Here is a 55772-nt window from a genome sequence, read left to right as displayed (position 1 = left end):
ATATACCCGATTGTTTGGCGAGCCGCCTGGCCGGGATAGCCGCAAAAGCGTACGGCGCGGTTAAGAATGATAAAAAAAGGGCCGACGTCAGACGTCAGCCCTGATACACCCTCAGGCATATTACTGGCCCAGCAGTTCGCGGCGCACGATATCAGCACCGGCGCTCAGCGCATCCAGCTTGCCGCGAGCAACCTGACGCGACAGCGGCGTCATACCGCAGTTGGTGCAGGGATAGAGCTTATCCGCATCGACAAACTGCAGCGCTTTACGCAGCGTTTCCGCTACCTGCTCCGGCGTTTCGACAGTATTGGTTGCCACATCGATGGCACCGACCATCACTTTTTTCCCGCGGATCAGTTCAATCAGCTCCATCGGCACGCGGGAGTTCTGGCACTCCAGTGAGACGATATCGATATTTGAGCGCTGCAGGCGCGGGAAAATTTCTTCATACTGGCGCCACTCAGAACCCAGCGTTTTCTTCCAGTCAGTATTGGCTTTAATGCCGTAGCCATAGCAGATATGTACAGCGGTTTCGCACTGTAATCCCTCAATGGCACGCTCCAGCGCCGCAATACCCCAGTCATTAACCTCATCAAAGAAGACGTTGAAGGCAGGCTCATCAAACTGGATGATATCCACGCCTGCGGCTTCCAGCTCTTTGGCTTCCTGATTGAGGATTTTGGCAAACTCCCAGGCGAGTTTTTCGCGACTTTTATAGTGACCGTCATACAGCGTGTCGATCATGGTCATCGGGCCAGGCAGCGCCCATTTGATCGGCTGAGTGGTCAGCTGACGCAGGAATTTTGCATCATCAACAAATACAGGTTTAGTGCGTGAAACTTCACCTACCACCGACGGTACGCTCGCATCGTAGCGGTTGCGGATCCGCACCGTTTCGCGCTTTTCAAAATCCACGCCGTTGAGATGCTCAATAAACGTCGTCACAAAATGCTGACGCGTCTGCTCACCATCGCTGACGATATCAATACCGGCCCGCAGCTGGTCGTCGAGGCAGAGACGTAGCGCATCGCGCTTGGCATCTGCCAGATCGTCACCCGCCGGTTTCCACGGGGACCATAATGTTTCCGGCTGCGCCAGCCATGAAGGTTTCGGTAAACTGCCAGACGTCGATGTCGGTAATAACTTTTTCACTATAGATAACCTTTTTTCCATTAATCAGTGCGCAAACTCAGCAGACCATTGCTCCAGACGAGTCTGGTAAGGTTTGATAAAATGCTGTTCGGTGAATTTACCCTGCTCAACCGCCAGATGCGTACGCTCTTCACGGTCATAAACGATGCGTGTCAGTGAATAATCCTTGTGTGACAGGCTCGGCTGATACTCCTGTCCGGCCGCTGAGTTCGCGTTGTAGATCTCCGGACGATAGATTTTCTGAAACGTCTCCATCGTGCTGATGGTGCTGATAAGCTCCAGATCGCTGTAATCACGCAGCAGATCGCCGGCAAAATAGAAAGCCAGCGGCGCAACGCTGCCCTGCGGCATGAAATAGCGCGCCTGCAGGCCCATTTTGGCAAAGTAGTGATCGGTCAGCGAATCCGCGTCCTGCCGATATTCAATCCCCAGAACCGGATGATGATTACCAGTACGGTAATAGGTATTTTTACTGGAGACGCTCAGGCAGATAATCGGACGCTTGCTGAAGCTGGCTTTATAGATATCTGAGCTGACGAAGCCTTTGAAGATATTGCCGTGCAGATCACCGAAGTTTTTTGGCGTACTGAAACCGGCCTGGTTTTTGTTGTGCTCAGATAACACAACGCTGAAATCGTAATCGCGCACCCAGGAAGAGAAATTGTTCCCGACGACGCCTTCAAAGCGCTGCCCGCTTGTTTTATCAACTACGGTTGTCTTCAGGACTTCGATGACCGGAAACGGCTTTTCATTTCCCGCCGGATCGATATTCAGCTCAACAGAGATGATATCCAGCTCAACGGCATAGCGGTCAGCTTTCGGGTTGTCCCAGTGCGCCAGCGAGTTAAAGCGGTTATCAATCATCTTCAGTGCGTTGCGCAGGTTTTCCTCACGCATTTCACCCCTTGCCAGATTAGCGAAGTTAGTCGTGATACGCGTGTTTGCAGAAGGATTATAGTTTTCGTCAAAACGAAGGCTTTTAATTGAAAAGGTAAATTCTTTGTTCATCGTAATTTCTCACCTCAATTTCTGATGTAAACCTGCTTCTCTGTCTGCCTGTACAACCGACGCTGAATGCTGATTTGATATAACCATTTCCTCAATGGGCTGACTCTTTTATGCCTTACTCCCCTGCTGAAAAAAAGTGATTAAATTTCACCGAACCTGAAGCTTTTTCATGTTCAGATGGGCAGCGACTTCATTAAGCCCATAACTAAATTGAAATGAAGGCAGGCGTGAACCGAAAGGCGCATAACCTTATGTTTTTTAAGGCGTGATTAATCTGCACCCCGTTTAATCAGGATGAATAAATCTCAACATCCACATTTTCACTTAGCTGAAAATATTTGAGTCAGGCGAGCTAAGGCACCAGCCACCGTCCTGTCCATCCGTTCGCCCGCAGTAAGAACTCACGGCGCTGATGAGGTTCGCTACTAACATCAAGCGACTCAACACGCTCTATCATGATGCGTATCAGCGCAAAATTTTCCGGGGGGTCAGCTAACGAAGCGGAGGCGTGTCCGCTACGCAGCGCATCCGGATCATCAAGGATCTCACCGGGTGAATCAGGCGAGTAAAATAACTGCTGCGCAGCGGGCCGCAGCTTCTGCCAGACGGTACGGCGCAGTTCGCCTTCATCCACGCAGCCTGCCTTACCCTCAAGACGCAGCTGAAAGCTGTTCTCCACATCCCAGCCCAGCAGCGAAACTTGCGGATTATCTCTCATCTCCTGCACTTTGGCGCTGCGCACGTCAGTGGTAAACAGTAAGGAAGCTGGCGCGAGGCTGAAATCGCGCAGCACTATGGTTCTGATCTTAGGCTGCGCATTCTCTGCCACGCTGGCCAGCTGCATCAGGGTAAAGGGTGAGCGCGCGCTGACCGCATGAGTCAGCTTTTGCCAGATTGCCTGCAGATGCGCATCCGGTAAATGTGCCATAACGTCTCCTCGCGGCTGAACCGGTTAGCGTGAAACCAGCGCGTCTATCGCCTCTGCAACGGGTGTCTCTCCCGCCGTCAGCTCAATAATGACGCGGGATACGGCAGGCTGATGGACCAGCGCTGCCAGGGTGGCTGCAACATCGGCACGGGCAATCGTGCCATAGGCAATTGCCGGTCCGGCGCTGATTTTGCCGGTTGCCGGCTCATCTGTTAACGTGCCGGGACGCAGAATAACCCATTCAAGCGCGCTGGCGGCGAGAACCACGTCGGCCTGTTTTTTTACGCGCATATAGTTTTCAAAAGTGTCAGAAAGCTGCCTGCCACGCCCCGCTTCCGGAAAGGCGGAGACCAGAATAAAGCGTTTAATACCGGCCCGCTGTGCGGCTGCAACTGACTTAGCCAGCCCGTCGCCATCAACGGCATTTGTCATCGCCTCTCCGCCTTTTCCGCCGGCACCAGCGGTGAAGACCACGACTCCACATCCCTGCATCAGTTCGGTGAGTTGCTGTTCATCGAGGGCAACCAGGTCGCCTCTGACAGCCTGGATACCCTGCTGCTGCAGGCTGGCTTCCTGCCCAGCGGTACGACACAACGCCCGTGCCGTCACGCCGGCACGGGTCAGCTGCTGACCCAGCTCACGACCAATCTTTCCTGCACCACCCACAATAAAGACATCTTTCATGCTGATCCCCCTGTCACAAAGGCTGAAATATTTATCGCAATACGATGTAATTTAACCACTTAACTCTAGCGCAAATCTCCGGCGTTGACCGGCCCGGACGCAACCGGGATAATTTGGAAATAATCGCTTTATAAGGGCTGAAAATGCCACCAGTAAAATCCTCTGCCACAGCTCCCCGCGAACGCGGCAGGCCGCGCAATTTTGATATTGATGTTGCGCTTGATAATGCGATGATCATTTTCCGCCAGAAAGGGTTTCACGCTGCCTCTATTGCCGATCTTGGTGATGCTATGCAGCTTACTGCGGGGAGTATCTACAAAGCTTTTCAGGACAAGCGCTCGCTTTTTCTGCGCGTGTTCGAGCGCTACATTGCCATTCGCAATACCGATCTGCGCGAACGTCTGAACGCATTCTCTACGGGTCGTGAACGCGTCGCTGAGCTACTCCAGTTCTATCTCGATTCCGCCAGCGAGATAGAGGGACGGCGCGGCTGTCTGGTGGTGGGCAGCACCGTGGAGCTGCAGACGCTTGATGAAGAGTTATCTCATCTGGTACGCCAGGCAGTGCTGCGCAACCGCGCTTTCCTGATGTCGCTGATTCAGCAGGGCCAGGCTGATGGTTCTATAGCAAGTCATCTGGATGCCGATACGACTGCCGGTTTACTGCTCTGTATTGCGTTTGGTATGCGCGTAGTGGGCAAAATTCAGGATGTGACTAATGGCGAAGAAACTATTAAGATGACGCTGCGCCTGCTGGATTAACGCTGCTGCGCTATTAGGAAATACGCATTTCCTAATTAAGCTACTGTGCTGTCGTCGCGATTTTCAGTAACAGGCGTCCCTGACATATTACAAACATTAAGCAATTTTAAAAATGGACGGGGGTTATGTGCAGCAAGACGATTCAGAAGATGCGGAAGCGATGTACGCTTTACTGGGTGACGTAATTACACAGATTTTAAAACCGGGTGAAACGCTTTCTTTGCAGGAGATCATCGGCGCGTTATACCGAACAGGCTTACGAGCGGACAGCCCTGAAATGCAGCAGGCGTGCGAAAAAGTTATTCGGTTGCTGGCCAGGAAAATGAATTAATAGTGCTTCAGTGCCGATCCATCCGCCGGTTAAATTAATAAGAGAGAACTATGTGCCAGAATCATTATCTTCCCGTAATGGATAAAGTCAGCGCTGAAGAGCAGACCAGAATACGTCAGTCCACAGAATTTCAATTGCTGGGTGAAATGGTTAAAGATATTTTATTTTCTGATAAAATTCTTAATCGCAAAGCGCTCTGTATCGCTTTACTTTCCCGGCTGGATAAATGTACAGATGCCAGTGAGAAGATGCATTATGAGAATCTTTTCAATCTGCTTTTAGGGCGTGCAGAAGCGGCCTGATAATATTTATTTACTTTATCTGCGTCAGCTCGCTGCATACTCGTTTTCCTGCGGGCTATAAAGTGCGCCTCCGTGGCGTGCCCTCTCTTTAGCCAAAATTTTCTTAACAAGACTGTCTCTTTTCTGATGGTTCGCCTGCCTTTATCTGTTTCTCAGGCATCACCGGAAGGATAGCAAAATATATGCTCCGCTACGGCCGTACTCCCCTGCTGTTCACCGCATCAATTGCACAAAAAAATCATCAAGGTCAGACCACCCCCGGAAATTATGGACTATGCTCCTCTTATAACGTGTCCAGAAAATAGGGAAATATGATGAAAAAAATGGTTGTTGCTGCCTCAGTCCTGACATCTCTTTTAGCCGTAACCGGCTGCTCGTCTAACCAGGCGATTAAAACGACTGATGGCCGCACCATTATTACCAGTGGTAAACCACAGGTAGATAGCGATACCGGGCTGGTATCGTATGAAAACGCGCAAACCGGCAAAACTGAGCAGATCAATCGTGATCAAATCACGAACATGAGTGAACTGAATAACTGATCCATCTATCAAGGAGAGTACAATGAAGAAAGTTATTTTACTTCCAGTAGCAGCGATTATTGCCCTGTCCGCCCTTACCGGCTGCACCCGCACCACCTATGCGATTCATACTAATGATGGTCGTACTATTGTCAGCGATGGTAAGCCAAAAGAAGCGGAATCAGGACTGCTGGGTTATGTTGATGCCAACGGCGTTAAACAGCAGATTAATAAAGCTGATGTCAAAGAAGTGTCTGAGATCCCACGCTCATAGTTTGTGTGACGTCAAAGATAAGCCCGCGCAGTTGCGCGGGCTTTTTTGCTGCTATCAGGCCTGTTTTGGCTGACCGTTCGATGCCGTTAAACCGCCATCAACCGGCAGGTTAGCGCCCGTGATATAGCGCGCATCATCGCTGGCAATAAAGACAATTGCGCCCGCAATGTCATCAGCCTCTCCCGCACGGCGTAGCGGAATGCGGTCGTAAAAGCGTGCCAGCAGCTCCTCATCCTGTTTTGCGTTTTCCGTTAAATCAGTAAACGTAAATCCCGGACAGATAGCATTGACTCTGACGCCGTCTGAGCCATAGTCCATCGCCAGTGCGCGCGTGAAGTTGGTCACAGCGCCTTTGGCCGCGTTATATACGCTCATTCCCCAGTCGCCACCAAGTCCGGATACGGAAGAGATGTTGACAACGTTACCTTTGGTTTTCAGCAGGGCTGGCATAAAGTAGTGCGTGCAGTAATAGACGCCATCCAGATCGGTGCCCATCAGCTTTTTCCAGTCATCAGGAGAGACTTCATGGATCTTGCCCTGAACGATACTGCCCGCATTGTTGACCAGTACATCCGCGCGCCCGTAATGCTGGTTCACCTTTTCACTAAGCTGCCTGACCTGCCCGGCATCTGAAACATCACAGGGAACAACAAGATGTTTTCCGGCAGGTAAAGCCTCTTTGACTTTCTGCAGCTTCTCTTCAGTTCTTCCCACCAGTACTACTGATGCCCCTTCAGCAGCAAAACGTTGTGCTGACGCAGCGCCAATACCTGAGCCTGCACCAGTAATAACGACAACTTTATCTGCAAACCGTGACATGATTTCTCCTTATCTGATGGAAATGACACTCCTAAGCCTGGCAAGCTCTCGCCAGTCATCAAGCGAAACGTAAGTTTTAGGATGACTCTCAATGGAGCACGCGTCACCCTGTGCTTTTTGTCAAAAGTGACAATCACGCCTCTTTTAAGGCGCATATTTATATTGGTTTGCAGTCGGTGGCGCACTTCAGATATGAAAGCAAAAGGTGTGCGGTACTGAGTCTGGTTAAAAATCCATCCACAGAAAAGTCGCTACCTGAAGAATAAGATTAGAAAGGGTGATATGAGCAGGTTAATGAAAATATAAGTAAATTCTTAGAAAACGATTTCATCACAAACTAAAGCCATATTATTCATATAGTTAATCAGTAATCATGCTAACTATAAGTTTTGTATGTATAATTTTTTACTAAGCGAGTCGGAAAAACTGACAAATTTCTCTATTCTTAGTGTGTTCAGTGAGAAATCCAACTAAGCACTGAGCTGAGTAACTCCTACCTTGCCTCCTCGCGGAGGCATTTTTTTGTCAATTTCACGGGTTGTTGTTATCTACTTACCTCTGGCCCGGTTATCCATTTCTGTAAACTGCTTATAGCCTGCCTGATTAGCTTATTGCCCTATTTTATGCTGGTCCGATGAGCAACGCAGATTTTCGTCGGTTTACAGCTAAAACCCAATTTAAAATGGTTTGTCATCTATAGTGTATGAGCCAGCCTATTCTGGCAAACAACACACAGGATGCGTTTTCAGCGAGAGAAATCCTCTTCAACATTTTGTTAGCCCGCCCTGCGCGGGCTTTTTTTTTGCAGAATTTCAGAACGATCGCTGGCGAAAGCCCGCAGAATTTTCATTGGCTAAAAAGCGTTCGATCAAAAAATTCTGCTAGCTGATTTGGGAAATTTCAAAATATATCCGGCAAATTCTGCCGTTACGCCTACAGTAAGTGGTGAGGTTATCATGCAATCGTAAAGGAGGTTTGTTTGTCTATTCAACACGACGAGATAGGTCATGTCATTATCGGCGAAGCGGCACTCAGCCTTGCACTGAGCGAAAAAAAGATCAGCGTTCGTTCACTGATTAATGAGCTCGAATCAATGGCAAATGCGGGTGGCAGCGATGCCCGTCTTATTGAGATCTCAGAGGCCAGAAGCTGGCTGAAAAGTTTCGATAAACCCGAGCACGTTGTTCCGCACGTGCCCTATTTGCAGACACTGACAAGCCTGAACGACGAAAAGAACTGACGCCTATGGACGTAATCCGGCTCCGGCTGGAAGACGACGATAAAGATAACCTTATCGGTTACGCGCAAGCGTTCACCGGCCGGAGAAACTGTCATGGACGACACCTCCGCCCTGCTACAGCGTATCTGAACAGACGCTTATAACCTTATCTCCGGCTACACTTTTTCCTGCTGTACCAGCTTATTACTCATTAAAACTGATGATCAAATCCACTCCGGTTTTCAGGGAGGTCTTTTGGAACGTACGACAGCGGATAACCACATGCCCATCACCTTACCTGATACGCACTTTAATCAGATTCTGAGCCGTGAAGTGCCAAACCGGGACGATACCTGTGCTTTTCTTACAGGTAAGACGCGCGTATTCACGCTGCCAGGCTTTATTATTCCCTTTGGCTATGCGCTCTATGTCTGTCCGGAGGATAAACAATACCGGCTGGTTACCCAGGAACCGAAACCTGAAACGGTCTATGCAGTAAGGCTGGAAGAAACAGAGGATTTTACCTCGCCGTTACGCGCCTGCATTCAGATTATGGTCTGGCGCACGCGTCAGCCGCAGCATGAACAGGCGGTGCATGGCCTGGCACGTCGCTTTTTTTGTTATTTCCTGCATACGCGTTCAATTATTGTTACCGATAGCGCTCAGACCAATGCGGCAAAGGTGATGTGGGAGAGTATGATTGCCTGGGCACTGCGCGATTGCGATCACTATGTCTATGTGTGGGACGGGACACGTCGCGACAAACCGCTGGTGCCGGTTTCTGACTGGCACGCATTTTGTGAACATTGGATCACCTTTTGCTGGGGCAGCCAGCCTGACAGCCATCTGCTGCGCAGAGTGATCATCAGTACCCTTCCCCTCACTCCTGATAATCCGGAGCATTAACCTCTCACCCTCCTGCATGCGCAAAATTTACTCTGCTGATATAAAGCTAATAAGGTAAGCGCGTGCCATGCTTAACACACGTATAGAGTAAAAGCAGAGCACGCCAGCCAGGGTTGCAGTTATCAGAATAAATGCAGACCCAGGCCTGAGTATAGAGCGGGCAATTGTCCTAAAGCGTGGCTTTTGTTAACCGGGTTCAGGTTTGTCCCCCATGACCAGGCTGTAATCATCAGCAATCAGCGGGCTATAAAAAGTGGCATGCAACGTCTGAAAAAGCGCCAGAGCTGAAACAGACAGCAATGAATAACGTTCAAATTTTTTAAGATTATTCTGCCTTTAGCCGGTTTACACTGCATGAATAGATGATGCTGCACGCTATCAGTACGTTACAAACCTGTATCTCAGAATCATCAAATACTTTTTGCATCGGGACTCAGCTGATCGTTTACAGCGTATTGTAGAAGTATTGCTGCTCATTACACTTTAAAATCATTACAAAACTATGATGAGGAGAGCGGAAGTGTTATTTCATGAAAAGGTAGTAGGTCACGTCATTATTGGCGAAGCGACACTCAATCTGGCACTGGGCGATCGGGATATCAGCGTTCAGGCCCTGATCGCAGAGCTGGGTCGCATGGCAGAGAGAGAAGAGAACGATGAGCGTCTGGCACAAATTGCCGATGCCAGAAGCTGGCTGAAAAATTTTGTACAGCCTGAGCGAATTCACCAAACTCAGACAGAGTGGCAGGCCCAGGCACTACGTCATGAACAGGCAGCGTTATCGGCTAAACCGATACGTTTTACCTCAGGTGACGATGAAGAGAGTTAGCAGAATATCAGCGCAACCACGTTGTACACGTCTCAATGCAGAAGCTGTACAAAGAAGAAGTAAAATTTTCACTCAAAAAAAATTTCATTTAACTATTTGATATAAAAGAAAAATAAGAATGAAAAGATCGCAGGCGATAAATTAGTGGCAGAAAAAGCTGTACAAGTAAAAGTTAGTTGTATAACTTTACCTCTGTCAGTACAACTTACTTATTACAACGAGGCTAACTATGCGTCAGAATATGGTACAGCATCCATCATCCGCTAGTGACATCGCTAATTATTTCAACAAAGCTTCCACTCTGAGCCAGCAGGAAACGCTGGGACAGTTGGTAGTTGAAATTCTGACCTCAGGCAAAAACCTTAACCGTAAGGCGTTATGCACAAAACTGCTTGGTCGTCTTGAAGCAGCAACCAGCGCCGAAGAAGAGCAGCATTATCAGGCACTGATTGGACTGTTGTTTGATCGCTAATATTGCGTGAGCTTTAGTTAGTGCATCTGACGAGCAAGCAAAATGACAGCTTTACGGCAGGCCTCACGAACATCCTGCCCTGTCGCTGTCTCACCCATGTGATGCAGTGCAGTAGTAATCTCATGCAGAGTCAGATGCTGGTCCGGCTTAAGAAGGCGCGCCACAACCGTTCCAATAACGGCGTAGATATCTTCGGCGGCTGCGTCATTTTTCACATGACCTCCGTCCGTAGGTGGATAAGCATACAGTATAACAGAAATTGTTCCCGGGAAACAATTTAGCGTCAGACCTTAGAGAGTCTTTGATTTAAATCAATTTTAATGCATTTTTCCGCGTGCAGGCCGTATATCAGATTCAGTCCCGATCGCTTTTTCAGACGCCCTAACCTGCATTTCACGTCTGACTTCGTCGATAGCACGCAATCCGGCACGGATGCGATGCTCATCGGTCTCTTTATCAAGACCAGCGCGCAGACGATCAAGTAAAGCGGTCCATGAAATGGCTGCATTAGCATCAAGTAAGTCAGTAACCGCCTCACCGATCAAAATTTCCGTCATCTTTTCTTCAAATTCTTTTTTCATGATGTGTCCGCCTGCAGGTTCGGGGGCGCAAAGTTTACCACAGAATTTTAGTGTGTAACCCTGAACCGCAGCGAGCCTGAGCGTTTCTTATAAATTTCACATATTTATCGCAGCAGTGCTGTCAGAAAAGATCTTTTCTGGTTGAAAAAAGAGCAGAGCCGGAAAGGGTATGACAAAAAACAACCGACCGGCTTGTGATGTGCCGGTCGGTCAGACTGATACTGATAGTGAAAGAGTAAGCGTTACATCGCCGCGCGATATTCCGGCCATGACACGGATGTGCCCTGCGGGGTAAAGAGCGAGCCCTGGAAGTCGATAACACCTGCAGCCTCAAGCCACATCCACTCTTCCGGCTGTTCAATACCAGAAGCGATGACGTTGATTTCGAGCGCTGAACAGCATTTGATAATAGCCTGAACGACAGCCTGCTTTGGACCACTGCGATGAACATCGCGAATAATTCCGGAAGCAATACGCACGCGATCGGGCTGCACATGAGTCAGCAGTGAAAGCCCGGCAGAGCCGTCACCAAAGTTATCAATCGACAGGCTGATGCCTGCCTGTTTTAGCTGCTTAACCGCTTCGGTAAAATCATTCAGGCCCGGGATAACTTCCGTTTCACTGACGCCCAGAATAATCTGTTCCGGCACCAGTCCGGCGTTTTTAATGGCGTCCGTGATAGTGTCAACCGCGTTAGGCACCGCAACCAGCGTCATAGGCAGAATAGTCAGATAGAGCGTCATGCCATCCGGACAGGCTTTGCCCGCCTTCATCAGCGCCATGCGTACGGCGTTCAGATTATCAATATACTTATCTTCATCTTCACCTGCGCTCTCCGGACTATCAGAAATAGCCTCCAGTGCGGTGATCTCGCGGCCAAGTGGATCCACAACCGGGCGGAAATGAATGCCGTGCTCTTCCTGAAGCGACCCCGTCATGTCGGGAATAAAATCCCACAGATCGGCAGGCAGCACTTCGAAATAGTTTTCTTTTTCCCGCGATTCAACAAACGTGCGCAGGAACTGCAGGCCCCGATCGTCATAGGTCAGCCGGAAGCGTGAAGTACCGCGATCCAGTACCGCCTGAAGTACGGTTGACTGGTCATGTTCGCGCAGGTCAAACAGCTCCATCCCGGAATTACCGAAACGGCGATAAGGGGAGTAGTCACGCATAAGTTCAACCACATTGTGATGACGACGGTCAGCACAGATGCGATTGTAGATCGTCATAACACCCTCTTCAGGTCCCTCAAGGATCTGAAAGAAATGTGTACCGTTAAAGAGCAGAATACCGGTAACCTGGTGTGACTCATTCAGGAGACTCGCCTTCTCAACCATACCCGGCAAAATTTTCACAGGCACATCCGCGGAGATGTGGCTACGGTAAATGATTGTGGTTAGCATTAAATACTCCAGTTTACGTGAGTGTACCTGTCTACTTTATCAGCCGGCGGCAGCTACGTATAATCCTGTCTGAAATAATCTGGCTGAATTACTGTCAATATTAAAGCTACGTTTCCAGTAAAAACCAGCAAAAGTGCACAAAATCGCCTTTTTTCAGAATCATACAGAAGCGCAGTAAATAAGCGAAACGGGGTGGGATTGTAATCCGCTGCAGACAAGTTTTTTGACAAATCGTGTTGGTTCGCAACGATTCTCTGCTTTTTTACTGCGCGAGCAGATGCGGGACGCGCCCGCATCGTCGCAAAGATTACGCCGTGTGGAAAACAGCCACCAGCTGACGCAGACGCGAGGCGCGTTCTGCGAGATCGCCTGCTGAAGAGGCAGACTCTTCTACCAGCGCTGCGTTTTGCTGTGTCACCTGATCCATCTGGTTTACTGCGATATTAATTTGCGAAATCCCGCTGCTCTGCTCCTGAGAGGAGGCAGATATATCGCGGATAAGCTGCGCCGTCTGTCCAATAGCATCTACGCTCTGTTTCACTTTGTCACCGGCATTTCTGGCCATCACCATTCCCTCTTCGGCGTGGCTGACCGAGTGCGCAATCAGCTCTTTAATCTCTTTGGCAGCAGAAGCGGAACGCTGCGCCAGCGAGCGCACTTCTGCTGCGACGACGGCAAAGCCTTTACCCGATTCCCCTGCTCTGGCTGCCTCTACTGCCGCATTGAGGGCCAGAATGTTTGTCTGGAAAGCGATACTGTCGATAACGCTGGTGATCTCTTCAATTTTGGCCGAGCTGCCCCGGATACGCCCCATGGTGTCCATCACTGACGACATTGCCTCTCCGCTGAGCGATGAAGCCTGCGTTGCCGCTTCTGCCATGGTCGTGGCGTGATGGGTATTTTCAGCATTCTGACTGATAATGGATGCCATCTGCTCCATGCTGGCGGCGGTCTCTGCCAGCGATGCGGCCTGCTCTTCAGTCCGGGCTGAGAGATTTCCATTGCCGTTTGCGATCTCTTCAGAGGATGAAGCGATCGTCAGCGCGCTCTCCTTGATATCTGAGACCAGCCCGGCAAGATGCTGCTGCATATACTGCAATGATTGCAGCAGCTGCCCCATCTCATTGCTGCCGGTAATGTTAACCGGACACGTCAGGTCGCCCTCTGCCACGCGACGGGCAGCATTAACGGCTTCTTCCACCGGGCGCGTAATCGAGCGGGATATCATAACGGCAACCCAGACAGCCAGTAACGCCACCGCGAACAGTACGCCCAGCAGGCTATATTGCGCATGACGGCGCGCATCAATCTGCTGGCTAAGCATAACCGAAAGCCGATCGGCGCTCTGTGTTCCCAGTGTGGCAAATTGATTGATCGCCTCAGTGAATACCCGAACATATTCTGCCGGCGTGACGGTTTTGGTTTTGGATACAAAAACAGTATTGGCCAGCGCCAGTGCATCCTGCGCCTGCTGCACGGCGGTGGTCTCTCCGCTGGCAAACAGCGCTTTTAGCGCCGGTTCAATAGTAAAAACTTTATCCATATTGTTGCTGAACTGCTCCAGCGCTACGTTGCCGTTTTGCAGCCGGAAGTCCATCTGGCTGAGCGTTGCCTCTGATGCGCCCATGCCAGACGCAATCAGCGATGTGCCGCTTGCTCTGATCTGCCCGAGGGTTTCTGTTAATAGCGGCAACCGGTTGAAAATGCTGACAATAAGCTGATAAGTATTTAAGTCGCTGTCCAGTGACAAGCCGTAAAAATCCAGGATGTCCTGATTGGCTATTAACAATGTCTGAATCAGACTGGCGTGCTGGCTGAGGCTCGCTTCCAGCGAAAGCTGCTTATTGCCCAACTCTGCCTGCAGTTTTTTCCACTCGCCGTCAGCTTTATTCAAACGCGCCAGCGGTTGCGCAGCCTCCGCGTTATCGCCCAGTACAGTCACTACACCGCTGTAGAGCGCATCGGCCTCCTCTGCCAGCGCCACGCGTGACGCTCGGGCTGGATCGTCACTCGCAATAGCAATAGCGCTTTCTGCCCGATGGCGCTGGACCAGGTTAATCAGTGACAGCATCTTCTTTTCAACCGGTATGCCGGTAAGCTCAAGCTTTTTTGCATCAATGGCCTGGTTCCCGCTTTGAATAAACAAACAGGTTGGAAATATAAACAGCCCGAGAGCAAACAGTCCCAGCAAAATAAACTTCGCTGGCAAATTAATCGTGTTAAGTATCTTTTTCATGCAATATTCCTGGGTGAGCCTTAAGTGAGCAATTCTGAATAAAAATTATTGTTATTAAACGGTGCAATCTGCTCATCCATGAGATAGCCACTCTGCATCCGGGCCTGCCGGTTATTGCAGGCGCTGATGAAGTGAAAAATTATAGATTGCTCAGGGTTATTTTACAGGAAGTGTATTGACGATATATTCTTGCGTAACTGCCAAAGCCAAATAAACATAAATCATTTAATAACAACAAGATAAAAATTAAATCAGGTATATCAAAAACACTCTGGCTCGTTATATATCGGAAAATCTTATATTATAATAAAGTGCTAAAGTTTTAGCTAACCTCGCCGATAAACAGCTTATTTTTTATAAGAAATAAAACAGAGAAATACGTTTACGATTTAAATTTTAATCAGGAAGAAATATCAGCCCTGACAAAGATGCCTGTCAGGGCCTGGGAAATCAGACGCCTTAACCGTAAGCTTTCAGCAACGTTTCTGCAGCAAGTTTGCCTAACGCATTTGCAGCATAAGGCTGTCGCCCGTTATAACATTGCGATCGCGATGTACCGTACCTTTGATATCTTCATTGATAATATGAAGACCCATTGCGCGCAGCTTCTCACCGAAGTACCAGGTAAGATGGCCTGGCATATAGCCTATGTCCGGCGTCTGCTTATCAATGGCATCAGGGAAAGCACAGATTTCATAGCCAGCCAGCGGATTGTCGGACCCGGCGAGTGAAAGAAACGCCGCCGGGCCGTGACAGAGTGAGATCAGATAGCGGTCGTTTTCCAGCGTCCAGCGAAGCAATGTCGCCACCTCTTTACTCTCCGGTAAGCCGATCAGCGCGCCATGCCCGCCCGGGATAAACACTGCCGCGTAGTCGCTATGAGGAGAGAGGGACGCTAACACATCTGCCAGCCTGAGCGGAGAGCGGAAGGCTGACTGGTAGCGCTGATAGAACTGTAATACCGCTTCATCCTGTCCGGGCATGGCCCAGTGTTCAAACTTTGCCATCTGACCAGAGAGCGTTGCAATATCGATACCGAAGCCCGCCTGATGCAGGTGATACATCGGCAGCAGCGTTTCCACCGGATGATTGCCGGTTGAAAACAGCGTATCGTTCTCCAGCGGCAGATAGCGTTCATCAGCACACAGGACCAGAATTTTTTTGCTTCCGTCGCCGGGCGCCGGATAGTCTGCGCCCTCCAGATCGGATAGAGGAGAGGTAAACCGATCGCGCGAGTAGTCGGAGGGGAAAAATGCGTCTGCCTCGGCACGATCGGCAACGGGGTTCCTGCTGAGTTCGTTCGTCATTTATGCTTCCTCTGTGAATAAATACAGAAAGAAGCGTAGGTGAAAAAACGGCCTGGCTCACTGAGCCAATTCTGAATGCCGCTGCGCCTGTTGCGCCGCAGAGAACATCGGTACGCACAACTTATTGCGTCACAGCGGCAGACACTTCCTCAACTAATACCAGCGGACACCGCCGCACGCGGCAGGCCTGAGAGTAAGCCAGCGCGCAGACTGCGCACAGGTCACGTACGTCAGATTCATACTCATACTCCATATAGTACCGGAAGCGACTGGTGTGAGTAGCAGTACGCCAGAAACGCTGCGGCTCCAGCAGTTCATCAAGTTGCCTGAAAGTCAGGGCTGACGGGTTATGATACCCGACTCTAACGCGATAAGTTGTCATGCTTCGATTATTGAATGGCATACCGCTGGCTGCAACCGGACACCGGTTTTCATTTCAATAGATAAAATGTATCAGCCACTACTTTTCCGGCACGATCTCTTCAATCAGCTCAGCATCCTGCTGACGTACGCTGCCTACCCGCGTGGTCACCGCATGCCAGCAGAATGCCTCTTCCGGCTCAGCAGCTTCATGAGCAATCTCCTGCGCGCGACGCGCAGAGGTGCTGCTGCTCAGCCATTCATGAACGCCTTCTGTGGTCAGAACCAGCGGGCGGCGATCGTGGATATCGACCATGCCTTTATTGCTGGCGGCGGTCACGATGACAAAGCCTTCATGCCCCTGAACGTGATTAAACGGCGCCTTACCGATGGCAGCAAAAAACAGCGGCGTTTTACGCTGGTGATAAATAAAGAACGGCTGTTTTCTCCCCTTCTCTTTTTTCCACTCAAACCAGCCATCAGCCGGCACTATCGCCCGGCCCTGTTCCCAGAGAGACTTAAACATCCGGCCGCTGGCCGCGGTTTCGCTGCGGGCATTAATCAAAGGCTGCTTATGCCACCACTCTGGTCCATATCCCCAGTAGACCGGATCCAGCTGCAGCGCCTCTTCGCGTTCGCTGAGCAGTAATACCCGGGTACCAGGCGCAACGTTGTAGCGCCCGATGGGCAACGGATCGTACTGGATTTCGTCCGGCGCAATACCCAGCGCCATAAAATAGTCATCTCTGCTGCTGTACTGCGCGAATCGTCCACACATATCGGCCTCCGGCTGTAAGCATAGGCCAGTTTGCCAGACCCGCGACGGCGACAGCGTTTGTGTCAGGTTACATTGACATCAATTTAATTTGATTCAATACTTGTGGCTGCCCGGACGCAGCGTGCGTTTTCCCTGCCGGCCAGCTCACTAAAATGGATTGTGAATGTGTACTGATATAAATGATCAAAGCGGTGAGCATGATGGTGCGCTTTCTGATGCACCGGTCACCGTCGACCAGTTTCTCTGTTTTGCGCTCTACTCTGCATCGCTGGCGATGACCAAGCTTTATCAGTCCAGACTAAAACCGCTTGGGCTAACCTATCCCCAGTATCTGGTTTTACTGGCGCTGTGGGAAAAAGATGAGGTGACAGTATCGGAGGTTGGCGCACGTGTGCGGCTGGACTCCGGCACGCTCAGCCAGCTACTGAAGAGACTTGAAGCGGCCGGTTTTATTTTGCGCAAACGTGATGCGGGAGGAGACGAACGCCGGGTACGCATTTTTCTGACGCATGAAGGGCTGCAGCTTAAAAGCAAAGCCGCCGGCGTGCCCGCCGATATGATATCGGTAATGGATACCCCCTATGAAGAGTTGCACGATCTTACCGTAAGAGTGGCAGCCCTGCGGGAGAAGCTGCATCGGGCACTGCCCTGAGCGCAAATAAGAAGCACTCTGCTCAGGAATTGATCTGTGCAGGGTATGTAGTGGCAGCCATGAATATCAGAAATCAGGCAGAGGGATAAAGCGTGAAACTCAGCGTTTTGGATAACAACAGTGCTATTCATGCCGTCATCGGGCGCGCCGTTTCGTTTTTACGTAAATCAGGGCAGCCTTTGAGTACGGATAACATTCTGACGCGTCTGCGCCAGCAGGAAAAAGAGGCGCTGGATGGGATGAAAGAGATCTACGCGAGCGCGGCGCGCGCCCTGACAGCCAGAAAGCAATAAGTCATGACGGAGCGGTACGCCTCAACGTTTAGTGCAAAGTCTGTTCATTTGATGCCACGTTGATCGCCGGGTGCTCTGCTCCCTGAATTTCCCGGATGGCCAAAAACAGTGAACGGGTTTTTGCGGCGCTCTTCTCTGCTGCCAGCATCTCCTGCAATTTGCTGAGCAAAGCATCATAAGAGACGGGTAACTCCTCATTGAACAGAGCCATTACCGCCTCGCCTATTACTATGTCTACCCATTCACTATCATCTGCTTTGTTCATATTTGCGGTCGCCGGGTCAGTTTACATCTGGAGAAAGGGCTTTTCATACCGCTAAAAAGATACTACAAAATTTATGTCCATTCAGAAACAATCCGTCACTAACATCGGATCAGAGCCTTCCCTTCTCTCTAACCACATGAATAATAAAACGTTAAACCGATACTTGAAATTTTTTACTGCATGTCTGGGAGGCTCGCTTCAGGATAAAGAGTAAACAATTAACAGGCCTGATGTGCGTTTTACCACTGCCTTAACGGCTGCGGCTTTGTTGTATTCGCTGCAGGCACCTTGTTTCTTTCTTTATTGCGGGTAGTATATGCTTCATATATAAAACATATAAGGCACAGCGATGGGCATTGTGAAAATTTCCGATCTGATGCACGAAAATCTGCGTATCGCCAGCGGCGCATTGAGCCGTTCAGTCAACGCACAGGCGGAACACTGGATGAAAATGGGCATGCTGGCGGAACTCTATCCTGACAAAGATCATCAGGCGCTGGTCCGGCTGCTCATGCGCATAGAGCGCGACGGGGGCAGCGACCTGGCCGCACTCTTAAACCATCCTCTCTTTCTGACTCAGGAGAAAGCATCGTGAATATTACGCTCCATAATGCCGCTGAAATTGAACAGGCGCGCGCCGCGGGCCAGGCCGCTGCTGCCGTACTGGCGATGATTGGTCCTCATGTGAAGCCGGGTATCAGCACCGACGAACTGGATCGTCTCTGTCACGATTATATCGTTGATGTTTTAAACATCACGCCGGCAAATATCGGCTATCACGGCTATACCCGCACGGTCTGCACGTCAGTTAATCATGTAGTCTGCCACGGTATCCCCGGCCCGAAACGACTGAAAGAGGGCGATATCATTAATATTGATGTCGCGGTCATCAAAGAGGGCTGGTATGGCGATACCAGTCGTATGTACTTTGTGGGCCAGCCTTCAGTTCGTGCCAGACGACTGGTGGATATCACATACGATGCCATGGTAGCGGGTATCCACGTGGTTAAACCCGGCGCCACGCTGGGCGATATCGGTGCAGCCATCCAGCGGGTAGCTGAAGGCGCAGGGTTCTCGGTTGTGCGCGAGTATTGCGGTCATGGCACCGGACGGATCTATCATGATGAACCACAGGTGCTTCATTATGGTACGGCCGGTAAAGGCCTTGTGCTGGAACCCGGCATGATCTTTACTATTGAGCCCATGATCAACGCCGGGAAAGCGGCAACCAGCGTATTAAGTGATGGCTGGACGGTAGTGACCAAAGATCGTTCCCTCTCCGCGCAGTGGGAGCATACCGTTGCGGTTACGGATAACGGCTTTGATCTTCTCACACCCTGGCCGGATGGCACCGGCGACTACTCTCCGGTTTAGCGCTGAGTGACACTCATCGCGTCGATCACCTCTGTCATCTGCTGAATCAGCATCTGCGCCGCGCGCGAAAGCTGTCGCGACGGTGCGGTGCATAAGGCCAGCGTCAGGGGGCGCATAACGCTGTGCCGGAGCGGTACGAAGCTTAACTCACCCTGTTCAACCTCAGTCATGACATCCAGCAGGCTCAGCACACAGATACCGCTGTTCTGCGCCACCAGCGTATGGATAAGCCGTATATCATTACAGCCGATTACATTTTCAGGCTGGAATCCCTGCCGGTGATAGAGCGCAGCGACACGCTCATGAACAACCAGTGAGTCGCCCGGCAGAATATGCCGCTCGTGACTCAGTTCACTGAGCGAGACAGCGTCACGGGTGCTGAGCGGATGCCGGTTGTTCATCACCACGCCCATTTCCAGTTCGGCAAAAGCCAGTACATTAAGGCCGCTCTGCCCATCCGGGTCGAGGATCAGACCAAAATCGATTTCAGATTGCCGGATAAGCTGGCTGATGCGCTGGCTGTTATCAACGGTAAGCGTCAGATTCAGCCAGAGGTGTGTCTGCGCCATTGCCGCTATCCGTTCAGCTATCCGGCCCCGGGTCAGAGACTGCACCATTCCCAGAGTGACATTGCCGCGTTTTAGCCCCTGTATCTCATCAAACCGCTGACGCGTAACGCGAAATTCGCGCTGCCAGCGCGTGAGATCGCTGTAGAGCAACTCTCCGGCAGTGGTCATACGCAGACCCTCAGGCAGACGCTCAAACAGCGGCGTGTTAAAGGCGGCCTCTGCCTGCAAAATTTGCCGGTTGATCGCAGAGGCCGACACGTGCAGCTTTTCTGCCGCTTTGCGCAGGCTGCCGCTGCGGGCGACTTCGGTAAAATAGAGAGCGAAGCGGGAGAATGGGCTCATCGTGCACCTGTACACTTTTTTGCAACAGCAGGCTGTAATCTTAGCGATGGATCGTAACACAGAAGCGTAATAACAATGTCCTGACAAACATTATGTTTATCACGCTGTGTGAACTGATTATCAGGAGATAACTATGTCCGGTCCGACACCGCCCGCCCACTGCACTTTTGATCCCGAAGACTGGCTGCGCCTTGCGCGCCACTGGCATCCTGTTGCGCGCAGCGGCGATATCAGCAGCGCGCCGGTGAAGGCGACTCTGCTGGATGAACAGCTGGTGCTGTATCGGATTAAGGGGGACGTTGTGGCCGCACGTGATATCTGTCCACATCGTGGCGTACCGCTGACGCTGGGTTTCCATGATGATGAGGGCATTATCTGTCCCTATCACGGCCTGCGTTTTGGGGAAAATGGCCGGTGTAACCGTATTCCATCGAGTCCGGACCAGCCGGTGCCTGCCAAACTGCATCTTACCTCTTATGCCGTGACGGAACGTTTTGGACTGATCTGGGTTTGTCTGGCGCCCGACAGTGAACAGCCGGCAAAACTGCCGACGATGCCGCACTGGGATGACAGCGGGTTTCAGCAAATCAACTGCCCTGGGTTTGATGTCGCAGGCTTTGCCGGCCGCCAGGTAGAGGGCTTTCTGGACGTCGCGCATTTTGCCTGGGTGCATACGGACACCTTTGCCGATGCGGCTAACCAGCTGGTGCCGGCATATAACCCGGTTGAAACCGACTACGGCTTTAGCGTGGACTACTGGAGTACCGTCAGTAATTTTGCTGCCGGCAGCCCGCAGCAGGCGCCCGACGGCTTTGAGTGGCTGCGACGTTTTGAGATGCATCTGCCCTTTACAGCCACGCTGACCATTTTCTTCCCTGGCGACGCCGCCTGACAATCATGAATGCGGCCTCTCCGGTTTCAGCCCGCCAGACGCGCATGTTTGCGCCTATCGCACGCAACTTTGATCTGCACATTCCTCCGGAAGAGGTGCACGCCTTTAACCTGCGCGTTTTTGAGGAGGATCGGCTGATGGTGGAGACCCAGCGCCCTGAACGTCTGCCGCTGGATCTTACGCTGGAGGCGCATATTCCGGCCGATCGCAGTTCAGTGGCCTACCGGCGCGGGCTAAAACGTATGGGATTTGGTGAATTTTTTCTGGTGTGAGGGGCGGCAATGAACGAACTGATTAATGTGGTGACAGACGGCATCTGGCGTCAGGGCCGCCGTAACCTGAGCGTCAGGCTGATGACGACAGACGGGCAATTGCTGCCCGCATGGCAGGCAGGTGCGCACATTGATGTGCATCTGCAGCCGGGAATGATCCGGCAATATTCACTGACCGGAGCGGAAAACAGACGTGACTGCTATGAAATTTGCGTGGCGCTTGAGGCTGAGTCGCGCGGTGGGTCGCGCTACATACATGAAACGCTGCGCCCGGGCATGCAGCTTGCTATTTCTCCGCCACGTAATCTTTTTCCGCTGGTCGCTGCCAGGAAGGTTATCCTGCTGGCCGCAGGCATCGGCATTACTCCGCTTTCTGTGATGGCACAGGCGCTGGAGGCAGCAGGCCAGGCGTTTGAACTGCACTATTATCTCAGAGAGCGGGGCGATGAGGCGTTTGCAGCACTCCTGAACCAGAATTTTGCGCACGGCGTTTGTCACATCTGGTACAGCAGTGAGGGTGTCAGCGCCCGCACTCATCAGCCTGAGAGTATCGCTCGCTATCAGCCCGGCGCACATATCTATCTCTGTGGTCCGCTGCCTTTTATGTCCCATCTGCAGCTTCAGGCTGAAACCTGCGGCTGGCCTCCTGAGGTGATTCATACAGAGGCATTTAAAGCGGCTGCACCGCAGCAGGTAACTGAGCAAGGCGCAGCGTTCACTATAACCCTGGCGCGATCGGGCAGAAGCTGGCTGGTTCCGCCGGACCGTTCCATTGCAGCAGTGCTGACTGAACAGGGTGTGGAGGTTGCGCTGTCATGTGAAATGGGTATGTGCGGGGCCTGTCTGACACCTGTTACTGAAGGCCAGCCGGACCATCGCGATACGGTTCAGTCTGACAAAGAAAAAGCGGCGCCCTCCCAGTGTATTGCACTCTGCTGCTCCCGCAGCCATACCGTCAGCCTGACAATCGATCTCTGAACAGCAGGCTGCTGACCCGGCCAGCAGCCTGGCCTCCCCTGCCCCGATAAACACGCCTGTTATCATCTATCATTTTCTGTCTATTTTTAGTCCCGGCTTATGTTCCGATCCTCAATACTCTGTCACGAAAAAAATAAACGAAGCGCAAATGAATACCTGCACCCTTTTATTGCATGACGTAATGCTGTGCCCGGCTAATTGTCACAACTTTTCATTAAACCTTTTCAGGACGCAAAGAACGCTTTCCTTTATCAAAGTAAAATGCTAACTATTCACCTGCGTAAGATTAAGATAACAGAATCGCTTAAGATCGATTCTTACTTAAACAAACGACCCGTCGTAAATTAAAAAGTCAGGATAAATTCTGTCTTGAACATGGTAAAAACAGCGCTACATTTATTTTTGCCACAAGTCAGCATGAACAGAGAGGAAAAAATGCAGGATTCCAGCAATAACCCGGAAGAAGCTGAAAAAACCAAACCACGCCGCGGTGGTGCAGGTAACTTTGCTGCTAACAAAGAACGTGCTGCCGAGGCAGGCCGCAAGGGCGGCCAGGTCAGCGGTGGCAACTTCAGAAACGATCCTGAACGGGCTATTGAAGCGGGCAGAAAAGGAGGGAAGATCAGCCGTCGTAAGTAAACTTATACAGAGCCCGATATCTCTGCACTTCATTTAATTCTGAAAATGACACTCTCCTGACATCGTTTACGCTTCGCTTACGCGAAAGAATTGACCTGTCAGGAGAGTTATTTTTTCATTCGGAGAAGAATTTTCGATTAAAACTTGATCGATAACCTTTTTTACCGCTTCGCTTTATTAACAAAAAAACGTTCTATATTTTCTGACTGACTTACAAATGGCATTTTTATTAACCAGCAACATGAATGGATATATTTGTACAACGCACAACCCTTTGTACACTTTTATTAAAAATATAAACCCATACTACAACGCATTTTAAATAACAAACAACCTAACTCTATATTTAATAAAGAAAAATTGCATTAATGATGCATCTTATCGTTGCCTGCGCAAATGCCGGGTATTTCGTTTGAGGAGGCAGCAATGAGGGATGACTGCAACCGCACGCAAAGTGCGACGCGTGCATCACCGCTGACTATAGTTAATATTCAGCAACGATAAGGGGGCTTTATGGCAGGTGGCTGGTCGGAAGATGGCGCAGTCCAGAAACAGATTGATGCGACGGTTGATGATGCTATCGCCCGGGCGCGAAGTCATCTTAAGCAGGGTGACAGTGCACGCTTCTGTGATGAGTGTGGAGAACCGATACCCGAAGCACGTCGCGCGGCACTGCCCGGCGTACGCTACTGTATCCAGTGTCAGTCTGAACTGGATAAGAAAGAAGCCAGCAGTAGCGGTTATAATCGCCGGGGCAGTAAAGACAGCCAGCTGCGTTAGCCTGGCGCAGACTTGTGTTACTCAGCTCCAGAGCAGAACGTCGTTACGCCCTGCCCGCTTTACCTGATAGAGGGCCTCATCCGCATGGCGCAGCCAGTCGCGCAGAGAATCAGCGCTGCTTGCAGGAGCGATACCGATGCTAACCGTGCAGTGAAAATCAGGAGCGGCAGGCAAAGCAACCTGCGCTATTTTTTCACGCAGTCGCCTAGCGAGAGCAACCACGGTTTCATCACTGGCATGGTGAACAATAACGCTTAGCTCATCACCTCCCAGACGCGCGGGTATATCCTGAATACCGACATAGTTGCGCAGCAGAGCGGAAATTTCTGCCAGCAGAAAGTCTCCGGCTTCATGCCCCCAGGTGTCATTGACGGCCTTGAAATGGTCCAGATCCAGCAGCAGCAGATAGCCGTTACTGTCGCCACGCCGCGTACTTAAAAACTCACTCTCCAGCCGTCGTTCAAATAGCCGTCGGTTAGGGATCTGCAGGCCCGGATCCATCAGAGCTACGCGCTCCAGTTCGCGATTACGCTTGCGCAGCTGCCAGGTCAGATTATAAGAAGCGATACTCAGCGCCAGCATGTAACAGCTGGCGAGCGGCAGCGTCAGCCACACCGTCTGCGTCGTGAAGGCACTCTCTATCCGTGCACCATCGAGTATCCACACCGACAGGAAAGCCACTATAAACGCTTTAATAGCGGAGATGAGAAGCGTACTGCCTCCCGCCGCATAGCGATCTGAGGCCAGTACGGCCATGATAATCACCGAGGGCACCGGAGTGAGCGACATCAGCGCCACCCATATCCCGCCAAAAGCGGCATCGAGCGTAAGGTTGTTACGTTCAGCGCTGGTCGGATCTTCAGCGCGCAGTGCACGCTGGCAGGCAAGCCACGGCCAGGCAAAGGCATTAATGAACAGTAAAGCGCTGTAGAACAGCTCGCGCTGCGTATCGAGCAGCACAGAAAGAATAGGAAAGAAACAGAGTACAGTACCGAGCTGACGCATAAAAAACATGCGCCGGACGAAACGTCTCGATCGTTTTTTCAGATGATCATCATCAGGGGTGTAATAGTTCATTCTAAGATAAATCTGATCAACAGGAACCGCAGTTTATCGGGAAAAAGGCGCAGACAGCGAATTATTTTGACGCTTCCCCCTTATCGATTGAAGTTACCGTGCTTATGTAATTACGCTGGCGCACAACGGCTGTTTTTACCATCATCCTTTCATTAATAAAATAATTATACTTATCAAACAGATAAGCTGGATAAATCTGACAGCCTGAAATAAATGCTGCACTATTCAGACTGCCAGTAAAGCCCGGCTTAAGAGATTATTTTTTCAGATTACATCGTTTAACATGTCACCTGAAGAGCCTCTGTTGGCGATTTCAGGCTGAAATCGCTGTTAATCATAGACTTACCATTGAGTCGCTTGCATATCGATGACAAAGCGATAGTGCACATCGCCGCGTAGCATACGCTCAAATGCCTGTTCTATCTCATCCCCGGTAATAGTCTCGATATCCGCCACAATATTATGCTGGCCGCAGAAATCGAGCATCTCCTGCGTTTCCTGTACGCTACCGATTGAAGAGCCAGTGATGCTCAGCCTGCGGAAAACCATTGGGGTGATATCCGGCGAAATATGTGGCCGATCCGGAATACCTACCAGCACCATACGTCCATTGGTTTTCAGCGTGGCAAGATAGGGATTAAGGTCGTGCGGAGCTGCCACGCAATTGATGATGATATCCAGCGAAGTCTGGCAGGCTGCCATCTCCTCCTCATTGCGAGATACCACTACCCGACTGGCCCCCAGGCGCAGTGCATCGTCGCGCTTGGCGGCAGAAGTGGTAAACAGAGTGACGTCTGCCCCCATTGCGCTGGCCAGCTTAACCGCCATGTGTCCAAGTCCGCCCAGTCCAACCACGCCCACACGGTCGCCTGCTTTAACATTGAAATGGCGTAATGGCGACCAGACCGTAACCCCGGCGCAGAGAAGCGGTGCTACCCCGGCTGGTGGCAGATTTTGCGGAACGGCGACCACGAAGTGCTCATCGACAATTACGCTCTCAGCGTATCCTCCCCAGGTGGTGCCGCCGGTGTACTTGTCGGTCCCGTTATAGGTCGCGGTAAAACCCGCTTCACAATATTGCTCTTCATGCTGCTGACAGAAATGGCAGGTCCGGCAGGAATCCACCATTACGCCAACGCCAACCAGATCGCCTGGCCTGAATTTGCTGACTTCACTGCCCGCCTCCGTTACCCGGCCAACAATCTCATGTCCCGGTACCAGCGGATAGCGGCTGACGCCCCATTCATTACGCGCCATGTGCAGATCAGAATGGCAGACGCCGCAATAGAGGATCTCAATTTTGACATCCTGTTTTTGCAGCGGGCGCAGAGCGACGCTATCGGACGTCAGGGGTGCGGTTGCATTATGTGCAACCAGTGCATTGATTTTCATTGTGCCTCCGGCAAAGATGGCTTAATAAGCTGAGAGGCGGCAGACTATAGTGAATGCGAAAAAGAATTAACAGTAGGCACCAAACGGTGACCTTATAAGGAGTCAGGCATGCCAGCCTGGGAAGAGGGTAAACTGGTCTTTTACGCGGATTCACCTCCGCGCAGACTGCTGGAGCTGTTCTCTGTCAAATGGAGCACGATGGTGCTGCATGCGCTTTATCACTGGCCAGATCACTGTGCCAGAACCGGCGAGCTGCAGCGCAGCCTGCAGGGCATATCAAAAAAATGCTGTTTCAGACGCTAAAAGCGCTGGAACAGCGCGGCCTGGTTGAACGGCGGGAATATGACGTTACGCCCGCTAAAGTCGACTACCGGCTCACCCCGCTGGGAATGACATTTGCCCGACCGGTGGAGGAGATGTATACGTGGGGGCTTAAGAACCAGGCCGCGCTGGATAGTATGGAGGCTAATCTGCACGCTGCCCGGCTTAAAGCTGAGTCAGAGGAGTAACAGAGCCGCCGCGGGCGGCTCTGTCAGGTCAGACTTAGTTAAACGGCGTTTCCCGGGCCAGCAGGCGCGCAATGACGTTGAGTGCGCCCTCTTCGTTATTATTCTGCGTACGATAGCGGGCGACTGCCGCAACCGACGGGGCAGCGTTATCCATGGCAAAGCTGTAGCAAGCCTGTCGCAACATCTCGATATCATTTGCGCTGTCGCCAATCGCCAGCACCTCACAATCATCAATGCCCCATTTTTGCTGCAGCATGGCAATGCCGTGCGCTTTATGACAGCCAGGAATAATCAGGTCAATAAAGCCGAATCCGCTGGAGACCGGATGCATGATGTTCTCAATTGCGCTCAGCTCATGATGCAACCGCGACATCAGCGCCTCAACGCCTTCGTGCTCCAGATTTAATGAGAATTTAAAAATGGTGTCGTCAATGCTGCTCAAATCGTCGCGCTTTTCCAGCCGGCGATAGTGATTGCTGAGTTTATTCACTACATGTTCAGGCATAGAGGTGTGCACATAGGCGCTGTTACGACCGCAGACTACGACGCTGATATCAGGCTCTTTCGCCAGGATAGTCAGGATCTGCTCTACCCGCTCAGGCGCCAGCTCTCCGCAAAACAGTTCCTCATTGCAGTCTGAGACCCAGGCGCCGTTTTCAGCAACAAACGCGATCTCATCCTTGATATCAGGAAAATAGTGTTGCAGCTGATAATACTGATTGCCGCTGGCAACAACAAAGCGGATCCCTTTCTCTTTGAGCAGTGCGTACTGGCGGGCAAAACGCTGCTGATTATAGTGCTTGTTATCATCAAGGAAGGTGCCATCCATATCTACTGCAATCATCTTAACTGCCATTACTCTCTCCCATATAGAATCTGCCGTCAGCCCGTCCGGCCTGTTATAGAGTATAAGCTTACTCGCGACGTGGATTAATGAGAATGTTAATAGTGACGATGTTCACTGCTTTCAGAGATTTCTCGCTGGCAGACGCGGAGCATCTGTATGGTTTACTGATTACAGTGAATAAGATGAGTTGCACAGCGGAAGATGCCAGGCAAAGAAGGCTGCCGGCGGCGCATTAAGGCCGCCCGGCTCAATCAGTTATTGTCAGGATAGCTCAGGGTAATAGCGTCATCTGGCAGATGCGTGAAGGTTTTAACCAGCTGGTGATAATCGGCAACCGGATTCAGCGCGGCAAACTGCTGCGGATAGAGATCTTTCGCCAGGATCTCCATGCCGATGATATTCCACGGATGGTTGTAGAAATGGTGATAGATACCATAGGCCCGGTTCTGCTTCACCGGCTCAATCTGTGCCACGCCGGTACGGCGCGTCAGGGTCTGGAAGGTTGCAGTGACCTCCTGAGGCTTAACCCCATAGCCAAACGGTAACACGTTGCTGTTAGGCCGTTTAGAACCGGTCATGATATAGACATCAGGCTTCATCGCGATGATTTTTTCCAGCGAAACAAAACCTGAGTTGCCCGGTAAAAGTGCAGAACCGATATTTTTGCCTCCTACCGCTTCGACCAGTCCGCCCCAGCCGTTATGACTGTGCGTAAAACAGCAGTTATCGCTGTTGCCGGCAATAGGCTCGATAAACACCGTGGGTTTCTTTTCAATGCCGCTGACTTTATTCGTAATAGCGGACATTTTTTGCTGATAGAAAGTTGTATAGTCCCGGGCCTGCTCTTCGCGGTTAAGGATCTGCCCAAGCAGAGAAACACTTTTAGCTGTGTTCTGCGCCGGGTGCAGTTCATAGTCTACAAACACAACCGGGATGTGCAGATTTTCAAGCGTCCTGACCACACCAGACTGGATCAACGCCGGTTTTGCACGTAACTGTGCAATCATCACATCCGGCTGCTGCGCCAGCACGCTTTCAAGGTTGACCTGACCCTGATCGTTGAATCCCATATCAACAATTTTTTCCGCCTGCGGCCAGCGTGCTTTCAGCATTTCCCAGGTTTGCGTATCCTGTTTTTTAGGCAGATTATTCCAGGCTACAACGCGTTCAAAAGGATTATCACGATCGAGCAGAGCCAGCGTCAGTACATCACGCCCATCCTGTAAAATAATATGGCGAGGCTCTTTAGAAAACGTATGTTGCTGTCCATCCAGATCGGTGATGGTCAGTGGATAGGTGGTGGCTGACGCTGATAAAGCCACACCCAGGCTCAGCGCCACGCCGCAAATAACTTTCATTTGAACTCCGTTCGTTACTGAATAGTAATTATTATCATCTAATTTATCATAACTGGTAAAGCCGGAGCAGGGTCCGTGCGGGTGCGGTTGTAACGGAATGCGTCATCCTGCCGGATAAAGGCTCTCTTTTGTTACGTAAAACAGCCTGAAACAGTGGCGATTTCAGGCTGAAATTTTTAGCTCAAATCTATAACTGACAATCACTTAGGCGTGAAAAAGGGGTGGCGAAAGCAAATAAACCGCCCGCAGGCGGTATGGTTACTGCTCCAGATATTTAGCAAGCGTGCTGCTGATGACCTTATCCAGCTCATCCTGTAGCTCTTTAGGCTGGCGATTAAATTCATAACTGAAGGTGCGCCCTTTGGATTTTTTCCGGGCAAAGCGATCTTTGTCAGCAAAGTCCCAGAGCGACGTCGTCACGACTTTCTCTTTTCCCGGAGCCTCAAGCAGTGCGTTACTGCCATTGCGCACCAGACGCAAAATGGCATTCTTCACTTCATCTTCAGCCAGGCCATCTTCAGAGGCAATCTCATCAATATCCGCGCTGATAGTCTCTACCAGCGTGGTTATGCTCTGTTGCTTCTCCTGAAGCCTTTCACATGCCTGCAGCAGCAGCTTATAGTCCGGATAGGCGAGTTCAGCATGGTTAGGAAACAGCATGATCAGTTCAGCCGGCACACTCGCGGCCTGTAAGGCGCGTGTCACTTTCGCCTGTGACAGTCCCTGTTGCTCAGCAATCTCTTTTTGCGACAGGCCACTCTGCTTTAGAGCCAGCAGGCGCAGACCTACTTCACGCAAATTATGCTCACGCGCAGTCTGAATATCCTGAGCCAGGCGACGTGCCTCTTCGGCAGAGATATCCTCATCAGTCACCAGTATGCTCAGACCCGTTTTGCAGAGCAGCGCGGCAGCGCGACGGCGGGAGCCATCAAGTACTTCGATGCGCTCACCGCGCTTTACCCCGATGGCGGGAAAAAACTGCTGCAGTTTAATCGTACGAATGATGTCACGCAGCGATTCTGGCGTCAGGCCAGACTGGTCGCGACCGTTGGTCTCCTGCACGACAAAAGTCTTTGCTTCCACATCGCGGGCAGAGACGAGCTGAAGTGAGAACAGCGCGCGTTTGCCGGTATTCAGCACAAACGTTTGCGTATGTTCTGCAGCAGTGTGTTCATTTTGCAGAGGTGACTGGCTGAAAGTACGGCCAATAGTAATGCGTTTTGCGCTCATCTTAACCTCAGTTCAAGCGAATAAATTCAATACGGTCAAATACGGCTTTGGCAAAATCCTCTGCAGCCGATCGCGCGTTTTTCAGTGCCTCACTGCTGCCCACATAGGTAGAAGGGTTAGCTGAAATCACCGTATCAAACGACTCACCGCAGCGCTCAAATCCGTCAAGCCGCGGCAGCGCCGCGTCCAGCATATCGCCACCGAAAATCTCTTTAGCCAGGCTGTGGCACATCTTATGATCGGCTTTGTTGGAGAGTTTCGACATAAAGCCGATATTGCCCTGCAGCCGGCATTCAGCCCCTGAGGCTTCAATAATCTCTACCAGCTCAGGCAGTCGGGTAAGGTATTTGAGCGTTGAATGAAAATCGACCTGCGCAGGCGGAACGGGCGTCATCAGCAAATCAGAAGCAGCAATCGCATTTTTGAGAAACGCATCCAGATGCGGGCCGCTATCAATAAAAATGAAGTCGTAATCTTTTTTGAGCTTTGCCACAACGTTTTCATACAGCACAGCGTGCACGTTCTGCCCTGGCAGGTGTTCATGACAAAGCTCCTCCCAGCGTGAAGCGATAAACGCATCATCAATTGAAGCGGGCAGTACATCCACGCCCGGGATGATTGAGGGCACAATAAAGTCGCTTTTCAGCTCTTCGCCGCTGACATTCTGCAGCATCGCCTGGGCGGCAGTGGCTTCTACCAGACCCACTGAACGTTCATGATTCAGAAACATGGTGGCCGAAGATTGCGGATCCAGATCGATGACCAGAATACGTAAATCTTCAAACAGCAGATGCGGATGCGCCCGCAGCGCATGTGCCAGCGAGACGGTTGAGACCGTTTTGGAGACGCCACCTTTCAGATTGCCAACGAAGAGGGTATAGGCTTCCGCGTGCGATCGCGATATTTAGGTACGCCCCGGTGATGGTAGATATCGACAATGTTTTCAATCGACATCGCATATTTGGTGGAGCTGCCGGCAGCGCGTTTATCAAACACGTAGCCATTTTCTTCCATCTCATTGACCGCATAATCAACGCTGGCGCGCGTCAGTTTTGGCAGTTTAGCCAGCGCGGCTTTCGCATAGACCTGATAAAACGTATTTTCTTTGAGTTCTTCTTTTTGCGCCTGAATCTGCTCGGTGAGACTCATCAGCATTCTTTCTGAACGTTGAGCAACCTTCAGAATCTGCTTCTCATCATTAGCCATACCTGCTCCACACATGTAGGATTTATGACTTTATACTTAAATCCTGCACATAAGGCAATTACTTATCCTGTAAACCGGAATGCTTAATTATGCCTGCAGAATGTATTGCCCGCAGCATTCACTGTAATCAGTAGCCGCCAAACGTTCACTGTAATCAGCAAACGTAAAGTTGCAGGCGTTCAGATATAAGTCGGAAGTCCAAAGATTCACTGTAATCAGTAAATGAGGGCGCAGCGTTCACTGTAATCAGTAAAAGATTCACTGCAGGCTGCTGCAAACACGCTGTGTGAAGCAGGCTCTGGCCGGTATCTCTCTGCACGTTCACTGTAGTCAGTAGTCAGCTGTTAAAAACAGAGGAGACCCTCTTCGGCAGCATTCACTGTAGTCAGCATTCTCCGGCAAATTAGCCTCTCTCTGGCTGTAACGTTCACTGTAATCAGGAGAGCCACAGGGCGCGGTCATTTAGTATCACCGGCGCCTGGATCGTCTATACGCAGCACGTTCACTGTAATCAGTAGCGGATGCCCTCTCTCACTGCAGTAAAGCCTGGCCACATTCACTGTAGTCAGTAACGGCCCGTCTTATCGCTGGCAGCGTTCACTATAATCAGCAGACAGGTCCGCAGGTGGCCTGGGCAATAGAGCGGGCCGTAAAAGGTATTGCTTTCAGCTGTCGTAACGCTATCTGGCCCTCTGCTGATTACAGTGAACAGCAGCTGTGTACTCTATACAGTGGTCACAGCAGGGCAGGGCAGAGGGTTAGCAGGCGTTCACTGTAATCAGTAAAAAGAGCGGAATTAAGCTATCTGAAAAGGTATGTTAGTGCTTACTATCAATTTATGCCACGTCTGTTGCAAACCGTGCCTGATTGTTCCCAGCCTGGCTAAAGAAGCCTGCTGTTTACAGTGAACGTTACTGATTACAGTGAACAGCCAGCCTGCATGGGGAACATTAAGGAGCAGAGTAGCGCTGCACGGCTGATACAGCACAGCGGCGGGAAAAGATGTTTTGCTGATTACAGTGAACATCACGACTCGTCGTCAAACTCGATCTCATCCAGCACGTCGATGCTCTCCAGATTTCCGATACCATCCAGCTTGGGCGTCCTGCTATGGATGATGAAAAACACGGAACGTCCACGCTTAATCTCGGAATAGTCGAGATAGCCTATCTCTTTCAGCTGCTCCATAGCACGCCGCACCACATGGTTCTGCGTGGTGGTTTTCGATCCCAGGTTAAGACGCATACGCAGTCGCGCCAGCGAGATAGGGGCCGGATTAACAGGAAGGCTTTCCAGATAGGTATAGAGCGCCTGAGCAGACTCTTTACGTTTCAGGCGCGAAATGGCCCGCAACTGAAGCAGAACCTTGTGATCAAAGTTATATAACTCAAACAGCTTCGGATCGGCCTGAATGCGAACCAGATCTTTTTCCCGATCGTAATAGGCAGATTGTACAAGGTGAGTATGATAAGCCTTGCCGTTACCTTCAAAAGAGAGCGTATTGGTTGCAATGCGCCGTAATGAGGCATCCAGGCGCCTGCGCAGGGCTGCAGAGGAGTTCGCTGACGGAATACCACACATCTTAACGAAATCGATAAAAGGTAGCGTGACCGTGTCGCCTTTGGTCGGATAACGGGAGAAAGATTGAATAATCCCTGCCCAGGTTTTGAAATCGTTATCCATATCCAGTCTGGCACCGGTTATGGTGATCTTCTCATACCCTTCCGCTTTTACCAGCGAGAGGTTTTTCAGCTCTTTGGTCGCATCAGTGGAGGCCATAGCCCCGGATTTGCCGCGAGCAGTGGATTTAAGGGTGGGCACAAACAATCCCAGACGCATCAGTGCCACAGGCTGGACAGTATTATTCTTGTTAGGATGGAGCTGGATAACTTCGCCACTGTTTTTTGTCACCGACAGAAAAGGTTCCAGTAACGCCTTGTTTTTACTCTCTTTGTCTGCCATGGCATGAGATCTTCATTTTGTGGATGAAAGGGATCGTTTTCTGATTACAGTGAACATTAGCACTGATTATAGTGAACATTCCACAGAGTATAGTGAATATAGCACTGATTACAGTGAATGCTTTGCTGATTATAGTGAACACGATCACCCTTTGAGGCCTTGTGTGGTGCGGCCTGCGACGATCGGGGATCTCTTAGGATCTATCTTTGATCTCTTTATGATCTCTTATTAGGATCTGGTTTATGTATAAGTGGATAACTCAGGATCCCACGGCAGACACTCTCTCTTAATTGCTTTCAATAAGAGAACAAGTTGCTCAATATTATTCATTTTATATCAATAGTAATCAGGCGTATCGTAACAGGCACGATCAACAGCCATGTACTGAGGAATTCTGATGACTGACCATGTAATTTCACGTAATCCTGCAACGGGTGCCATTCTCGCAACGTATCCACTCCAGACCGCTGAGGAACTTGATCGCTCCCTTGCACAGAGCGCTGAAGCCGCTGAGCTGTGGCGTAATACAACGATTGAACAGCGTGTGAAGGTACTGTGTCAGCTGGGTGAACAGCTGCGTCAGCGTCAGGATGAACTGGCCACTATGGCAACACGGGAAATGGGTAAACCTGTTGCCCAGGCACGTGCAGAAGTCCTGAAATGTGCCAGCTTATGTGACTGGTATGCCGAACATGGCCCGGCCATGATTGCTGATAAACCAGCTCCGGTAGAAGGTCAGCAGGCGTGGCAGTCATTCAGACCACTGGGCGTCATACTGGCTGTGATGCCGTGGAATTTTCCTTACTGGCAGGTGCTGCGTGGCGCTGTCAGCATGCTGCTTGCCGGCAATACCTATCTGTTAAAACATGCACCCAGCGTAATGGGATCGGCTTATCTGATGGCTGAACTGTTTGAGGCAACAGAACTGCCGCACGGTGCTTTTACCGTTATCAATACGGACAACGACGGCGTTTCAGCAGCAATCAGCGATTCACGCGTTGCAGCCGTTGCAGTCACCGGGAGCGTACGCGCAGGCGCCGCTATCGCAGCACAGGCCGGTGCGGTACTGAAGAAAACAGTACTGGAGCTGGGCGGTGCCGATCCTTTCATCGTACTGGCCGACGCAGATCTTGACGCTGCTGTCGCTTCAGCCGTGGTGGGCCGCTATCAGAATACCGGACAGGTTTGCATGGCAGCGAAGCGCTTTATCATCGAAGAGAGTATCGCCGCCGAGTTTGAAGCGCGTTTCAGCCAGGCCGTAGCCGCACTAAAAATTGGCGATCCGCTTGATGAGCAGACCTTTATCGGTCCGATGGCACGCTACGATCTGCGTGATGAACTGGATGGGCAGGTGCAGCAAACGCTCAAAGAGGGCGCACGTCTGGTGCTGGGCGGTCATAAAATTGAGGGGGAAGGAAATTACTATACCCCTACCATTCTGGCTGATGTGACGCCGGAGATGACAGCATTTCAGCAGGAAATATTTGGCCCGGTCGCGGCAATCACTACGGCGCGTAATGCAGAACACGCCCTTGCGCTGGCTAACAACAGCGATTTCGGTCTGAGTGCCACCGTCTGGAGCCGCGATGAGTCGGTGACCAGCTGGCTGGCAGAGCGGCTGGAAACAGGAGCGGTATTTATCAACGGCAACGGCGCATCCGATCCGCGCGTCGCGATTGGCGGCGTTAAAAAGAGCGGCTATGGCCGTGAGCTCTCCAGTTTTGGCGTACACGAGTTCTGCAATATCCAGACAGTATGGAAAAACCGTCGCTAACTGTCCTGAGGCGCGCAATACTGTGCGCCTCACGATTTTCAGGTAGCCAGCAACATGAAAAGTCCGGGCATTATCATCCTTGCAGCAGGGCAGGGAACACGTTTTCAGCAGGCGGGCGGAAAAGGCAATAAGCTGCTTGCCCTCTTGCCTGACAGCACCGGAACACCCCATCCTGTGCTCGGTATGACGCTGCATGCAGCACAACGCAGCGGCCTGCCGCTTCTGCTGGTAACGCGACCTGAATATACCGCAATACGGGCGCTGGCTGCCGCGCAGGCGATACCGGTGCTGTGTGTCAGCAGTGCAGGCAGCGGCGAGACGATTGCCGCTGCCGTTCGCGCTGCGCCGCACTGGTCTGGCTGGCTGGTTCAGCCTGGCGATATGGCATGGGTTACGGCAGAAGATCATCAGCGTATCGCTGGCGCACTCTCCGAAGGGGCCACCCAGGCCCGTTTTTGCTGGCAGGACAAACCCGGCCACCCGGTAGGCTTTGCGACAGAATATGGCCCGGCGCTTCGTCAGTTAAAAGGGGACAGCGGCGCCCGCTCGCTGCTTGATCCCGCGCGCCTGCTGCGTTTGCAGGGACACGCTGGTGTGATCCGCGACGCCGATCTCCCCGTTACCGCCACGCCGCTCGCCCGCCGCAGGAAGTAGTGGCGCAGGGTGATAATTACCGCTACTCTCGCGCGGTCATATTTATGCGAACGGGTGACACACTACCCGGTTGATCGTCCCTGTTCAGAGTCATGGTACGCGGAGAGAGTGATGAGCACAGTAGCCGATCCTTCGGTAATCCAGTCGCGGCGGGAAAGTGCCGCCATCTATCGAAAAATAACGTTAAAACTGATCCCGTTTCTCTGCCTGTGTTATCTGGCAGCCTACCTGGATCGCATTAATATTGGTTTTGCCAAGCTGCAGATGGCAAGCGACTTAGCGCTAAGCGAAACGGCGTTTGGTCTGGGTGCGGGTCTGTTTTTTGTGGGTTACATTCTGTTTGAAGTGCCAAGCAACCTGTTTCTGCAACGCACCGGCGCACGGATCTGGATCGCGCGGATCATGATCAGCTGGGGAGTGCTCTCTGCGTTAACCCTGCTGGTCAAAACCCCCGGTCAGTTCTACACGATCCGCTTTTTACTGGGCGTGGCAGAGGCAGGGTTTCTGCCGGGCGTGCTGTTTTATCTGACCCGCTGGTTTCCCTCATGGCGACGCGGCCGCATTATTGCGCTGTTTATGCTGGGTCTGCCACTTTCCAGCATCATCGGCGGCCCTCTCTCTGGCTGGATCATGACGCACTTTGACAAACTGCACGGGCTGCATGGCTGGCAGTGGCTGTTTCTGCTGGAGGGCCTGCCGAGTATTCTGCTGGGGCTGATGACGCTGCGAATGCTGCCGGATGGCCCTGCGGAGGCATCCTGGCTGAGCGTTCAGGAAAAACAGGTCATTGCTGATGAACTCCGCAGCGATGCAGGTGAAGCTGCTGAGGCGAAACACCGGCTGCGGGATGGTCTGCTTAATCTGCGGGTGGTGATGCTGGGCGGGATCGATTTCTCCATACTGCTCAGCGCTTACGCAATGGGCTTCTGGTTACCGACGCTGCTGAAAAAAGCAGGCTCCACCGATCTCACCACGATTGGTTATCTTACGGCGATACCGAGTCTGGCCGCGCTGGCTGGCATGCTGCTGATTGGCGCCAGCTCAGACAGGCTGCGCGAACGCCGCTGGCATATCATTGTCCCTTTTATCATCGGTGCAGCCGCAATGGCCTGCGCGCCCTTCTGGAGCAGTAATGTGGCTGTAACCGTGCTGCTGTTTTCCATTGCGCAGGCGATGATTATTGGTGCCGTGCCGGTTTTCTTCAGCCTGCCCGCAACCTTCCTGACCGGTACTGCCGCCGCCGCAGGTTTTGCGCTCGCCTGCTCTATTGCCAATATTGCAGGCCTGGTCAGTAATTCTGTTATGGGAATCGCACTGGATATGACCGGCAGCAGCGACGGGGCGCTGTGGCTGTTTGCTGCCTGTTTATTGCTCAGCTGCCTGCTGGTGCTGGCTCTGCCGGCAAAACTGGTCAATCGCTGATCGCCTTAAAGCGCGCCTGTTGCAGGCGCGCTTTACTGATTACAGTGAACGTTGCGTACACGTCAGGCAGGACGCGTTTATTCAGGCTCAGGCGATATCAGTTCTGTTCAGAGAGTTGCACCGCCATGGTATCGGCTTCCAGTGCTTCAAACACGTGGGGTTCATCAGCGGGATAGCAGATGTAATCGCCAGGATTCAGCTCCACCGGCGCATCGCTGGGTCCTACCCTGGCCCGCCCGCGGGCAATGATAACGTGCTCAACCGAACCGGGCGGATGCGGCTTTGAAGCGCGCGGCGCGCCTGGCTGACTGGTCACCAGATAGAGATCGCGTCGCCCGCCTGGCGGGCAGCTGGCGAGCAGAGCCGCCTGATAATCAGCCAGTTCAGCCGACACAATCATCCCTTCACCTTTGCGAATAACCTGCAGACGTTTTACCTCTGGTTCCAGCAGGCGGGCGAAAGGAATATTTAACGCGACACAGAGCGCCCAGAGGGTTTCGATACTGGGATTGCCGTTGCCCGCTTCCAGTTGTGAGAGCGTTGATTTTGCCACACCCGCACGGCGAGCCACTTCAGTCAGTGAAAGTCCGGCACGCTGCCGCTCGCGGATCAGCCCGGCGGCAATAGTATCAATCGGTGGTGTCACAGCAGCTCCTGTTCGTTTTATCGAACGTTTGTTCATCTTGTAAAACAATTTCTGAACGTTCATTATACTGTCTTTACTGTTCGGTATGAGATCAATATGTGATGCGTGCGGGGATTAACGTGCTTGATCGCGGCGTGATAAAAGCGATTGTTCTGGTTTGTCTGGCAGACGGTATTGTGGGCCTCTCCTATGGCTCGCTGGCCGCTGCACAGGGTTTTCCGCTCTGGGTGCCGATAGCGCTCTCTACGCTGGTGCTGGCAGGCGCTTCGGAATTTCTGTTTATCGGCATTGTTGCTGGTGGCGGAAGCCCGCTCACTGCCGCCGCCGCCGGGTTGCTGGTCAATGCGCGCCATCTGCCGTTTGGCATTGCGGTAAAAGATCTGGTGGGGCAGGGAGGCCGCAGCCTCCTTGGCTGCCATATCATGAACGATGAGAGCGTGGTATTTGGTATCTCGCAACCGGGGCTGCAGCAGCGCCGGGTTGCCTACTGGCTGTGCGGACTCGGTATTTTTGCGGTCTGGCCACTCACCGTTATCGGCGGCGCCATGATTGGCCGCTTTATTCCTGACGTTTCCGCCATCGGGCTGGATGCGGTTTTCCCGGCGATCCTGATTGCGCTGATTTTTCCGGCGCTGCGCAAACGGCGGACACGCATTCCGGCGCTGGCCGGGACCGCACTCTCTGTCGCGGTCACGCCTTTTGTACCGGCAGGAATGCCGGTGCTCTTTTCCCTGCTGGGGTTGCTGAGCTGGCGGGAGCGTAAAGATGGACAATAGTCTGGTCATTGCCGGTATCGCGCTGCTGGCCGTCGGAACGTACGCTATCCGTTTTGCCGGATACCGTCTCGGCAGCCGGCTGCCGATGTCAGAAAAAACGCGCAATATGCTGTCAGATGCTGCCACGGTCCTGTTGCTGGCGGTGGCGGTCACAACCGCACTGTTTGAAGGAACGCACTTTGCCGGCATCGCACGGGTAGCAGGCGTTCTGTTTGCTGTTTTTCTGGCATGGCGACGGACGCCGTTGATTCTGGTTATCGCAGGAGCCGCAGCGATGACGGGATTACTGCGTTATCTGGGCGTGCCGTAACGACTTTTCAGGCTGGCAATATCCGCCTGCCACGGCTTTTGCTACCCTAACAGTATAAAGCGTCGCTTCCGGATCCCTTCAGAAAGCGACAGAGTAAGCCAGAGCAGGATTGAGGCAAAAATGGAAAAGCAGGAACGAACCGACAATCATGCAGATGAGATCGTCAACTGCGTGGTCTATCGTCATGGCGAGCGGCAAGAGCATGTCGATGTTGCAGAGATCAGCGATATCCTGAAAGAAGATAAATCGTTCGTCTGGCTTGGGTTATACCAGCCCGAACCCGCTTTTATGCAAAAGCTGCAGGAGGAATTCGGGCTGCACGAGCTGGCGATCGAAGATGCTCTGCTGGCGCATCAGCGTCCTAAGATTGAACAGTATGGCGAATCGGTATTTATCGTGGTCAAAACGGCGTATATGCAGGCGCAGCAGCACATCACGTTTGGTGAAACGCACTTCTTTCTGGGCAAAAATTTCCTGATTACGGTACGCCATGGATCGCGGGAAGGCTATGCCGCAATCCGGGAAAAAGCGGAAAAGAATCACGCCATGCTGTGCCAGGGGCCAGGCTATGCACTCTACTGTATCCTCGATTTTATCGTAGACAACTACAGTAAAATCACACAAACGCTCAGCGAGCGTATCGGTAATCTCGAAGATGGGATGTTTTCCACGCGCTTTGATAACCACGCGCTGGAGCAGGTCTACCATCTGCGACGCCAGCTGCTGGCGCTGCGCAACGCCGCGATGCCGGTCACTGAAATCTGTCCGCAGCTGGTTCGTTTCCATGAAGATATTATCCCCAAAAATCTGCGCGCCTATCTGCGCGATGTGCAGGATCACGCGCATCACGTCATGATCGATGCAGAGGATATGCGTGAAACGCTGGCCAGTGCTATGCAGGTCAACCTCGCGCTGGTCTCTGTACAGCAAAGTGAAGTGAATAAGAAGCTGGCGGGCTGGGGCGCCATTTTGATTGTGCCAACAATTGTATTCAGTATGTATGGCATGAACTTTTCCGACATGCCGGAGCTGCACAGCCATTTTGGTTATCCGGTGGCGCTGGGATCAACGCTGCTTATCTGCTGCATTATGTGGTGGCGGCTGAAGCGCGCGGGCTGGTTATAACGACGCCCGCGCGTCGATGCCTGAAATTTCAGCCTGAAATCGCCAGAATTTTTATGGCTTAAAACGGGCTGGCAGTAGGGCGCAGCGTGATTTCACTGACGTCAACCTCGCCAGGCTGATCGATAGCCCAGCTGACCGCCTGCGCTATCGATTCCGGTTTAAGGGCGATAGCCCGAAAGCTGCGCATCGCCTCCTGGGCCACATCGTCAGTGATGCTGTCAGCCAGCTCAGAATCCACTACGCCTGGATTGATAACGGTAACGCGCAGAGCGGACGACTCCTGCCGTAATCCCTCAGAAATAGCGCGGACGGCAAATTTAGTGGCGCAGTAAACCGCCGCGGTGGGTGAGACCGTAAGCGCCCCGATTGACGCGATATTGATAATGTGCCCCGCCTGCTGCTGCTGCATTGCGGGCAGTACTGCAGCGATGCCGTAAAGCACGCCGCGCACATTAACATCCAGCATCTGGTCCCACTCTTCAACTTTCAGTGAAGCCATCGGAGAGAGCGGCATCACGCCCGCATTGTTAATCATCACATCAATCCGCCCATATTTTTCAATGGCCAGACGGGCTAATGCCTGTGTATCAGCGCGCTGCGTCACATCTGTCGTCAGATAATCTATCCGGGCACCCTGCTGCTGCAGCTCATCACACAACGATGCCAGACGTGTGGCCCGGCGTGCACCAAGGATCAGCCTGTGACCCTGCCTGGCCAGATAGCGGGCGATGGCTTCACCGATACCGCTGCTGGCGCCGGTCAGAATAATTACTTTCGCTTTTGCATCAGTCATCTTTTTTTCCTCGTGTGAAGTACCCTGCTATTGTTGAAAAATGCCGCAATCGTCAACAGACCTATTCACTGCGCATTTTTGCCTGATCCTCTCGCAGAGCGAGCCGCGCGCTGCGCCTTGTGACTAAGCAGGAATTCAACTATCCGGGAGAACGTGTGATGAATGACGTGCAACAGCAGATTTGCACTTTGCTTAACCAGCTGGCACCGCAGGAGGGATATACAAAATCCCTGCTGGATAGCGTGTTATTTATGCGGGCTAATCAGCAGTGGGCGTGCACGCCGGTACTTTATGAGCCGGGCATCATCATTATCTGCCAGGGCGCTAAGCGTGCCTTTCTGGCGGATAATGTCTACCGCTATGACGCGCAACACTATCTGGTATTATCTGTGCCTCTGCCATTCTCAGCGGAGACTGAAGCGACGTCCGCTGAGCCGCTGCTGGGCCTGGCGATCCGTTTTGACGTTAACGTACTGGCGAAACTCATCGCGCAGGTGCCGGCAAAGCCTGCGGGTGAAGAGAGGGCGACGGCCGCTATTATCTCCACGCCGCTGGATAGCACACTGCTACAGAGTACGCTGGCACTGCTTCAGGCATTACGGGATCCGCTTGAGGCGCGGATACTGGGGCCGGCCCGTGTGGAAGAGATCTGCTTTCGCATTCTGATGGGGCAGCAGGGTGCCGCTGTACGCGCCGCGCTGGCGTATCAGGGCCATTTTGGCCGCATTGCCCGGGCGCTACAGCAAATCCATGATAACTGGCAGCAGCCTATAAACGTTACGCAACTTGCCCGTGAGGCGGGCATGAGCGTGCCGCGTTTTCATCTGCACTTTAAAACCGTTACACAAACTTCACCCATTCAGTATCTTAAATCACTGCGCTTACATCGTGCACGACTGATGCTGATCCAGCAGAACCTGACCGCAGCCGGGGCAGCTGCGCGTACAGGCTACGAAAGTGACTCACAGTTCAGCCGCGAATTTAAACGCCTGTTTGGCCGCAGTCCGGCAGAGGAGGCGCGCATAATGAAACGGGCATTTACGCTGCTGCCAGCCGAACCATACGACCTGTTTTAGCACCCTGCACGCGGGTAACGGCTGACTGAGCATCACCCCCTGCCACAGAAAGAAGCCTGAATGTTTTAAAGCGAATCCCCCAGTTAATCGTGGTATTGGCGGCTGCGTTATCCAGACTTGTGCCGATGGCGTTCCGGGAAGGGATATGAAAAGATCGCGCATCTTTAAGTGAAGCACCGCTGCCGCCTCAGGAACAGCGCATTGCGCTGCGCGCGACAGGTTTCCGGCAGCCGTGCTGCAGGCTGTTGTCAGCCATGCTGCAGGCACTTTTTATCGTTCAGGCTGACCTCTCTTATTGCACTGCAGCCTTACGGCAACATGTCGCTTCTGCTGCACGATAACGGAAGAACAACCCTGAGGCAGGCTACGAACTTTTCTGAAATAGAGGCTGGCAGCCGCAATCTGTCTTCGCCAGTCAGTACCAGGTTTTTCTGCAAATGCGCCCGGCGCTGTACCTGAACGGTCAGCGGGTGCTGATAAATCGCGCCAGATATGGTGCAGAGATAACGTTAATTTTCCCGGTGGCGGAGTAATGGAATGAGCGCGAAAGTGTGGTTAGTGGATGATGATTTGTCAGTAAGGGAGTCGCTGGGATTTCTGCTGAAAACCGTAGATTACGAGGTGGCTGACTTCGGCGATCTGGCGATGTTCGACGCCGTTGCCGGTGCAGAAGCGCTGCCGCTGCGCGGCTGTCTGCTGGTGGATGTGCGGCTGCCCGGCATGGATGGGCTTAACTGGCTGACCGAACAGCGCGCCCGTCATCCGCTGCTGCCGGTTATCCTTATGACCGCGTATGGTACGCTTGACGTCTGCCGCAGCACGTTTCAGGAGGGAGCGTTTGATATTTTTACCAAGCCGCTCGACATTGAACCGCTGCTTGCAACCCTGCATCGCGCGATGAATGAGAGCGAACAGCGTGCAGTGCAGCAAGGCTGACGCTTTCTGTTATCTCGCTCAGCCCGTCGGTAACGTCTGTATTCCGCATAACGTTCTGCGCCAGATAAAGCGCCTCTGACAACTGTCAGAGGCGCTCCGGCTTCAGCTGGCTTTCTGCTGCTTAAATCCGGTGAGCACCTTTTTAGCACTCAGCAGCGGGAGCGGGTGGCGCGACAGCCTGCTATCGGATCACAGGGATATCGGCCAGGCGAGTGGTATAGCGGGGTGAGAGCATGTTGCGTTTCATCTGCCACGCCTGGTTTCCTGTCGTCTGGCTGGCGAAACCGATTTTGCCTTTGCCTGAACGGTTTATGGCGTCGAGAGCGGTCATCAGCGCATCCGCATTGGCACGCGGCTGCTGCTGGCTGAACATATCAAACTGCGTGCTGCCTGACTGCCAGAAGTCGCTCAGCATTACGCCCGCTTTGGCATAGCGAAAGCCGTCGCGCCAGATAGCGTTCAGCCCCTGCAGAGCAAAGGCGACGATGTCACGCGTGTCCGCCGTTGGATATTGCCAGCTGACGGGCGCGGTAGCAGAGTACCTGGGATCGTCGCCATAGCGGCCGGTCGTCACAGAGACGGTGAGATGACGGCAGCGGGAGCCCTGCTGGCGCAGCTTTTCAGCAGCCCGGGTCGCATAGGCCATAACCGCCTGCTGCATATCATCCAGCGTCGTGATGCGCTGCCCGAAAGAGCGTGAATTAACGATCTGCTGTTTTGGCGGCGGCGCATCCTCCAGTGCCAGACAGGATTCGCCGCGCAGCTCGCGTGCAATGCGCTCAACAATCACATCAAATTTTTTGCGGATCGTACTGGTATTACTTTCTGCCAGATGCAGCCCGGTGGTGATCCCCATCTCTTCCAGACGCTGGGCGATTCGCCAGCCAATACCCCAGATATCGCCAATGCGCGTCAGCTGCAGCAATTTTTGCTGGCGCAGGGGATCGGAGAGATCGACCACGCCGTTTGTTTTCGTCCACTGCTTGGCCGCCTGATTCGCCAGCTTGGCCAGCGTTTTGGTCGGGCCAAAGCCTACGCCTATGGTCAGACCGGTTTCCTGGCGAACGCGCTCGCGCATCTGCTGACCAAAGCGCTCCAGCGGCATATAACTGCTGATGCCCGTGACATCAAGAAAGCTTTCATCGATAGAGTAGACTTCCTGCCCGGCAGCCATCTCATCGAGTATTGCCATCATCCGCGCCGACATATCGCCATAAAGCTCATAGTTAGAACTGAAAACGTGTACGCCATTGTCACGAAAATAGCGTTCATGCTTAAACCAGGGGGCGGCCATCTTTATACCCATGCGCTTTGCTTCAGCTGAACGGGCAATCACGCAGCCATCATTATTTGATACCACGCAAACGGGTTTGCCGCGCAGATCGGGCCTGAAAATGGTTTCACAGGAGGCGTAAAAATTGTTGGCATCAGCAAGCGCAAACATACCTATTCTCCTGCAGGCCCGGTGAAACCCTGGCCCGCGATATCATTGAGCGCATAAGCCACCACGCCCCACACCGGCAGCGGCTGGTTCTCGTCGAGCAGAACGATAGCATCGGACCTCTCCAGCGACTGCAGCCCCGGAACGGGTTTCAGCAGCAACCTGCGCAGCACCAGTTCACCCTCAAATTCCGCCACAATAATCTGACCGTGCCGCGGCGTCAGTGCCCGATCAACTGCCAGCACTGAGCCTTTGACGATACCCGCCTCCGGGCTGGCTGTATCACTGCGCATCAGGTAGGTGGACCAGGGCGACAGCGAGACGATATCACCCAGGTTCAGGCGCGCTTCGATAAAGTTTTGAGCCGGATTCTGAAATGCCATATGCCTGTTTCGCTGAGGATAAAAAGGGTGGGCAAGTGTCCGGCTATTATACCCGATCTGCTTAAAAATAGCGCGGTTTACGCCGTGATCCTGCTCTGCCAGCGTGACGATACTATGAGCGTAATTATTTCTCTTTCGCCACGGTTTCCTGCAGCCAGCGGATAAAGGTTTCTGTTTTTGGCCAGCGTCTGTCGGCGCGGGTAGCGATGTAATACCGTTCGCTGCACAGCAGCGCCAGGCGCGGGAAAGGCGTTATCAGTTCGCCAGAGGCGATACGCTGTTTCACCAGCGCCTTACGTCCCATCGCGATGCCGGCATGGTTTATCGCTGCAGCAACCGCAAGCTCTGCCTGATCGAATTCGGCACGGCGCGCTGCCGTAATATCCACGTCAAAATGCGCTGCCCACAACCGCCACTCATTTTCTCCGGAATCGATACTCCACGCCTGACGATCGTGCAGCAGGCGACAGCTCCGGAGATTCTCCGGGCAGTCCGTCAGCCTGAATTGTGCAGCGTAGCGCGGGCTGCAAACCGGAATAATATGTTCATCCATCAGCGGGTCCAGGTGAAATCTGTCCGGCACGTCAGCATCAAAACAGATGGCCAGATCGGCACCCATTTTATGCAGGTCGACCGGTTCGTTTCCGGTATTAATAACGAGATCGATAGCGGGGTTTTGCTCCAGAAAAGAGGCCACCGCCGGTGCAAGCCAGGCGTGCGCAAACGACGGGCGACTGTAAACCGTAAGCCTTCCGCTGGATCCCTGATTTCTGATGCCCTGAATTTCCCGGTTGAGGTAGTCGAGTGAGGTACTCATGGCATTGAAGATCCGCTCACCCTCTTCGGTCAGCAGCACCCTGCGGTGTAAACGGGTGAACAGCGAGATACCGAGCTCTCTTTCCAGCTGGCTGATACGGTGGCTGACAGCGCTGGGCGTCAGTGCCAGCGCCGCCGCCGCTCCGGCAAACGAGCCGTGGCGGGCAGCGGCTTCAAAGGTGAAAAGACGTCCCAGCTGGCCACCCTCTATTTCACGCATCTCAGAGAACACATTTTTCACCTTTACTGTTTAAGCTGCTGATTTAGCGATTAGTTATTTAACCGGCGTGGACGTTGCAGATAAAAATGCACAATGCGTGCTCGCCTGTTGAGTTTGCTGAGCTCATGTTAAGTTGAAAAACCATCGTTTGTCACCGCGCAGCCGCGTGCATATAAATAACGCTCTGTTTTCTTTTGATGCGTCGGGCTGAATGAGAGTAACCATGACTGATTTAACTGAAAAACTCCGGTCTGTACCGGCGGTAAGCGATCTGAGGGCGCTACGTGAAACCATCTGGTTTAACGATCAGGTGACGACGGCAGAAAGGGGGCTCCTGCATACGGGACTGACGCGTGAAGAGGCTGAAGATGCCGAAGCCCGCCTGCGCCGTTTCGCTCCGCTGATCGCCGCCGCCTTTCCGGAAACGGCTGAAAGCGGCGGTATTATTGAGTCAGATATGGTACCTCTACCCGCGATGCAGGCGCGGCTGGCGCAGCGTGCGCCGCTGCCAGGCAGACTCTGGCTGAAAAAAGATAGCCATCTGCCCGTTTCAGGTTCCATCAAAGCGCGCGGCGGCATTTACGAAGTTCTCGCGCACGCAGAGAAGCTGGCGCTGGAGGCGGGGCTTATCACGCCAGCCGATGACTACAGCCAGCTGCTTTCTCCGGCGCACCGTCAGTTTTTCAGCCAGCATAAAATAGCAGTAGGTTCAACGGGCAACCTGGGCCTTTCGATCGGCATAATGAGTGCCCGCCTCGGGTTTCACGTTACCGTTCATATGTCGGCAGATGCGCGTCAGTGGAAGAAAGCGCTGCTGCGCAGGCGTGGAGCGCACGTGATTGAGTATGAGCAGGATTACGGCGTCGCCGTGGAGCAGGGCCGCAAAGCGGCGGAGTCCGATCCCGACTGCTTCTTTATTGATGATGAAAATTCACGCACGCTGTTTCTGGGCTATGCCGTTGCCGGCCTGCGCCTGCCAGAGCAGCTGAAGGAGAAAGGCATTACTGTGGATGCCTCCCATCCGCTTTTTGTGTATCTGCCCTGTGGCGTGGGTGGCGGCCCGGGAGGCGTCGCTTTTGGCCTGAAGCTGGCTTTTGGCGATAACGTTCACTGCTTTTTTGCGGAGCCAACCCATTCACCCTGTATGCTGCTGGGAATGAGCACCGGCCTGCACGATGGTATTGCGGTGCAGGATATCGGTATCGACAATAAAACCGCTGCGGATGGACTGGCGGTGGGCCGCGCCTCCGGCTTTGTCGGCCGGGCGATGGCGCAGCTGATCGACGGCTGCTATACGCTCAGCGATCGTACCCTGTTTACGCTGCTTGCCATGCTGGATGAAACGGAAGGTATTCAGCTGGAACCTTCCGCGCTGGCGGGCATGCAGGGGCCGCAGCGCATCGCGGCAAGCCCCGCTTATCTGACACAGCAGGGCATCACTCCGCAGCAGCTGCAGCAGGCCACGCAGCTTGTCTGGGCGACAGGTGGCGGCATGGTTCCTGCTGATGAAATGCAGCGCTACCTCGCTAAAGCCAGCTGCTGATAAACCCATGCAGCAGGGCAGTCACGCGAGCTGCCCTGCCGCCGTTACAACCCCAGCGCAGTCAGCCCCGGATGATCGTCCGGACGACGTCCCAGCGGCCAGAAAAATTTGCGTTCGCTCTCTTTAATAGGCATATCGTTGATACAGGCAAAACGGCGCTTCATCAGGCCATCGCCTTCAAACTCCCAGTTTTCATTGCCGTAAGAGCGGAACCAGTTACCTGAATCATCGCGCCATTCATAGGCGTAGCGGACAGCAATGCGGTTGCCATCAAACGCCCAGAGCTCCTTGATAAGACGATACTCAAGCTCTTTTTTCCATTTACGGGCCAGAAACGCTTCGGCTTCTTCACGGTTATGAGCAAACTCGGTGCGGTTGCGCCATTGTGTGTCCGCTGAGTAAGCCAGTGCGACTTTAGCCGCATCGCGGCTGTTCCAGCCATCTTCAGCCAGGCGCACCTTTTCGATGGCCGTTTCGCGGGTAAAAGGAGGAAGCGGGGGGCGTTGGTATGAATCAGACATAGTAAAACTCCAGTTAATTCAAATTTGATGAGTACGCAGGCTTCAGGAAACCTGCTCCAGCAGCATTTTCGCAATATCCCGTGCGTCGTCGGCCGCGCTCCCGCTCCCCATAACATAGGACGCGGTAATGGCACCCTCTATCAGAATCAGCAGCTGTCTGGCCAGCGCCTCGGGATGCGCAACATTCATCTCTTTGCTGAGCTCCAGGGCGTAATCCAGTAACTTCTGCTTGTGGGTTTTCGCTATCTGTCGAACGGTATCGCCAGGGTTACCTGTCTCACCGGCGGTGTTGATAAATGCGCAGCCGCGGAAACCTTCTGACTCAAACCAGCTTTTCAGCGCGGTAAACATATTCAGAACGCGATCCTGCGGCGTATTGCCCTGATCGGACGCGCTTCTGAACCACGCCATCCACTGCTCATCGCGCACGCTCAGCGCGGCTGATGCCACCTCCTCTTTACTGGCGAAGTGATGATAAATACTTTTTCTGGCGACGCCTGAGGTTTTGACCAGAAGATCCATGCCCATGGCGTGGATACCGTTCTGATAAATCAGCTGCTCAGCGCTCCTGAGAATTTTTTCCCGGGTACTGCCTGATGTTTTGTTCATGGCCTTAAGGTAGAACGATCGTTCTACCTCGTCAACGTTTTTTTAGCAGGAGGGTATCACCGGGGCGACAGACAGCTATGCAATGCTGACTGAGCGGATCAAAAAGGGAGAGCCGTAAGCTGGCTCTCCCTGATATTGCTCTGCAACGTTTTTATGCCTGAGACTCAGGAATGCGGGCGATAACCTTTATCTCAAAATCAAACCCTGCCAGCCAGTTAACGCCCACGGCGGTCCAGTTGGGGTAGGGCGGGGCCGGGAAAAGAGCCTGTTTCACCTGCATGATGGTTGAAAACTGGTTTTCCGGGTCGGTATGAAAAGTAGTCACATCAATCATATCTTTGAACGTACATCCTGCCGCAGCGAGCGTGGCTCTGAGATTCTCAAAGGCAAGCTGTACCTGGGTTGCAAAGTCCGGCTCCGGGGTGCCGTCGTCGCGGCTACCCACCTGCCCGGAAACAAATAATAAATCGCCAGAGCGGATTGCTGCAGAATAACCATGCTGTTCATAAAGAGCGTGGCGATGAGCAGGAAAAACGGGTGTTGGCTGGGTCACAGGGACTCCTTTGTGGGAGAGCAACAGGAGATGCGCAGCATAAATAAAACAATTAATATACGCGGCGTATGTAAAATTAATCACACATACGCTGCGTATGTCAAATGGCATGCGCGGCGTTAGCAGCAGGAGAAGTATATGGTTACCAGACGCCGCACAGAAACGATGGAAGAAAACCGGAAAAAGTTGATTTCAGCAGCGCGCAAAGCGTTCGCTGAAAAGGGATTTGCAGCTGCATCAATGGACGATTTGACTGCCAGTGTCGGTCTGACGCGCGGGGCGCTTTACCATAACTTTGGGGATAAAAAAGGCTTGCTCGCCGCGGTAGTGACGCAGATCGATTCTGAAATGGCGCAACGCGCTAAACGTGAAGTGGTTCACTCCGATAACGACCAGCAAACGCTCCTGGCTGAAGGGATAGCCTATATCAGGATGGCGCTGGATGAAGAGGTCCGGCGCATTGTGCTGCTTGATGGTCCCGCTTTTCTTGGCGATCCTGCAAAATGGCCGAGTCAGAATAACTGCCTCAGTGCTACGCGTGAGAGTATTACCGATCTGATTGAACGTCGCGTAATCAAATCAGTCGATGCGGATGCGGCTGCGTGGCTGTTAAATGGCGCGGCACTGAATGCCGCGCTATGGGTCGCTGCCAGCGGTAATCCACAACAGGCATTACCAAAAGCTATTCAGGCGTTTACTCTGCTCTTCGGCGGTCTGCTGGAAAGTGTTGCGCAGCCATAACGCCGCTTTAATTGGTCTGGATACCACAGCTTATCAACGAATATTGCAAAATCCTGCCTGCCTCAACCTGGAGGCAGTGCCTGCAGAATACGCTGCGCATCCTGTTTGCTCAGCGGGTAATCGTAAAATGTCCGGTAAAATTTCTGAGTGGCGTCAATCAGATCGCGCGTTGCAAACAGCGCCGGATGCAGTTTTTTGGCAGCCCACTGGATTTGCAGTGCGACTTCAGTGCCGTAGCGATCCCAGGGAAAGACACCCGATGGATTCTGCCACACCTGCTGCTGCTTCACGGCTTTTACGCTGGCGAACAGCGCTTTGTAGTCAGAGTCAGCCAGGGTTCCCGCGCCGGCACCGATAATAATCACATCCGGATCCCAGCGTATCACCTCCTCCGGTGAAACAGGGCGCATATTGCCATCCACGGAGGCGGCGACGTTCCGGCCACCCGCGAGTCTGATCCAGGTATCAATCAGGGTATTCCGGCCATCTACCTTCAGCGGATGCAGCGACTGAATATGCAGCACGCGCGGGCGTTCACTCTCCGCAAGCGCGGCCGTTTTGGTCTGAATAGCAGCGATTTGCGTATCCAGATAGCGATTATAAGCCCGGGCTCGCGCGGCCGCTGCCGGTGTGCCGACCACCTGAGCCGTGGTAGTGAGTGAGCGTTTCATCGAGTCAAAATCATCAAAATTCATTGCCAGTACGGGAATACCGGCCAGACGATAAGACTCTGCATCGGGATCGTTAGCGGGTACAAAAATCGCATCAACGTTGCGTGCCACCAGCGCTTCACTGTTAAAGGTTTTACCGTGTGCCTGGAGCGCCTGATTTAACGATGGCTGTACCTTAAACATCCACGGCCGGTCCGCCGGATGGTTTACGGTTGCCACAATCAGATCGCCGGCGCCCAGCGTCATAAGCAGAGAGTGGTGGGCAAACCAGGCATCGGCTATGTGCAGCACCGGCTGGCTCAATTCAATCTTATTCCCGCTGTCGTCAGTGACTGTCTGAGCCGACGCCAGAGCGCTTACGACCAGAAGCGGTAGTGCCCATTGCAGGCTTTTCATCAGTAAATATCCCTGTCAGAAGCTGAGTTGCATGGAAACCTCTACCCGGCGCGGTTCACCCACAGAGGCGCTGGCATAACCGGCCCCGCTGTAACCGTTCAGGCCGCCGGGCACGATATTGGTCCAGTAGTGACGATTCGTCAGATTAGTGACATCAAGACGGAATGTTGTAGCGGTATTAAACAGCCGGGTATCGCTCAGCAGAAATGCGTGCTGAGTGGCTGTCGCAGAATGGTAACGCCGGGTGAAATCGGGATAGTCAGGCTCACTAAATGTCTGTGGGTTATCCAGTGAGGCACTGCCCAGCGTTAAGGTTCCACCCTTACGCGGATTGTAATTTTTCCAGACAAACCCCCGCACGCCGGTGGCTATCTGATGATGGATACGGCCAGTTTCGATTTCACCCTCTAAGTTCGCCATATAACTGTTGATAGTGAAACGACTGGCTGTCGCTGATGAAGTCGTTGTCGTGTAATCGCCACGTTTATTCGTAAACGTATTGGTGACAGCAGTGGACTCGCGATCGGCTATCTGACGCAGCACACCAGCTTCACCAAGCCAGTTACCGTCAAAATCATGCTTCAGATGGATGCCGGCGGTCAGCGTATGGTTATCATTTCCCGCAAAGGATTGTCCCAGATGAGCCGTTTTTGGATTGGGAGCTGCGGGCAACGTCAGGCCGTTACCCAGCGCAAATTTCCCCGGCAATCCCTTTTCATAAAAATGGTAATAGCTGAAATTAGTTTCCAGCAGGGTCCGATCGCTCAGGCTGGCATCCAGGGCCAGGCTGAAAAGCTGACGTCGTTTTCTGCTGCCGCTGACGTAGCCACTGCCCCTGTCATCCAGCATATTCAGCCGATAGCGCAGCCGATCGTTGCTATCCACCGGACCACTGAAATCACCGGCTATCTGATGACCCGGGCCACTACCTCCTCCCAGAGTAACGCTTCGCTGCGGTGTATCACTGGCGCGCTTACTGACAAAATTAAATAATCCTGCCGGATTAGCCGGACCATACAGTGACCCGGCGAGGCCATTAAGCACCTCAATATGGTCGAACTGTTCAGCGGCATAGTCTGTGGTTGACACGACATTCAGGCCGTCAATCATGCTGTTCTGGACGACACTTCCCTGCATGCCGCGCGTCTGCGGACGCGCACCCTCTCCCTGAACCGAGGGCAGGTAGCGGTAGAGATCGCTTACGCTCTTAAGCTGCTGACGTTTCATCAGACGGGGAGACACCGTCTGAACCGACCAGGGAGCGTCACGTATTTCTCTGGCACCCAGGCTGCCCAGGTTAGCTTTCTTATCGGTTGCAGAAGGCGCGTCGTCTGGTGAAGCATTAACGACCATCGCAGGTTGTTCATTTACGGCATATACCGGCATAGCAGACAATAACATTGCGCTGGTGAACGTTGTCTTCAACAGGATCAAACGTTTAACAAACATGAAATTTCCAACATCTGTCGAAAGGGCAGGCATAATTACTTACCGCTATATCAGTGAGTATATAACGACTTATGTGAGTTAATCGACTTAAATCAAAACCTGCCCGGTAACATTAAATTATATCGAATGTGATTAAACCAGCGGTGCTTTCACAGTGCTAATGATAGCTCCAGGAGTGGATCGCATTGCCTAAATCAATACTTTAAAATGTGCCCTGAACCAAATATCTACGGAGAGAATTCAGGTGAAATATTTTGATGAACTATTAATGGAAGCTATGGAGGCCGATACAGAGGGCTGGGGGTTTGACTGGCTGGACGGGAAAGCGACAGAGGAAAGGTCCTCCTGGGGTTACGCGAGGTTAATCGGAGAACGCTTAAGCCGGGTAACGTCAGCACTGGACATTGATACCGGTGGAGGAGAAGTATTAAATGAAGTTCCCGAGTTTCCTGCATATATGGCCGCAACAGAAGCGTGGCCCCCGAACCTGAAAAAAGCCCGGCAGCACCTTTCACCCCGGGGGTAAATATTGTTGATACTTCCATCACCAAAAAGCTTCCTTTTAGCGAACAATTTTTTGACCTGGTCACATCCAGGCATCCGGTAGCACCGGATTGGTCAGAAATATATCGGGTTCTTGAACCCGGAGGAAGCTATCTGGCACAGCATGTTGGACCTGCATCTGCATTTGAATTAATCGAGTATTTTTTAGGACCACTTCCCAAAGAGAGAACGTACGGAGATCATGGCAAAGAAAAAGAGGATGCGGAGATGGCGGGTCTGAAGGTCATTGAATTAAGCACAGCACGCTGCCGGATGACGTTTTTTGATATCAGTGCCGTTGTCTGGATTTTGCGAAAATGCGTCTGGTGGGTTCCCGGCTTCTCCGTAGAGAAATACTATAAAGAATTGCAGGCGATGGATCAGAAAATGCGCCTGAGTCAGCCATTTGTTGCGTATTCCACCCGACATTTGATCGAAGCAAAACGTTAACGCTGATCGCTTTGCGGCTGATGTTTGCTTTATGCCAGAAGTAGATCAAATGCTTCAGGGTGTGTTCATGTCAGGCATTTTCTTCATCCTTTTTAACTGCTGCAGCATACACCAGATGGCTTATGCGGGGTTCGTAGCCAGGATGCTATGTCTGATGTGGCAGAACTTTCCGGTCGCCCTCTTTTTGACGTCCGCCTCTCTCATCGCGGACCTTAACTCTGCGTCAGTCCGCTTTGTGTCAGGAGCGGACAGTTACAAAATCTCTGTGAGTTCAAATTCCTCAAAGACAAGCTCCATTTCTTCAGAATAAGTGCCTTCACGCTCAAAATAACGCTTATGGCCTTCATTCCAGTACTCCAGACTTAAATCACCTTCACCTTCCTTACTGGCGAGTTCACTCGTCACTTGATTGAAGCGGATAATCTGCATCCTGAGCGTTCTGATCACGCACATTGGCTCCCCGGTTCCGTTAAGAATGATATTATAACTTCCTACGCAGGGAGCTTCGCCTCGTTCATGTTCATGCTGAAAAGATGCTATCGAAGAGCATGTCGCTGTTTTACTGCCACTTAAAACCAGTTGTACGAGTTCATCAGCAAGTTCCGGGCTGTCGCCAAATTGCCATGCCAGTGCACCGGGATAAATGTTTTTTAATTCTTCGAGCTTTGTCATTTTTAGCCTTTGTTAATTTAATACGCTTAAGGAAGTAACCCATTTCCGTTCAATATGAATTACCTGATTCAAATATTCATCATTGTTGCACTGCTGCGAAATCCCGCTTTTCGCTCATAGCTAACGTCGATCTGTGCGCAAGTCCGCTTCGCGCCAGAAGCGGATATTGCGATCCTCATCGTGCGCGAATGAGTAAAAGCAGGTTAACCTTGTTATCTCGTGACGATAAAAATTGTGCAAGCTTTTAGCCGAACCATCTCAAGTAAGGACACAGTTTATATGAAGGTTATTGAAAGTGGCATTCGTGACGTAAAACTAGGCGAAAATGTGAAAGTCATCACGCCGGTAAACATCTATAAGTGTGAACTGGGCGATGATGTTTTTGTAGGGCCATTTGTAGAGATACAAAAGGGATGCGTTATAGGCGACAGAACCCGAGTACAGTCACACACTTTTATCTGTGAGAACGTTACCCTGGGTAAGGATTGTTTTATAGGCCATGGCGTAACCTTTGCCAACGACTTGTTTAAGAATGGCGCTCCTGATGCTTCAGCAGAAAGCTGGATACATATCGTATTAGGTAACGCGGTAACCGTGGGGAGCGGGGCAACTATCTTAACCACGGACATTTGCAGTGGTGCGGTGATTGGTGCCGGTAGCGTGGTTACAAAGCCTGTGCTGGTAAAAGGCGTGTATGCAGGTAATCCCGCCAGACTTTTGAGAAAGCTCTAATCAGATACTCTGCAAGTTGCCAGCCTGAAATCCTGGCAATCTGAGGCCGTTAAAGTCCGCTTTTCGCTCATAGCGGACGTTACGTTAAGCCGATGCCCGCACTGTGCCTGAAGCGGACGTTGTAAACGAACTTCTACGTTAAATATCGGAAGCCGTCATCAATGATAATCTTATGATAAATCGAGTATTGTCATGTGTCTGGTGGGTTGTTTAACAAAAATGACTGAGAGTCTCTTTGGTAATAACAATTAGGGAGGTTACTGTGAAGATAACGAAGATTGACCACATACACGTATACGTCGATAACATTGAACTGGCAGAACGCTGGTACCAAGAGGTTCTTAGCTTTTCCCGCGATGACTCGCTGTATTTCTGGTTTGAGCAGGGAGGGCCGCTGGTTATCAGAAATAACGGCGCATCACTTTCCCTGTTTCTCAGGAAAAATCAGCACCCCGGCCATACAGTAGCTTTCGCAGTAGAAGCGGCTGCGTTTCTCAGTCTTATGCCTACTCTCAACGCCAAAGGCATCCCGTTTACCGTATGCGATCACGATGTATCTATGTCCCTATACTTTCAAGATCTTAGCGATAATAAGATTGAGCTGACCAGCTACGAATACCTTCAGGCAAAGCAGTTACTGGAGAGCGTTGCGTAACTTTCTCCCTTGCCTGCAGTCGGAGCGCATTAGGAATGTTATGTCTAATGTGGCATAACATCCTTACCCCATAGGTTTAACGTCCGCTTTTCGCTCATAGCGGACACTGGCCGATAGATGATCGGATTGTTCTATACGTCGAGAGTGTCTTCAGCCGCCCTGCGAGCGGCTACGGTTAATACTCATTTCCCGATAACGTTCCAGTCGGCCGCAGTGGATAGCGTAACAAACGGGCCAGCCAGCGTGACATTATGATGGCTGACGATCTCTTTAGCTGACAGGCAGCAGTTATCCATTGTTGTATGCGCATCTGAAATCAGCACTGTCCTGAATCCGCGTTCCGACGCTGCACGGCAG

61 protein-coding genes and 4 pseudogenes (2 of these 65 cut by a window edge) are annotated in these 55772 nt (G+C 52.2%); 32 read left to right on the top strand and 33 right to left on the bottom strand.

Annotated elements, in window-relative coordinates; translation table 11 throughout:
• A protein-coding gene (locus HA43_RS01885) for an AraC family transcriptional regulator (RefSeq protein ID WP_342039320.1) crosses the window boundary here: on the top strand, window positions 1-64 show its 3' end. Its footprint begins 533 nt before the window's first position; the window shows 64 of its 597 coding nt (coding positions 534-597); its start codon lies beyond the left edge, outside the window; its stop codon occupies window positions 62-64.
• Between the two features lie 56 nt (window positions 65-120).
• Here HA43_RS01885 and HA43_RS01880 read toward each other — a convergent pair whose 3' ends face one another.
• The 4 genes from HA43_RS01880 to HA43_RS01865 form a co-directional block, all read right to left on the bottom strand.
• Window positions 121-1152 (bottom strand): methionine synthase, encoded by a 1032-nt coding sequence (locus HA43_RS01880; protein ID WP_071668139.1) that lies wholly within the window; start codon window positions 1150-1152, stop codon window positions 121-123.
• A 24-nt stretch (window positions 1153-1176) separates the two neighbouring features.
• The gene (locus HA43_RS01875; protein ID WP_040113825.1) at window positions 1177-2160 is read right to left on the bottom strand and encodes a DUF1852 domain-containing protein; all 984 of its coding nucleotides are present in this window, start codon (window positions 2158-2160) and stop codon (window positions 1177-1179) included.
• A 352-nt stretch (window positions 2161-2512) separates the two neighbouring features.
• On the bottom strand, window positions 2513-3088 hold the full coding sequence (locus tag HA43_RS01870) for a pyridoxamine 5'-phosphate oxidase family protein (protein WP_094110809.1): 576 nt from the start codon (window positions 3086-3088) through the stop codon (window positions 2513-2515).
• Between the two features lie 24 nt (window positions 3089-3112).
• On the bottom strand, window positions 3113-3772 hold the full coding sequence (locus tag HA43_RS01865) for an SDR family oxidoreductase (protein WP_094110808.1): 660 nt from the start codon (window positions 3770-3772) through the stop codon (window positions 3113-3115).
• A gap of 143 nt (window positions 3773-3915) precedes the next feature.
• Here HA43_RS01865 and HA43_RS01860 point away from each other — a divergent pair, with 143 nt between their 5' ends.
• The 5 genes from HA43_RS01860 to HA43_RS01840 all read left to right on the top strand — a co-directional run bounded on the left by HA43_RS01860 (window position 3916) and on the right by HA43_RS01840 (window position 5961).
• Window positions 3916-4533: a TetR/AcrR family transcriptional regulator gene (locus HA43_RS01860; RefSeq protein WP_094110807.1), complete on the top strand. Its 618-nt coding sequence runs from the start codon at window positions 3916-3918 to the stop codon at window positions 4531-4533.
• A 127-nt stretch (window positions 4534-4660) separates the two neighbouring features.
• Window positions 4661-4864: a hypothetical protein gene (locus HA43_RS01855; protein ID WP_040113920.1), complete on the top strand. Its 204-nt coding sequence runs from the start codon at window positions 4661-4663 to the stop codon at window positions 4862-4864.
• A 50-nt stretch (window positions 4865-4914) separates the two neighbouring features.
• Complete coding sequence (locus HA43_RS01850) at window positions 4915-5166, top strand: two-component-system connector protein YcgZ (protein WP_128083763.1); 252 nt, start codon at window positions 4915-4917, stop codon at window positions 5164-5166.
• Between the two features lie 314 nt (window positions 5167-5480).
• The gene (locus tag HA43_RS01845) at window positions 5481-5708 is read left to right on the top strand and encodes a YgdI/YgdR family lipoprotein (RefSeq protein WP_211279569.1); all 228 of its coding nucleotides are present in this window, start codon (window positions 5481-5483) and stop codon (window positions 5706-5708) included.
• 22 nt (window positions 5709-5730) lie between these two features.
• Window positions 5731-5961: a YgdI/YgdR family lipoprotein gene (locus tag HA43_RS01840; protein WP_040113814.1), complete on the top strand. Its 231-nt coding sequence runs from the start codon at window positions 5731-5733 to the stop codon at window positions 5959-5961.
• 54 nt (window positions 5962-6015) lie between these two features.
• On the opposite strand, the gene budC is transcribed toward HA43_RS01840, so the two are convergent.
• Window positions 6016-6780, bottom strand: a complete 765-nt coding sequence (gene budC, locus HA43_RS01835) for a meso-2,3-butanediol dehydrogenase (protein WP_071668135.1) — start codon at window positions 6778-6780, stop codon at window positions 6016-6018.
• A gap of 979 nt (window positions 6781-7759) precedes the next feature.
• On the opposite strand from budC, the gene HA43_RS01830 reads away from it, so the two are divergent.
• The 4 genes from HA43_RS01830 (at window position 7760) to ycgZ (ending at window position 10206) form a co-directional block, all read left to right on the top strand.
• Entirely contained in the window at window positions 7760-8020 is a 261-nt protein-coding gene (locus tag HA43_RS01830; RefSeq protein ID WP_071668134.1) for a hypothetical protein, read from the top strand.
• A 234-nt stretch (window positions 8021-8254) separates the two neighbouring features.
• Window positions 8255-8905 (top strand): hypothetical protein, encoded by a 651-nt coding sequence (locus HA43_RS01825; protein ID WP_128083762.1) that lies wholly within the window; start codon window positions 8255-8257, stop codon window positions 8903-8905.
• Between the two features lie 520 nt (window positions 8906-9425).
• Window positions 9426-9734: a hypothetical protein gene (locus HA43_RS01820; RefSeq protein WP_040113808.1), complete on the top strand. Its 309-nt coding sequence runs from the start codon at window positions 9426-9428 to the stop codon at window positions 9732-9734.
• A 229-nt stretch (window positions 9735-9963) separates the two neighbouring features.
• The gene (gene ycgZ, locus HA43_RS01815) at window positions 9964-10206 is read left to right on the top strand and encodes a regulatory protein YcgZ (RefSeq protein ID WP_040113806.1); all 243 of its coding nucleotides are present in this window, start codon (window positions 9964-9966) and stop codon (window positions 10204-10206) included.
• Window positions 10207-10223: 17 nt separating this feature from the next.
• On the opposite strand, the gene HA43_RS01810 is transcribed toward ycgZ, so the two are convergent.
• The 7 genes and pseudogenes from HA43_RS01810 to HA43_RS01780 form a co-directional block, all read right to left on the bottom strand.
• Window positions 10224-10421: a hypothetical protein gene (locus HA43_RS01810; protein WP_040113804.1), complete on the bottom strand. Its 198-nt coding sequence runs from the start codon at window positions 10419-10421 to the stop codon at window positions 10224-10226.
• A gap of 102 nt (window positions 10422-10523) precedes the next feature.
• On the bottom strand, window positions 10524-10787 hold the full coding sequence (locus HA43_RS01805) for a hypothetical protein (protein ID WP_040113802.1): 264 nt from the start codon (window positions 10785-10787) through the stop codon (window positions 10524-10526).
• 242 nt (window positions 10788-11029) lie between these two features.
• Window positions 11030-12190 (bottom strand): diguanylate phosphodiesterase, encoded by a 1161-nt coding sequence (locus HA43_RS01800; RefSeq protein ID WP_094110803.1) that lies wholly within the window; start codon window positions 12188-12190, stop codon window positions 11030-11032.
• Between the two features lie 307 nt (window positions 12191-12497).
• Complete coding sequence (locus HA43_RS01795) at window positions 12498-14426, bottom strand: methyl-accepting chemotaxis protein (RefSeq protein ID WP_040113798.1); 1929 nt, start codon at window positions 14424-14426, stop codon at window positions 12498-12500.
• Between the two features lie 459 nt (window positions 14427-14885).
• Window positions 14886-15733, bottom strand: a pseudogene (gene hchA / locus HA43_RS01790) (glyoxalase III HchA).
• Window positions 15734-15854: 121 nt separating this feature from the next.
• On the bottom strand, window positions 15855-16115 hold the full coding sequence (locus tag HA43_RS19095) for a hypothetical protein (protein ID WP_094110881.1): 261 nt from the start codon (window positions 16113-16115) through the stop codon (window positions 15855-15857).
• A 78-nt stretch (window positions 16116-16193) separates the two neighbouring features.
• Window positions 16194-16871 (bottom strand): SOS response-associated peptidase family protein, encoded by a 678-nt coding sequence (locus HA43_RS01780; protein ID WP_094110802.1) that lies wholly within the window; start codon window positions 16869-16871, stop codon window positions 16194-16196.
• Between the two features lie 163 nt (window positions 16872-17034).
• On the opposite strand from HA43_RS01780, the gene HA43_RS01775 reads away from it, so the two are divergent.
• Entirely contained in the window at window positions 17035-17523 is a 489-nt protein-coding gene (locus HA43_RS01775; RefSeq protein ID WP_040113792.1) for a MarR family winged helix-turn-helix transcriptional regulator, read from the top strand.
• A gap of 321 nt (window positions 17524-17844) precedes the next feature.
• Here the strand turns inward: HA43_RS01775 and HA43_RS01765 are convergent, their stop codons facing one another.
• On the bottom strand, window positions 17845-18081 hold the full coding sequence (locus HA43_RS01765; RefSeq protein ID WP_094110801.1) for a hypothetical protein: 237 nt from the start codon (window positions 18079-18081) through the stop codon (window positions 17845-17847).
• A gap of 349 nt (window positions 18082-18430) precedes the next feature.
• Between HA43_RS01765 and HA43_RS01760 the strand changes: the two genes are divergently transcribed.
• Both HA43_RS01760 and map read left to right on the top strand, forming a co-directional pair.
• Window positions 18431-18676, top strand: coding sequence for a ParD-like family protein (locus HA43_RS01760; RefSeq protein WP_040113787.1), 246 nt, complete (start codon window positions 18431-18433; stop codon window positions 18674-18676).
• Entirely contained in the window at window positions 18673-19455 is a 783-nt protein-coding gene (map, locus tag HA43_RS01755) for a type I methionyl aminopeptidase (RefSeq protein WP_376752429.1), read from the top strand. The genes HA43_RS01760 and map overlap by 4 nt, the downstream gene beginning before the upstream one ends.
• Here map and HA43_RS01750 read toward each other — a convergent pair.
• Window positions 19452-20366 carry a LysR family transcriptional regulator gene (locus HA43_RS01750; RefSeq protein ID WP_040113783.1) on the bottom strand — a complete coding sequence of 305 codons (915 nt, stop codon included), beginning with the start codon at window positions 20364-20366 and terminating at the stop codon, window positions 19452-19454. The two genes, map and HA43_RS01750, sit on opposite strands and share 4 nt — an antisense overlap.
• A 133-nt stretch (window positions 20367-20499) precedes the next feature.
• Here HA43_RS01750 and hpxD point away from each other — a divergent pair.
• The 4 genes and pseudogenes from hpxD to HA43_RS01730 all read left to right on the top strand — a co-directional run bounded on the left by hpxD (window position 20500) and on the right by HA43_RS01730 (window position 23927).
• Window positions 20500-21530, top strand: a pseudogene (gene hpxD / locus HA43_RS01745) (molybdenum cofactor-independent xanthine hydroxylase subunit HpxD).
• Window positions 21531-21539: 9 nt separating this feature from the next.
• Window positions 21540-22508, top strand: a complete 969-nt coding sequence (locus HA43_RS01740) for a PDR/VanB family oxidoreductase (protein ID WP_094110799.1) — start codon at window positions 21540-21542, stop codon at window positions 22506-22508.
• A gap of 435 nt (window positions 22509-22943) precedes the next feature.
• Window positions 22944-23147, top strand: coding sequence for a con-10 family general stress protein (locus tag HA43_RS01735; RefSeq protein WP_040113773.1), 204 nt, complete (start codon window positions 22944-22946; stop codon window positions 23145-23147).
• Between the two features lie 513 nt (window positions 23148-23660).
• Window positions 23661-23927, top strand: a complete 267-nt coding sequence (locus tag HA43_RS01730) for a DksA/TraR family C4-type zinc finger protein (RefSeq protein WP_040113772.1) — start codon at window positions 23661-23663, stop codon at window positions 23925-23927.
• Window positions 23928-23948: 21 nt separating this feature from the next.
• Here HA43_RS01730 and HA43_RS01725 read toward each other — a convergent pair whose 3' ends face one another.
• Both HA43_RS01725 and HA43_RS01720 read right to left on the bottom strand, forming a co-directional pair.
• Window positions 23949-25004 (bottom strand): diguanylate cyclase, encoded by a 1056-nt coding sequence (locus HA43_RS01725; protein ID WP_071668122.1) that lies wholly within the window; start codon window positions 25002-25004, stop codon window positions 23949-23951.
• Window positions 25005-25346: 342 nt separating this feature from the next.
• The gene (locus tag HA43_RS01720; protein WP_040113766.1) at window positions 25347-26396 is read right to left on the bottom strand and encodes an NAD(P)-dependent alcohol dehydrogenase; all 1050 of its coding nucleotides are present in this window, start codon (window positions 26394-26396) and stop codon (window positions 25347-25349) included.
• 108 nt (window positions 26397-26504) lie between these two features.
• Between HA43_RS01720 and HA43_RS01715 the strand changes: the two are divergent.
• Window positions 26505-26905: pseudogene (locus tag HA43_RS01715) on the top strand (winged helix-turn-helix transcriptional regulator).
• 34 nt (window positions 26906-26939) lie between these two features.
• On the opposite strand, the gene HA43_RS01710 reads toward HA43_RS01715, so the two are convergent.
• From HA43_RS01710 to HA43_RS01690, 5 genes and pseudogenes are all read right to left on the bottom strand, one after another.
• Window positions 26940-27761: a Cof-type HAD-IIB family hydrolase gene (locus HA43_RS01710; RefSeq protein WP_071668120.1), complete on the bottom strand. Its 822-nt coding sequence runs from the start codon at window positions 27759-27761 to the stop codon at window positions 26940-26942.
• A 242-nt stretch (window positions 27762-28003) separates the two neighbouring features.
• On the bottom strand, window positions 28004-29110 hold the full coding sequence (locus HA43_RS01705; RefSeq protein ID WP_071668119.1) for an ABC transporter substrate-binding protein: 1107 nt from the start codon (window positions 29108-29110) through the stop codon (window positions 28004-28006).
• Between the two features lie 258 nt (window positions 29111-29368).
• A complete protein-coding gene (locus tag HA43_RS01700) occupies window positions 29369-30340 on the bottom strand; it encodes a ParB family protein (RefSeq protein ID WP_094110798.1) in 972 nt (323 codons plus the stop codon).
• Between the two features lie 7 nt (window positions 30341-30347).
• Window positions 30348-31546: pseudogene (locus tag HA43_RS01695) on the bottom strand (AAA family ATPase).
• A gap of 1026 nt (window positions 31547-32572) precedes the next feature.
• On the bottom strand, window positions 32573-33508 hold the full coding sequence (locus tag HA43_RS01690; RefSeq protein WP_040113754.1) for a RepB family plasmid replication initiator protein: 936 nt from the start codon (window positions 33506-33508) through the stop codon (window positions 32573-32575).
• 397 nt (window positions 33509-33905) lie between these two features.
• Here HA43_RS01690 and HA43_RS01685 point away from each other — a divergent pair, with 397 nt between their 5' ends.
• From HA43_RS01685 to HA43_RS01675, 3 genes are all read left to right on the top strand, one after another.
• Entirely contained in the window at window positions 33906-35282 is a 1377-nt protein-coding gene (locus tag HA43_RS01685) for an aldehyde dehydrogenase family protein (protein WP_094110797.1), read from the top strand.
• Between the two features lie 54 nt (window positions 35283-35336).
• Entirely contained in the window at window positions 35337-35936 is a 600-nt protein-coding gene (locus tag HA43_RS01680) for a nucleotidyltransferase family protein (RefSeq protein ID WP_094110796.1), read from the top strand.
• Between the two features lie 111 nt (window positions 35937-36047).
• Complete coding sequence (locus HA43_RS01675) at window positions 36048-37358, top strand: MFS transporter (RefSeq protein ID WP_094110795.1); 1311 nt, start codon at window positions 36048-36050, stop codon at window positions 37356-37358.
• Window positions 37359-37455: 97 nt separating this feature from the next.
• Here the strand turns inward: HA43_RS01675 and HA43_RS01670 are convergent, their stop codons facing one another.
• Complete coding sequence (locus HA43_RS01670; protein WP_040113746.1) at window positions 37456-38004, bottom strand: helix-turn-helix domain-containing protein; 549 nt, start codon at window positions 38002-38004, stop codon at window positions 37456-37458.
• A 101-nt stretch (window positions 38005-38105) separates the two neighbouring features.
• Here HA43_RS01670 and HA43_RS01665 point away from each other — a divergent pair, with 101 nt between their 5' ends.
• From HA43_RS01665 to corA, 3 genes are all read left to right on the top strand, one after another.
• Window positions 38106-38780, top strand: a complete 675-nt coding sequence (locus tag HA43_RS01665; protein ID WP_040113744.1) for an AzlC family ABC transporter permease — start codon at window positions 38106-38108, stop codon at window positions 38778-38780.
• On the top strand, window positions 38770-39090 hold the full coding sequence (locus HA43_RS01660) for an AzlD domain-containing protein (protein WP_040113737.1): 321 nt from the start codon (window positions 38770-38772) through the stop codon (window positions 39088-39090). The genes HA43_RS01665 and HA43_RS01660 overlap by 11 nt, the downstream gene beginning before the upstream one ends.
• Before the next feature lie 120 nt (window positions 39091-39210).
• Window positions 39211-40215 carry a magnesium/cobalt transporter CorA gene (gene corA, locus HA43_RS01655; protein WP_094110794.1) on the top strand — a complete coding sequence of 335 codons (1005 nt, stop codon included), beginning with the start codon at window positions 39211-39213 and terminating at the stop codon, window positions 40213-40215.
• Between the two features lie 58 nt (window positions 40216-40273).
• On the opposite strand, the gene HA43_RS01650 is transcribed toward corA, so the two are convergent.
• The gene (locus HA43_RS01650) at window positions 40274-41008 is read right to left on the bottom strand and encodes an SDR family oxidoreductase (protein WP_094110793.1); all 735 of its coding nucleotides are present in this window, start codon (window positions 41006-41008) and stop codon (window positions 40274-40276) included.
• Between the two features lie 158 nt (window positions 41009-41166).
• On the opposite strand from HA43_RS01650, the gene HA43_RS01645 reads away from it, so the two are divergent.
• Window positions 41167-42084, top strand: coding sequence for an AraC family transcriptional regulator (locus tag HA43_RS01645; RefSeq protein WP_094110792.1), 918 nt, complete (start codon window positions 41167-41169; stop codon window positions 42082-42084).
• A gap of 537 nt (window positions 42085-42621) precedes the next feature.
• A complete protein-coding gene (locus HA43_RS01640; protein WP_128083760.1) occupies window positions 42622-43020 on the top strand; it encodes a response regulator transcription factor in 399 nt (132 codons plus the stop codon).
• Window positions 43021-43201: 181 nt separating this feature from the next.
• Here HA43_RS01640 and umuC read toward each other — a convergent pair whose 3' ends face one another.
• From umuC to dsdC, 3 genes are all read right to left on the bottom strand, one after another.
• The gene (gene umuC, locus HA43_RS01635; protein WP_094110791.1) at window positions 43202-44464 is read right to left on the bottom strand and encodes a translesion error-prone DNA polymerase V subunit UmuC; all 1263 of its coding nucleotides are present in this window, start codon (window positions 44462-44464) and stop codon (window positions 43202-43204) included.
• A 2-nt stretch (window positions 44465-44466) separates the two neighbouring features.
• Window positions 44467-44844, bottom strand: coding sequence for a S24 family peptidase (locus tag HA43_RS01630; protein ID WP_094110790.1), 378 nt, complete (start codon window positions 44842-44844; stop codon window positions 44467-44469).
• A gap of 124 nt (window positions 44845-44968) precedes the next feature.
• Window positions 44969-45892, bottom strand: coding sequence for a DNA-binding transcriptional regulator DsdC (dsdC, locus tag HA43_RS01625; protein ID WP_255402145.1), 924 nt, complete (start codon window positions 45890-45892; stop codon window positions 44969-44971).
• A gap of 211 nt (window positions 45893-46103) precedes the next feature.
• Here dsdC and HA43_RS01620 point away from each other — a divergent pair, with 211 nt between their 5' ends.
• The gene (locus tag HA43_RS01620; protein ID WP_094110789.1) at window positions 46104-47423 is read left to right on the top strand and encodes a D-serine ammonia-lyase; all 1320 of its coding nucleotides are present in this window, start codon (window positions 46104-46106) and stop codon (window positions 47421-47423) included.
• Between the two features lie 44 nt (window positions 47424-47467).
• Here the strand turns inward: HA43_RS01620 and HA43_RS01615 are convergent, their stop codons facing one another.
• From HA43_RS01615 to HA43_RS01605, 3 genes are all read right to left on the bottom strand, one after another.
• Entirely contained in the window at window positions 47468-47944 is a 477-nt protein-coding gene (locus HA43_RS01615) for a nuclear transport factor 2 family protein (protein WP_040113716.1), read from the bottom strand.
• A gap of 42 nt (window positions 47945-47986) precedes the next feature.
• The gene (locus tag HA43_RS01610) at window positions 47987-48553 is read right to left on the bottom strand and encodes a TetR/AcrR family transcriptional regulator (protein ID WP_094110788.1); all 567 of its coding nucleotides are present in this window, start codon (window positions 48551-48553) and stop codon (window positions 47987-47989) included.
• A 151-nt stretch (window positions 48554-48704) separates the two neighbouring features.
• Window positions 48705-49106, bottom strand: a complete 402-nt coding sequence (locus HA43_RS01605; RefSeq protein WP_094110787.1) for a RidA family protein — start codon at window positions 49104-49106, stop codon at window positions 48705-48707.
• A gap of 138 nt (window positions 49107-49244) precedes the next feature.
• On the opposite strand from HA43_RS01605, the gene HA43_RS01600 reads away from it, so the two are divergent.
• Window positions 49245-49847, top strand: coding sequence for a TetR/AcrR family transcriptional regulator (locus HA43_RS01600; protein ID WP_094110786.1), 603 nt, complete (start codon window positions 49245-49247; stop codon window positions 49845-49847).
• A 62-nt stretch (window positions 49848-49909) separates the two neighbouring features.
• Here HA43_RS01600 and HA43_RS01595 read toward each other — a convergent pair whose 3' ends face one another.
• Window positions 49910-50914: an ABC transporter substrate-binding protein gene (locus HA43_RS01595; RefSeq protein ID WP_094110785.1), complete on the bottom strand. Its 1005-nt coding sequence runs from the start codon at window positions 50912-50914 to the stop codon at window positions 49910-49912.
• A 15-nt stretch (window positions 50915-50929) separates the two neighbouring features.
• Window positions 50930-52267 (bottom strand): TonB-dependent siderophore receptor, encoded by a 1338-nt coding sequence (locus HA43_RS01590; RefSeq protein WP_244555197.1) that lies wholly within the window; start codon window positions 52265-52267, stop codon window positions 50930-50932.
• A gap of 340 nt (window positions 52268-52607) precedes the next feature.
• On the opposite strand from HA43_RS01590, the gene HA43_RS19040 reads away from it, so the two are divergent.
• Both HA43_RS19040 and HA43_RS01585 read left to right on the top strand, forming a co-directional pair.
• Complete coding sequence (locus tag HA43_RS19040) at window positions 52608-52889, top strand: hypothetical protein (protein ID WP_211279568.1); 282 nt, start codon at window positions 52608-52610, stop codon at window positions 52887-52889.
• Window positions 52838-53356 (top strand): class I SAM-dependent methyltransferase, encoded by a 519-nt coding sequence (locus HA43_RS01585; RefSeq protein ID WP_211279567.1) that lies wholly within the window; start codon window positions 52838-52840, stop codon window positions 53354-53356. Before HA43_RS19040 ends, HA43_RS01585 begins: the two co-directional genes overlap by 52 nt.
• Before the next feature lie 252 nt (window positions 53357-53608).
• Here HA43_RS01585 and HA43_RS01580 read toward each other — a convergent pair whose 3' ends face one another.
• A complete protein-coding gene (locus tag HA43_RS01580) occupies window positions 53609-54028 on the bottom strand; it encodes an ASCH domain-containing protein (protein ID WP_094110784.1) in 420 nt (139 codons plus the stop codon).
• A 279-nt stretch (window positions 54029-54307) separates the two neighbouring features.
• Between HA43_RS01580 and HA43_RS01575 the strand changes: the two genes are divergently transcribed.
• Window positions 54308-54760 carry an acyltransferase gene (locus tag HA43_RS01575; RefSeq protein ID WP_094110783.1) on the top strand — a complete coding sequence of 151 codons (453 nt, stop codon included), beginning with the start codon at window positions 54308-54310 and terminating at the stop codon, window positions 54758-54760.
• A 262-nt stretch (window positions 54761-55022) separates the two neighbouring features.
• Complete coding sequence (locus tag HA43_RS01570; RefSeq protein ID WP_094110782.1) at window positions 55023-55415, top strand: VOC family protein; 393 nt, start codon at window positions 55023-55025, stop codon at window positions 55413-55415.
• A 182-nt stretch (window positions 55416-55597) separates the two neighbouring features.
• Here the strand turns inward: HA43_RS01570 and HA43_RS01565 are convergent, their stop codons facing one another.
• A protein-coding gene (locus HA43_RS01565; protein ID WP_094110781.1) for a cysteine hydrolase family protein crosses the window boundary here: on the bottom strand, window positions 55598-55772 show its 3' portion. The gene runs 368 nt beyond the window's last position; 175 of the gene's 543 nt are visible here — the last part of the coding sequence; its start codon lies off the right edge, out of view; the stop codon is at window positions 55598-55600.

It is taken from the genome of Pantoea eucrina, from assembly GCF_002095385.1.
Classification (GTDB): domain Bacteria; phylum Pseudomonadota; class Gammaproteobacteria; order Enterobacterales; family Enterobacteriaceae; genus Pantoea; species Pantoea eucrina.
This window is presented reverse-complemented; position numbering and strand designations above follow the sequence as displayed.

Excerpts from the sequence above, each read along its gene's own strand:
- HA43_RS01600 (WP_094110786.1), top strand. The coding sequence starts at position 49,245 with ATGGTTACCAGACGCCGCACAGAAACGATGGAAGAAAACCGGAAAAAG.
- HA43_RS01590 (WP_244555197.1), bottom strand. The coding sequence starts at position 52,267 with ATGGTCGTTAATGCTTCACCAGACGACGCGCCTTCTGCAACCGATAAG.
- HA43_RS01800 (WP_094110803.1), bottom strand. The coding sequence starts at position 12,190 with ATGCTAACCACAATCATTTACCGTAGCCACATCTCCGCGGATGTGCCT.
- HA43_RS01700 (WP_094110798.1), bottom strand. The coding sequence starts at position 30,340 with ATGAGCGCAAAACGCATTACTATTGGCCGTACTTTCAGCCAGTCACCT.
- HA43_RS01750 (WP_040113783.1), bottom strand. The coding sequence starts at position 20,366 with ATGAGCCCATTCTCCCGCTTCGCTCTCTATTTTACCGAAGTCGCCCGC.
- HA43_RS01720 (WP_040113766.1), bottom strand. The coding sequence starts at position 26,396 with ATGAAAATCAATGCACTGGTTGCACATAATGCAACCGCACCCCTGACG.
- HA43_RS01795 (WP_040113798.1), bottom strand. The coding sequence starts at position 14,426 with ATGAAAAAGATACTTAACACGATTAATTTGCCAGCGAAGTTTATTTTG.
- HA43_RS01690 (WP_040113754.1), bottom strand. The coding sequence starts at position 33,508 with ATGGCAGACAAAGAGAGTAAAAACAAGGCGTTACTGGAACCTTTTCTG.
- HA43_RS01725 (WP_071668122.1), bottom strand. The coding sequence starts at position 25,004 with ATGAACTATTACACCCCTGATGATGATCATCTGAAAAAACGATCGAGA.
- HA43_RS01860 (WP_094110807.1), top strand. The coding sequence starts at position 3,916 with ATGCCACCAGTAAAATCCTCTGCCACAGCTCCCCGCGAACGCGGCAGG.
- HA43_RS01665 (WP_040113744.1), top strand. The coding sequence starts at position 38,106 with ATGCGTGCGGGGATTAACGTGCTTGATCGCGGCGTGATAAAAGCGATT.
- corA (WP_094110794.1), top strand. The coding sequence starts at position 39,211 with ATGGAAAAGCAGGAACGAACCGACAATCATGCAGATGAGATCGTCAAC.
- HA43_RS01615 (WP_040113716.1), bottom strand. The coding sequence starts at position 47,944 with ATGTCTGATTCATACCAACGCCCCCCGCTTCCTCCTTTTACCCGCGAA.
- HA43_RS01705 (WP_071668119.1), bottom strand. The coding sequence starts at position 29,110 with ATGAAAGTTATTTGCGGCGTGGCGCTGAGCCTGGGTGTGGCTTTATCA.
- HA43_RS01660 (WP_040113737.1), top strand. The coding sequence starts at position 38,770 with ATGGACAATAGTCTGGTCATTGCCGGTATCGCGCTGCTGGCCGTCGGA.
- HA43_RS01575 (WP_094110783.1), top strand. The coding sequence starts at position 54,308 with ATGAAGGTTATTGAAAGTGGCATTCGTGACGTAAAACTAGGCGAAAAT.
- HA43_RS01645 (WP_094110792.1), top strand. The coding sequence starts at position 41,167 with ATGAATGACGTGCAACAGCAGATTTGCACTTTGCTTAACCAGCTGGCA.
- HA43_RS01845 (WP_211279569.1), top strand. The coding sequence starts at position 5,481 with ATGAAAAAAATGGTTGTTGCTGCCTCAGTCCTGACATCTCTTTTAGCC.
- HA43_RS01710 (WP_071668120.1), bottom strand. The coding sequence starts at position 27,761 with ATGGCAGTTAAGATGATTGCAGTAGATATGGATGGCACCTTCCTTGAT.
- HA43_RS01740 (WP_094110799.1), top strand. The coding sequence starts at position 21,540 with ATGAACGAACTGATTAATGTGGTGACAGACGGCATCTGGCGTCAGGGC.
- HA43_RS01780 (WP_094110802.1), bottom strand. The coding sequence starts at position 16,871 with ATGTGTGGACGATTCGCGCAGTACAGCAGCAGAGATGACTATTTTATG.
- HA43_RS01640 (WP_128083760.1), top strand. The coding sequence starts at position 42,622 with ATGAGCGCGAAAGTGTGGTTAGTGGATGATGATTTGTCAGTAAGGGAG.
- HA43_RS01685 (WP_094110797.1), top strand. The coding sequence starts at position 33,906 with ATGACTGACCATGTAATTTCACGTAATCCTGCAACGGGTGCCATTCTC.
- HA43_RS01765 (WP_094110801.1), bottom strand. The coding sequence starts at position 18,081 with ATGAACAAAGCAGATGATAGTGAATGGGTAGACATAGTAATAGGCGAG.
- HA43_RS01850 (WP_128083763.1), top strand. The coding sequence starts at position 4,915 with ATGTGCCAGAATCATTATCTTCCCGTAATGGATAAAGTCAGCGCTGAA.
- HA43_RS01875 (WP_040113825.1), bottom strand. The coding sequence starts at position 2,160 with ATGAACAAAGAATTTACCTTTTCAATTAAAAGCCTTCGTTTTGACGAA.
- ycgZ (WP_040113806.1), top strand. The coding sequence starts at position 9,964 with ATGCGTCAGAATATGGTACAGCATCCATCATCCGCTAGTGACATCGCT.
- HA43_RS01620 (WP_094110789.1), top strand. The coding sequence starts at position 46,104 with ATGACTGATTTAACTGAAAAACTCCGGTCTGTACCGGCGGTAAGCGAT.
- HA43_RS01805 (WP_040113802.1), bottom strand. The coding sequence starts at position 10,787 with ATGAAAAAAGAATTTGAAGAAAAGATGACGGAAATTTTGATCGGTGAG.
- HA43_RS01680 (WP_094110796.1), top strand. The coding sequence starts at position 35,337 with ATGAAAAGTCCGGGCATTATCATCCTTGCAGCAGGGCAGGGAACACGT.
- HA43_RS19095 (WP_094110881.1), bottom strand. The coding sequence starts at position 16,115 with ATGACAACTTATCGCGTTAGAGTCGGGTATCATAACCCGTCAGCCCTG.
- HA43_RS01870 (WP_094110809.1), bottom strand. The coding sequence starts at position 3,088 with ATGGCACATTTACCGGATGCGCATCTGCAGGCAATCTGGCAAAAGCTG.
- HA43_RS01775 (WP_040113792.1), top strand. The coding sequence starts at position 17,035 with ATGTGTACTGATATAAATGATCAAAGCGGTGAGCATGATGGTGCGCTT.
- HA43_RS01580 (WP_094110784.1), bottom strand. The coding sequence starts at position 54,028 with ATGACAAAGCTCGAAGAATTAAAAAACATTTATCCCGGTGCACTGGCA.
- HA43_RS01760 (WP_040113787.1), top strand. The coding sequence starts at position 18,431 with ATGGGCATTGTGAAAATTTCCGATCTGATGCACGAAAATCTGCGTATC.
- HA43_RS01650 (WP_094110793.1), bottom strand. The coding sequence starts at position 41,008 with ATGACTGATGCAAAAGCGAAAGTAATTATTCTGACCGGCGCCAGCAGC.
- HA43_RS01840 (WP_040113814.1), top strand. The coding sequence starts at position 5,731 with ATGAAGAAAGTTATTTTACTTCCAGTAGCAGCGATTATTGCCCTGTCC.
- HA43_RS01865 (WP_094110808.1), bottom strand. The coding sequence starts at position 3,772 with ATGAAAGATGTCTTTATTGTGGGTGGTGCAGGAAAGATTGGTCGTGAG.
- HA43_RS01610 (WP_094110788.1), bottom strand. The coding sequence starts at position 48,553 with ATGAACAAAACATCAGGCAGTACCCGGGAAAAAATTCTCAGGAGCGCT.
- umuC (WP_094110791.1), bottom strand. The coding sequence starts at position 44,464 with ATGTTTGCGCTTGCTGATGCCAACAATTTTTACGCCTCCTGTGAAACC.
- HA43_RS01675 (WP_094110795.1), top strand. The coding sequence starts at position 36,048 with ATGAGCACAGTAGCCGATCCTTCGGTAATCCAGTCGCGGCGGGAAAGT.
- budC (WP_071668135.1), bottom strand. The coding sequence starts at position 6,780 with ATGTCACGGTTTGCAGATAAAGTTGTCGTTATTACTGGTGCAGGCTCA.
- HA43_RS01630 (WP_094110790.1), bottom strand. The coding sequence starts at position 44,844 with ATGGCATTTCAGAATCCGGCTCAAAACTTTATCGAAGCGCGCCTGAAC.
- HA43_RS01730 (WP_040113772.1), top strand. The coding sequence starts at position 23,661 with ATGGCAGGTGGCTGGTCGGAAGATGGCGCAGTCCAGAAACAGATTGAT.
- HA43_RS01735 (WP_040113773.1), top strand. The coding sequence starts at position 22,944 with ATGCAGGATTCCAGCAATAACCCGGAAGAAGCTGAAAAAACCAAACCA.
- HA43_RS01595 (WP_094110785.1), bottom strand. The coding sequence starts at position 50,914 with ATGAAAAGCCTGCAATGGGCACTACCGCTTCTGGTCGTAAGCGCTCTG.